The sequence below is a fragment of the Parabacteroides faecis genome, assembly GCF_014647375.1.
Classification (GTDB): Bacteria; Bacteroidota; Bacteroidia; order Bacteroidales; family Tannerellaceae; genus Parabacteroides; species Parabacteroides faecis.
In genome coordinates this window covers 749,729-807,399 of the sequence record NZ_BMPB01000001.1, presented here as the reverse complement: position 1 = coordinate 807,399, position 57,671 = coordinate 749,729, and the positions used below count along the sequence as shown (strand labels likewise).

36 protein-coding genes (2 of these 36 running past the window's edge) are annotated in these 57,671 nt (G+C 45.1%); 7 read left to right on the top strand and 29 right to left on the bottom strand.

Features of this window, described 5'->3' with window-relative positions; translation table 11 throughout:
- A protein-coding gene (gene mobC, locus IEY67_RS02570) for a conjugal transfer protein MobC (RefSeq protein WP_004291482.1) crosses the window boundary here: on the top strand, positions 1 to 801 show its 3' end. The gene continues 1,218 nt to the left of window position 1, outside the view; 801 of the gene's 2,019 nt are visible here — the last part of the coding sequence; its start codon lies beyond the left edge, outside the window; it ends in the stop codon at positions 799 to 801.
- Between the two features lie 131 nt (positions 802 to 932).
- Here the strand turns inward: mobC and IEY67_RS02565 are convergent, their stop codons facing one another.
- From IEY67_RS02565 to IEY67_RS02505, 13 genes are all read right to left on the bottom strand, one after another.
- A complete protein-coding gene (locus tag IEY67_RS02565; protein WP_004291481.1) occupies positions 933 to 4,187 on the bottom strand; it encodes a P-loop NTPase fold protein in 3,255 nt (1,084 codons plus the stop codon).
- Positions 4,188 to 4,203: 16 nt separating this feature from the next.
- Complete coding sequence (locus tag IEY67_RS02560; RefSeq protein WP_004291480.1) at positions 4,204 to 5,334, bottom strand: ATP-binding protein; 1,131 nt, start codon at positions 5,332 to 5,334, stop codon at positions 4,204 to 4,206.
- A gap of 301 nt (positions 5,335 to 5,635) precedes the next feature.
- Positions 5,636 to 6,241, bottom strand: coding sequence for an RteC domain-containing protein (locus IEY67_RS02555; protein WP_004304269.1), 606 nt, complete (start codon positions 6,239 to 6,241; stop codon positions 5,636 to 5,638).
- Between the two features lie 238 nt (positions 6,242 to 6,479).
- Positions 6,480 to 6,902 carry a dihydrofolate reductase family protein gene (locus IEY67_RS02550; RefSeq protein ID WP_004291474.1) on the bottom strand — a complete coding sequence of 141 codons (423 nt, stop codon included), beginning with the start codon at positions 6,900 to 6,902 and terminating at the stop codon, positions 6,480 to 6,482.
- Between the two features lie 279 nt (positions 6,903 to 7,181).
- Positions 7,182 to 8,504 carry a sigma-54-dependent transcriptional regulator gene (locus IEY67_RS02545; RefSeq protein ID WP_004291471.1) on the bottom strand — a complete coding sequence of 441 codons (1,323 nt, stop codon included), beginning with the start codon at positions 8,502 to 8,504 and terminating at the stop codon, positions 7,182 to 7,184.
- Complete coding sequence (locus IEY67_RS02540) at positions 8,497 to 10,815, bottom strand: hybrid sensor histidine kinase/response regulator (protein ID WP_004291467.1); 2,319 nt, start codon at positions 10,813 to 10,815, stop codon at positions 8,497 to 8,499. Before IEY67_RS02540 ends, IEY67_RS02545 begins: the two co-directional genes overlap by 8 nt.
- Positions 10,815 to 12,740: a tetracycline resistance ribosomal protection protein Tet(Q) gene (gene tet(Q), locus IEY67_RS02535; RefSeq protein WP_004291466.1), complete on the bottom strand. Its 1,926-nt coding sequence runs from the start codon at positions 12,738 to 12,740 to the stop codon at positions 10,815 to 10,817. Before tet(Q) ends, IEY67_RS02540 begins: the two co-directional genes overlap by 1 nt.
- Positions 12,741 to 13,397: 657 nt before the next feature.
- Positions 13,398 to 19,214, bottom strand: a complete 5,817-nt coding sequence (locus tag IEY67_RS02530) for a helicase-like domain-containing protein (RefSeq protein ID WP_004291462.1) — start codon at positions 19,212 to 19,214, stop codon at positions 13,398 to 13,400.
- Positions 19,204 to 19,656, bottom strand: a complete 453-nt coding sequence (locus IEY67_RS02525) for a DUF1896 domain-containing protein (RefSeq protein WP_004304266.1) — start codon at positions 19,654 to 19,656, stop codon at positions 19,204 to 19,206. The genes IEY67_RS02530 and IEY67_RS02525 overlap by 11 nt, the downstream gene beginning before the upstream one ends.
- A 162-nt stretch (positions 19,657 to 19,818) precedes the next feature.
- Positions 19,819 to 21,906 carry a type IA DNA topoisomerase gene (locus IEY67_RS02520; protein ID WP_004291456.1) on the bottom strand — a complete coding sequence of 696 codons (2,088 nt, stop codon included), beginning with the start codon at positions 21,904 to 21,906 and terminating at the stop codon, positions 19,819 to 19,821.
- Positions 21,907 to 21,966: 60 nt separating this feature from the next.
- Complete coding sequence (locus IEY67_RS02515; RefSeq protein WP_004291455.1) at positions 21,967 to 23,538, bottom strand: DUF3945 domain-containing protein; 1,572 nt, start codon at positions 23,536 to 23,538, stop codon at positions 21,967 to 21,969.
- Between the two features lie 20 nt (positions 23,539 to 23,558).
- Positions 23,559 to 23,909: a helix-turn-helix domain-containing protein gene (locus tag IEY67_RS02510; protein WP_004291454.1), complete on the bottom strand. Its 351-nt coding sequence runs from the start codon at positions 23,907 to 23,909 to the stop codon at positions 23,559 to 23,561.
- A gap of 3 nt (positions 23,910 to 23,912) precedes the next feature.
- Positions 23,913 to 24,338, bottom strand: a complete 426-nt coding sequence (locus IEY67_RS02505) for a helix-turn-helix domain-containing protein (RefSeq protein WP_004291432.1) — start codon at positions 24,336 to 24,338, stop codon at positions 23,913 to 23,915.
- Between the two features lie 138 nt (positions 24,339 to 24,476).
- Between IEY67_RS02505 and IEY67_RS02500 the strand changes: the two genes are divergently transcribed.
- Both IEY67_RS02500 and IEY67_RS02495 read left to right on the top strand, forming a co-directional pair.
- Complete coding sequence (locus IEY67_RS02500) at positions 24,477 to 24,776, top strand: helix-turn-helix domain-containing protein (protein WP_004291426.1); 300 nt, start codon at positions 24,477 to 24,479, stop codon at positions 24,774 to 24,776.
- 31 nt (positions 24,777 to 24,807) lie between these two features.
- On the top strand, positions 24,808 to 25,113 hold the full coding sequence (locus IEY67_RS02495; protein WP_004291424.1) for a helix-turn-helix domain-containing protein: 306 nt from the start codon (positions 24,808 to 24,810) through the stop codon (positions 25,111 to 25,113).
- Between the two features lie 77 nt (positions 25,114 to 25,190).
- Here IEY67_RS02495 and IEY67_RS02490 read toward each other — a convergent pair whose 3' ends face one another.
- A complete protein-coding gene (locus IEY67_RS02490) occupies positions 25,191 to 25,553 on the bottom strand; it encodes a hypothetical protein (RefSeq protein ID WP_004291423.1) in 363 nt (120 codons plus the stop codon).
- A gap of 11 nt (positions 25,554 to 25,564) precedes the next feature.
- Positions 25,565 to 26,800 (bottom strand): site-specific integrase, encoded by a 1,236-nt coding sequence (locus IEY67_RS02485; protein ID WP_004291422.1) that lies wholly within the window; start codon positions 26,798 to 26,800, stop codon positions 25,565 to 25,567.
- Positions 26,801 to 27,150: 350 nt separating this feature from the next.
- Between IEY67_RS02485 and IEY67_RS02480 the strand changes: the two genes are divergently transcribed.
- The gene (locus IEY67_RS02480) at positions 27,151 to 28,038 is read left to right on the top strand and encodes an AraC family transcriptional regulator (RefSeq protein ID WP_122353545.1); all 888 of its coding nucleotides are present in this window, start codon (positions 27,151 to 27,153) and stop codon (positions 28,036 to 28,038) included.
- Positions 28,039 to 28,135: 97 nt separating this feature from the next.
- Here the strand turns inward: IEY67_RS02480 and IEY67_RS02475 are convergent, their stop codons facing one another.
- The 6 genes from IEY67_RS02475 to IEY67_RS02450 all read right to left on the bottom strand — a co-directional run bounded on the left by IEY67_RS02475 (position 28,136) and on the right by IEY67_RS02450 (position 38,378).
- On the bottom strand, positions 28,136 to 29,479 hold the full coding sequence (locus IEY67_RS02475; protein WP_183670022.1) for a BT_3987 domain-containing protein: 1,344 nt from the start codon (positions 29,477 to 29,479) through the stop codon (positions 28,136 to 28,138).
- Positions 29,480 to 29,514: 35 nt separating this feature from the next.
- Positions 29,515 to 31,401 carry a RagB/SusD family nutrient uptake outer membrane protein gene (locus IEY67_RS02470; protein ID WP_122353546.1) on the bottom strand — a complete coding sequence of 629 codons (1,887 nt, stop codon included), beginning with the start codon at positions 31,399 to 31,401 and terminating at the stop codon, positions 29,515 to 29,517.
- A 20-nt stretch (positions 31,402 to 31,421) separates the two neighbouring features.
- Entirely contained in the window at positions 31,422 to 34,814 is a 3,393-nt protein-coding gene (locus IEY67_RS02465) for a TonB-dependent receptor (protein ID WP_183670024.1), read from the bottom strand.
- A 148-nt stretch (positions 34,815 to 34,962) separates the two neighbouring features.
- Positions 34,963 to 36,141, bottom strand: coding sequence for a FecR family protein (locus tag IEY67_RS02460; RefSeq protein WP_183670026.1), 1,179 nt, complete (start codon positions 36,139 to 36,141; stop codon positions 34,963 to 34,965).
- Positions 36,142 to 36,219: 78 nt separating this feature from the next.
- On the bottom strand, positions 36,220 to 36,753 hold the full coding sequence (locus IEY67_RS02455) for an RNA polymerase sigma factor (RefSeq protein WP_122353549.1): 534 nt from the start codon (positions 36,751 to 36,753) through the stop codon (positions 36,220 to 36,222).
- Positions 36,754 to 37,013: 260 nt separating this feature from the next.
- Positions 37,014 to 38,378 carry a S41 family peptidase gene (locus IEY67_RS02450; protein ID WP_183670028.1) on the bottom strand — a complete coding sequence of 455 codons (1,365 nt, stop codon included), beginning with the start codon at positions 38,376 to 38,378 and terminating at the stop codon, positions 37,014 to 37,016.
- A 267-nt stretch (positions 38,379 to 38,645) separates the two neighbouring features.
- Here IEY67_RS02450 and IEY67_RS02445 point away from each other — a divergent pair, with 267 nt between their 5' ends.
- Positions 38,646 to 39,257: an HU family DNA-binding protein gene (locus IEY67_RS02445; RefSeq protein WP_183670029.1), complete on the top strand. Its 612-nt coding sequence runs from the start codon at positions 38,646 to 38,648 to the stop codon at positions 39,255 to 39,257.
- 339 nt (positions 39,258 to 39,596) lie between these two features.
- On the top strand, positions 39,597 to 42,431 hold the full coding sequence (gene galA, locus IEY67_RS02440) for a beta-galactosidase GalA (RefSeq protein ID WP_183670031.1): 2,835 nt from the start codon (positions 39,597 to 39,599) through the stop codon (positions 42,429 to 42,431).
- Positions 42,432 to 42,566: 135 nt separating this feature from the next.
- On the opposite strand, the gene IEY67_RS02435 is transcribed toward galA, so the two are convergent.
- The 8 genes from IEY67_RS02435 to IEY67_RS02400 form a co-directional block, all read right to left on the bottom strand.
- Positions 42,567 to 43,253 carry a BACON domain-containing protein gene (locus tag IEY67_RS02435; protein ID WP_183670033.1) on the bottom strand — a complete coding sequence of 229 codons (687 nt, stop codon included), beginning with the start codon at positions 43,251 to 43,253 and terminating at the stop codon, positions 42,567 to 42,569.
- 125 nt (positions 43,254 to 43,378) lie between these two features.
- The gene (locus tag IEY67_RS02430; RefSeq protein WP_183670035.1) at positions 43,379 to 44,245 is read right to left on the bottom strand and encodes a LytR/AlgR family response regulator transcription factor; all 867 of its coding nucleotides are present in this window, start codon (positions 44,243 to 44,245) and stop codon (positions 43,379 to 43,381) included.
- Between the two features lie 111 nt (positions 44,246 to 44,356).
- Positions 44,357 to 45,931, bottom strand: a complete 1,575-nt coding sequence (locus IEY67_RS02425) for a glycoside hydrolase family 5 protein (RefSeq protein WP_229800942.1) — start codon at positions 45,929 to 45,931, stop codon at positions 44,357 to 44,359.
- 42 nt (positions 45,932 to 45,973) lie between these two features.
- Positions 45,974 to 47,485 carry a SusD/RagB family nutrient-binding outer membrane lipoprotein gene (locus IEY67_RS02420; RefSeq protein ID WP_122376246.1) on the bottom strand — a complete coding sequence of 504 codons (1,512 nt, stop codon included), beginning with the start codon at positions 47,483 to 47,485 and terminating at the stop codon, positions 45,974 to 45,976.
- Between the two features lie 15 nt (positions 47,486 to 47,500).
- On the bottom strand, positions 47,501 to 50,599 hold the full coding sequence (locus IEY67_RS02415) for a SusC/RagA family TonB-linked outer membrane protein (protein ID WP_229800941.1): 3,099 nt from the start codon (positions 50,597 to 50,599) through the stop codon (positions 47,501 to 47,503).
- A gap of 135 nt (positions 50,600 to 50,734) precedes the next feature.
- Positions 50,735 to 51,919 carry an acyltransferase gene (locus IEY67_RS02410; RefSeq protein ID WP_183670038.1) on the bottom strand — a complete coding sequence of 395 codons (1,185 nt, stop codon included), beginning with the start codon at positions 51,917 to 51,919 and terminating at the stop codon, positions 50,735 to 50,737.
- 161 nt (positions 51,920 to 52,080) lie between these two features.
- Positions 52,081 to 54,213 carry a dipeptidyl-peptidase Dpp7 gene (gene dpp7 / locus IEY67_RS02405; protein ID WP_373292232.1) on the bottom strand — a complete coding sequence of 711 codons (2,133 nt, stop codon included), beginning with the start codon at positions 54,211 to 54,213 and terminating at the stop codon, positions 52,081 to 52,083.
- Positions 54,214 to 54,230: 17 nt separating this feature from the next.
- Positions 54,231 to 55,589, bottom strand: coding sequence for a TIGR00341 family protein (locus IEY67_RS02400; protein WP_183670042.1), 1,359 nt, complete (start codon positions 55,587 to 55,589; stop codon positions 54,231 to 54,233).
- Positions 55,590 to 55,792: 203 nt separating this feature from the next.
- Here IEY67_RS02400 and IEY67_RS02395 point away from each other — a divergent pair, with 203 nt between their 5' ends.
- On the top strand, positions 55,793 to 57,671 hold the 5' portion of the coding sequence (locus IEY67_RS02395) for a sensor histidine kinase (RefSeq protein WP_183670044.1). The gene runs 191 nt beyond the window's last position; the window shows 1,879 of its 2,070 coding nt (coding positions 1-1,879); the start codon lies at positions 55,793 to 55,795; its stop codon lies off the right edge, out of view.

Here is a 57,671-nt window from a genome sequence, read left to right as displayed (position 1 = left end):
ATGTCAGACAGCGAGTTTACGCTGGACATCAACAATCCCGAAGAGCCGAAAATCCTCTGCGTGGGTAACAATCCCGACCGTCAGAATATCTACGGTGCGGCACTCGGTCTGTATAATTCCCGTATCGTGAAGCTCATCAACAAGAAGGGGATGCTGAAGTCATCGGTCATCATCGACGAGTTGCCCACAATATACTTCAAAGGGTTGGACAATCTTATAGCTACCGCCCGAAGCAACAAGGTTGCCGTGTGTCTGGGCTTTCAGGATTTCAGCCAGTTAGTGCGTGACTACGGGGACAAAGAGGCGAAAGTGGTGATGAACACTGTCGGCAATATTTTCTCCGGTCAGGTGGTGGGGGAAACAGCCAAGACGCTCTCCGAGCGGTTCGGTAAGGTGTTGCAGAAACGGCAGTCCATCTCCATCAACCGGCAGGATGTTTCCACCTCCATCAACACGCAGATGGACGCGCTCATTCCACCGAGTAAGATTTCCGGGCTTACGCAGGGAATGTTTGTCGGTTCTGTATCCGACAACTTCAACGAGCGTATCGAGCAGAAGATTTTTCATTGCGAGATTGTGGTGGATGCCGAAAAGGTGAAACGGGAAGAAAGTGCCTACAAGAAAATTCCCGTCATTACAAACTTCACGGACGAGGACGGCAACGACCGCATGAAGGAAACGGTGCAGGCGAACTACCGGCGCATCAAGGAAGAGGTGAAGCAGATTGTGCAGGAGGAACTGGAGCGTATCAAAAACGATCCGGTGCTGTGTAAACTGCTACCAGATAATGAGACTGTCTAACAAGTCCCCAAAATTGAAAATTATCCCTATCGAAGTTTGAAGTGACCCCCAAAAGTTGGATACAATTTTTTTGGGGGGCACTTCAGTTCTGACGGGTAAAATCGTAAAATTCGGACTTGTTAGACAAATACTTACGCGGTTTCAACCTCAGGTACTGAATCTATCGAATTGACAAATTTAACCAATTGCGGATCTGAATCTTTTTGTATGAGGTTTCGGAGACTCTTTTTCAATTCATAAGCATCATCCCCTGCTGTATTTATTAAATCCATATAAAAATCTTTGTTTTGCAGAATCAATGAACGGCATGCCCCATCGGAAATTACAGGTTTCACTATTTTATCAATAACGTCTCCAGCTTGACTTTTCAAATTACCATGCGATCTAAGCCATGTTTCGAAAAATTGAAACTTTATTGCATTGATAGTCTTTTTACCGATGCAGAAATCATTTCTTATATCGGTAACTGTCGATTTAATTTTTCGTTTATCCAATCTTTCAACTATATTCTTGAAACAATTAGGGAAAGGATTCAAACTTTGAGTTCCAGAAGCAATATCCATCAGAATCTTTTTGCCAAATTCAGTCAAGTTATCTGGCAAGGATTTGATTTTAGCCAGTAAATGTTTTATTGCGACAAACCAATAATATGATGTATGTGCTGTTCTTTGGGCGTATAATGTATCAACACTTATTTCAGACAACGCTTCGAACGCTATTTTATTGATATGATCGGTCAGGACATTGCTTATTTTAGTGGTCAAATCGTAAAAAGATGCGTCAGGAATTACATCTTTAATATTGTTCTTAGTGATATACTTATCCAAATCGGTATTCCACTCTGCTAAATGCTCGATAAATACCTCATCCGTTACACCTATTCTGTTCTTAATATCTTCAAATTGGGGCAATATGTCTGAGAGCAATAATTTATAGCCAAGTTTATGATTTACCATGTATTGTAGTGTTTCATTTAATAGCGGTATATTCCATCCCACACTATTTACTAATAAGTCTCCATGATCCACATAATAGTCCATGAGTTCTGCAACATATTTTATATCTCCACCCTCTATTAAGGAAACGGAATGACCATGTGCCAATTGCATGGCGACTAAATCGTAATATCCAGACTCTTTAATGTTTCGGCCATCAGTTTCTAATTCAGAATGCAACTGATTTATGTAGGTTGAATCTAACGTTACAGGTAAAGGTCTTTCTTCGTCAGATGCCAATAAACGATAGGTTGTAAATATAGCCCCTATATTATCTTTATTTACATTCTGTTCATCAATGCAATTCGTGATCGCTTGCAAAAGCGTTGGAAACGTATAGGTAGAATTATCTTTTAACGTTTTTACAATATCTGCATGGTCGAAATTATCGGGTAGTAAGTTTGCCAAATAATTATCGAGCGCCTCCGAATTTGTTGCTACTTGATAATATTTATATGCTTTAGTTGTCGCGTTATCCCGATAGGCAGCATCTGTTGCATTTGCAGCTTGAATATAATCGATAAATGTATTTGGCTTGACTGTTTTTGCTTCAATCAATGACGTAAAATCGCACGCCAACTTATTTTGCGCAATAAACCTGTCTATTGCATCTAACGTTTTGAAATAGTCGCCGCCATTGAAGTCATTGAACCGAACTATCTTCTTATATAATTGAGCAATCACATGGTTTTGGCTTTCCGTGTCTAAATGCAACAGCAGTTCTTGGTATTCGACAGGGAACACCTGCTTCTCTATGGATTCTTTTAATTTCAATTGTGCTATTCTTTGCCATACACGCAGAATAACATCGCTCTTTCGAGTTAATTTATGCAAACAATGTATAATCTTATCGATAAGCGCATTGTCCATACATTGTATAACTTCTTCTAATACAGTGTCAAATTGTTTATTAGTCTCTGCATATTGATTTATGTCGTGGTCTTCTTCTCCGTTGATGCAGCCTTCAATATATTTTTTCAATGGAATTTGTCGAGCATCTTCAACATCGACACCATATACCAAAGCTGCAATTTCGCGTTGTGTTTGCAGATCATTGTTAATTATTGTTTGAATGCCATTCAGATAGTCGCCGGACAATATTTGTTCTACTGGATTTGCCAGAATATCCGTCTTCTTCAAACAGAACAATGCTATGTTTATCATCAAAATTTCGTTACACCACTCTTGTTTAAGAGCGACCATCTCATTGATATATGATATAATTTCCCTAACATTGGCATTAGGATTTACCAATCTGAATATCCGATTTATAGTTTCTTTCGCTTCATTTTCTGTTTCTCCAAATGCTTCAACAAACAGTTTGTTGAATATACTTCGATAGTCGGTAATAACAGGAGGAGCAACACGATAAACAATAGGGAAAGTTTTATTGATAAAATACTTGGTCAGTTGTTTCGTTTGTTCGTCGGTCTCATCTCCGAATGCACAAGCTAAATGTGTTTCATCGAAAGGAATAACAGCCCAAACATTTTCAAAACCGCTATCGGCGAAGAACGTATGGATAGAAGACCATAATTCTTTTACTTTTTCAGCGGGGAGACGATCCATGTTGTCAAAAACAAGGACTAATTTACGTTGTCCTTTTTCCTTGATAAAATCAGAAATGTCTTGCATCCATGTTTTGAACTCGTAAACCGTTGGTTCGTCTTCGCTCAAAGTCTCATAGCAAACGTCCTTTTCGACTTTATCTTGATAAATAGCTAACATATAACTCCATCCATATTTATGATCTTTGCTATATGCCCATTTCCAAACGCACAATGCAATAAGAACTGGCAGTGCAGCTATGATAATAGACAATAAAGAAAACCACCATGTTGTGGGTGTAGGTTTTACTGCATACGCAATAAATGTAAATATCGGAGTTAAAACTGCAACCAAAAATGCCGCAACCATACCATTACTGATAAGGGGATATTTTTCGGTTACGGTCTCCGTTTTACGGGCTAATAAATATTTCAGCTTTTCAGACCATGATACGGTTTTCGTACCTCCACCTTTGACTTTTATTGTTGCATTTCCAGATAGGATACCATCATCAATAAGTTTGCTTGTAAGCAATTCCAATATAGAGCGGCGTTGCAAGTCCTCTTGATGTCCCCATGCGTCATACTCAAAAAAGTAATAGTCGTCTGATAATTCACGTTCCAACATTTTAACCACGTTGGATTTTCCAGATCCCCAAATACCTTCGATGCCGATAATTCGAGGTAAAGTACATTCCTCATCCAATGAATCATTCTGACAAAAATGGCGAGCAATAGTTTTTGCCAACCTTTCTTGCGAACCTCCATCGAATTTGTCAATACCACACGGTTTATTTTGGATAAACCGCGGATATTGCTGTTTGGATTGTAGTTTTGTTTCCATATACGTAATTTATTGATTATACGAACTCCAAATAATTCTCCCGATTTACCACATGAAACTCGGCATAGGGATAGGCTTCTTGGAAGGCTTTCGGTGCGGCCGGCATTTTATTTCCCCACTTGAACTCCAAGGCGGTAAGACTGTCGGCACTCTCCTCAATCAGGTCGATTTCCTGTTTGTCGTAGGTGCGCCAGAAATAGAACTCCCTGTGCAGTCCCTCATTGAAGTTCGCTTTGCGCCGCTCTCCGATGATGTAGTTCTCCCACAGCGCACCGACATCCTGCCGAATGGCCAGCGGTGAGAAAGCCCCGATAATGGCATTGCGAATGCCGTTGTCGTAGAAGTACCACTTGCCAGCTTTTGTAACCTCCTTGCGTAGGTTACGCGAATAAGCCCCCAGACGATAGATAACGAAGACCTTTTCCAATAGGTCGAGGTATTTTTCAACGGTCGTCTTGCTCATGCCGAGTTGTTTACCTAACTCTTCGTAAGAAACTTCGCTGCCCAACTGAAAAGCTATCAATCGCAGTAGATCGCGCATCTTGCTCGAATTTTTTAAGCCGTCAATTGCTAAGATATCTTTAAGCAGGTATGCACCGACAATATCACGTAGGTAGTCTGTTTTACGTTCATAGTTCTCCATCATTACTACTTCGGGATAGGAACCGTAAATCAAGCGCGCTTCGAGGTTCTGGCGGGTTTCAAGTGCCGTTTCCGTCTGTGCGATTTCCCGTTGCGAGAATGGTGTAAGGAGAAATTGCGTACTGCGGCCGACCAACGGTTCACCAGTCTTATTCAGCAAATCGAATGACGAAGAACCACTTGCCAAGACACTTATTCCCGGTATTTCATCAACTATCAACTTCAGAATACTACCGATTTGTGGTATGTTCTGTGCCTCATCAATAGCCAGCAAATCAATACCATCCAATAAATGCCGATAATTGGCTATTGAGCGATTCTCCAATAGTGCTAATGTGTCGTAGTCTTCGCCGTTGAGCATCATCGTCCTACCTGAATAGTTGTCCACAATTTTACGCATCATTACCGTTTTACCAACACGGCGAGCACCAAAAATCAGTACTGCTTTATTGGGCGCGATTCGTGCTGTAATCTTCTCTTGAAGTATTCTATTTACTGTTTCCATACCTTATAAAATATAATGCAAAGATAATCATATTTTTTTAATTGGCGAATTTTACAAAAAAAACGGGCTATTAAATGGCGATTTTTACAACCACAATCTTATGGAAGTTGTTTCATTGTTTTTAGTAATGATATATGTTCATACTATGATGACTCAATAATTTACCAGACATACGTTTCTGAAATTTGTCCTTATAGGAATGAAAAACTCACATATATTGTGCTAATTAATATATAATTAAATGAAAATAAAAAGACAGGATACGAGTATTCCTGTCTTCTCATATGTAATGGATATTTTTTTATTTTCTCATCCGCTCCAACTCCTCATCACGCAACATTCTCTCGTTCAGTTTTTCCTGCATCCTGTCAATGAAATAGGTGCGGCTTTCGTTCTTCCGGCGTTTGATATCAGTGTAGAAGCGGTAGCAGTCTTTAGAATCAACCCCGAATATCTTATAGAGAAGTGGGGCGAGCTGTTTGAGCGGCATATTGCCGTTGTTGATGCAGCCCATCACGTCTATGCCGTAGATAAGTTCCACGAGGTCGATGGCATTGCCCGTCCATTGAAGAAGGCTGGCGGTGGTTTCTGTTGCGTTGTTGGCGGATATTAGTGGTGGCACTTGGGGCGTGGCAAGGAATTTCTGCATCTTTCTTACGAAAGACAGAGCCTTGCTGACGTAGGCGGCAATCTCTCTTTTTTCTTCTGACAGATTACGTACGGGATGGTGCTGCAACTCGATTTCGATGTAGGCAAGCGCGATGACGGTAAGGTTCATGTCCATGCCGCCGTTGCACAGTTCGATCACTTGGGTGGCGAAAGCCGTGTATGCCGTTTCCATATTGCAGTCGCCGGCTTCGTTTATCAGGCGGAAAAAGTCGGTTTCCGCCAGCAAGAAATAATTCATGGTTCTGTCAATTTTGAAAATTACACTTTGTTTTCTGCGTGCGCACATGAATATAATTGGCAAAAAACGCGGCAGAAAATAAAAAATCCAACACTCAATTTTACAAAGTGCTGGATTTCAGAGGTATAAAATTCAGTATTTTTTCACAAGGACAAATTATCTCCGACTTAAATTGTTTGTAATCGGAACATTTATTCTATTCCTGAAAATAGAAATGTATGCTTGCCGCACATTTTGGCTATCTTGCTTTTTTATCAAGGATATAGATAATGCGACATACACCGTTGGGATAGCTTTTCAAAGAGGAAAGCGTCCAGTGTTGCTCTGGCAGAGCCGACTTAAAAAAATGTCGTCCGCTTCCGGATATGAAAGGAACGGTGTATAGTATGATTTCATCCACAGCGTGCATCCGCAGCAGTCCGTTTATATAGTCTGCCGTGTCCGGTGTGGCTTCCGCGAGGTAACGGATGTTTGTGCAGTCTTTTCTCCATTCGTGCAGCATTGAAATGGAATAGTCCGGTGTCACACGGTAAAAGGCTTTCTTCCTGATTTCATCAAGACCGCAACGGTCAAGGCACAAATCCTGATGTGCTTTATCATATAACTCTGAAGAAAGACATCCGTCCATCGTCAGTACGGCGAGAATCTGAACTTTACCCATAATCGTTTCCTTTCGTTAGGCAAGGGTAAAAAAGTAGCGTGCAATTCACACTACCTTCAAGCGATGGCTCTGGTAAAGCCTTTACGGAGAGTACGTGAATGCACGCTATGCGTAAGCATAGCATAAGCATCACGCAATCGTCTCCGTAGTTCCAATTTACCAGATTTTCGCTTGAAACGCCTTGCGGTCTTATCCTATATGTTGGCGGCGAAAAGCTCCTGCCAATCGCCGTTTTTCTCAAATGTTATGCAAAGATAGCCAAATTCAGTGAATTACGGGCTATGATTGCTTGAATTTATATTTAAGTCCATACTCTTCAAGTTTGCTGTATAGTGTTGTCCTGCCTATGCCGAGCAGTTCTGCGGCGACACTCCGGTTGCCGTTTGCCTGTTTCAACGCACGCAATATCCGCTCCTTATCCTCCGCGTCATTGCGCAAGGCGAAGCTGACAGTAGAGGTCGGTTTCGTCACGGCAAGTTCCAGATGCTCTTTCATGACAACACCTTCCTGCGCCTGCAATACAGCACCCATAACTTTCTGCCGAAGTTCCCGCACGTTGCCCGGCCATGCGTGTGTCAGCAACGCTTTACGTGCTTCGGAACTGAACCCGCTCACGCTACACTCCAGCTCTCTGTTTGCCATATCACGGAAGAACTCTGCCAGCGGCATAATGTCTTCTTGACAGTCACGCAACGGAGGAACGGTTATCCCGAAGTCGTGCAGGCGGTACAGAAGATCCTGCCGAAAACGCTTTTCATTCACCGATACCTCCAAATCTTCATTGGTAGCAGCGATGATGCGGACATTGAAATTCCGGTCTGCCTTGTCTCCGACCGGGCGATACCGCCTCTCCTGTATGGCACGGAGCAACATCTGTTGGGTTTCCAACGCGAGGTTTCCTACCTCGTCCAGAAACAACGTGCCGCCTTCCGCCTCATGGAAATATCCTTTCTTGGCATTGTCCGCACCTGTAAATGCACCTTTGACGTGTCCGAAGAAAGCCGACGGTGCAAGCTCTTTGGAGAGTGAACCGCAGTCCACCGCCACAAATGGCTTGCCTGCACGTTTGCTCTTGTCATGCAACAGGTGGGCAATATGCTCCTTGCCCGTGCCGTTCTCACCAAATATCATCACGCTCATATCGGTGGCGGCTACCAGCCTTATGCGGTGCATGATTTTCTGAAAGGCGGAACCTTCACGGGCGAATATAGGCATACGGCGTTGTCCTGCCTGACGTTCTTTCAGTATGGAACGGATCAGGGGGACAAGTTTATCCTCCACAAGCTGTTTGGGAATATAGTCTATCGAGCCGAGTTTCATGCTTTCCACGGCGGTATTAACTTCGGCGTAGTCGGTCATAATGATGAAGGGCTGCATCTTTCCCTCCTTTCGCATCCAGCACAAAAGGTCTATGCCACTGCCGTCAGGCAGACGCAGGTCGGCAACCACGATATCATTATCTGTTGCCTGTTGCAGATGTTTCTTCGCGGTTGAGAGGTGGTAAGCCTTCATATTGCGGTAGCCCTCCCGTGACAGCATATTGCAGACATATTCGCAATACACGATGTTGTCTTCCACCACAATTATTTTTGTCTTATTCATCTTCGTATTTTCTCCTTTCCTCTTCTGCCAACCGTATTATTTCCACTCCCTTATCCAGCACGGCAGTCACGGCATGGCTTAACGCTTCACCATCCGGGAGAGCATCGCCACGAAGCAATCCGTAAAGTACATTCAGCGGTTGGTCGGCACGGAGCACCTCCCACGAACTGCGCAGGTGGTGGATCAGGGAATCCAGCTTTTGCAGGTCTTTTTCTTTTGCTGCATCCCGTACCGCCTGCATTTCCTTTTCTGTTTCAGTTATCAACTTTTCCAGCATGACGGCTTCATTGCCATAGGACAATAAGGCGGAAAAGTCCGGTTTCCCGTCCGGTGTCGCTTTTATGGCACACCTGTCGGAAACCTCCATCAGTTCCGATATGGAGAACGGTTTGAACAGGCATCCGGCAAAGCCTTTTGCCAATAGTTCCCCTTTGTTACAACTGCCCGAAGCGGTTGCCACAACCACCGGGATTGTTGGTGAATTGCCCACGTTGGACGAACGCAACAGTTCCAGCAATTCGAAACCGTTTATATCGGGCATATTCAAGTCTGTCAGCAACAGGCTGTATTCTTTCTGGCGTATCATTTCCATCAGTGCCGCAGCATCGGTGCAAGTGTCGCAGTGTATTCCTTCTTGGGAATACATCTCTTTCAGCATCAGAAGTAATACCTCATCATTGTCAATGGCGACAACATCATGGAATTTATTGTTATGATAAACAGGTGTATTGCTTGTATATCCAAGCTGTTCTTCAGCTTCCTGCATAGAAATTTCAACTGTGAAACGACTGCCTTTCCCTTTCTTGCTGTCTAAACGGATTGTTCCGCCAAGCATCGACACAATATTACGCATTATGGCAAGCCCAAGCCCGAAACCCTCCTTTGCGGCGGCATTTGATAGACGTTCAAACGCACCGAACGCTTGTTTCTGTTCCTCTTCTGTCATGCCTGTACCTGTATCTTCAACGACCAGTGTCAGAACTCCATTATCATATTCAGTAATCAAAGAAACACCGCCTTCTTCTGTGAACTTGACAGCGTTTGACAGCAGGTTATTCCCGATTTGTATTATTCGCTCTTTGTCGGTCAATACAATGGCATCGTGTCCAGTCTTCACGGACAAGGACAGCCCTTTGTTCACGGCAACAGGCATGAACTCCGTTTCAAGTGTGTGCGTGATTGCTGAAATCCGGCAGGGTGACAGACGGGGCTGTTCCTTGCCGTTGTCCAGGCGGAAGAAGTCAAGCAAAGTGTTAAGCATATCCCGCATACGGTCGGAGGATTGCAGTATGTTTTGGATATACTGCCCGGACTTATCCTCACACTGTTCTTTCCGTATCAGTCCGGCATAGCCTGTTATTGCTGTCAGCGGTGTGCGCAGTTCATGGGTGATAGTATGTACCGCCTTCTTCCTTGACGTTATCAGTGCCTCGTTCCGTTGTACGGATTGTTCCAGTTGCCTTATCAAATCAGTTGTCTTGTGCTTGTATTGTTTAATGCTTTTTGCATCACGATGTATGATGATGTAGGAAATTAACAACAATAGAAGAACGAATCCCATTAAACCGCCTACTTGCATAAATGACTTTTCACGCATGGCAACTATTTCGTTTTCCCGGCTTTGCAGTTCGGTTTGTACCTTTTCTTCTATTTGGCAAATCAATTCTTGCAGTTGTCTGTTAAGTTCTGCATTACGAGCTGCAAGGCTGTCGGCTTGTTCCGACAATTGGCGATCCTGCACTTTCTGTTCGCTGATTACGTTTCTATTGACCGAATGAAGGATAGTGGTTGATACTGCTGGAGTTACTTCCTTTTTTTTGCCGAATATGCCTAAGAAACCTTTTCGTTTTGGCTTTTTGGACTGTTCCTGCACACTTTTCTGTACAATAACCGGAATTTGATTGGCTATCTTCTTGTTAATAGATTGTTGTTCATCCATTAACCGGACTATCTGGAACATCTGTCGTTCCTTATCCTCTAAAAGACTGCGCACACTATCGATGCGCTCTGCTGGATAGGTGGCCTTGAAACGGCAGAGCATACTGTCCATTGCCATACGCCGTGCATGGTAATGCTCGATATCTTTATCGTTCCATTCCAGTATTGTTTCACCCAATAGAGAAAATTTTATCATTTGAATATTGATATTGTTTATTTCTTTTCGGAGCTCGTCTATTTTTTTATTGCCAAGTTCTAATGCTTCTATCTCCTGCCATTCATAGAGGCTATTATATGCCATACATCCGATAAGAATGGAGATAAGTATATATCCCAACCGTATTGCCTTATAGAAATTTCCTGACCGCTCCATTATTTTAATGACATTGATTTTTGGAACATGAATAAAAGTTTATCTTTTTCGTTCATGCGGATATTATCAGAATAACCGTCTTTTGTTATTTGATACCCACATGGCTTAACCATAAAAATGCCTAAGCCCTTAGTGTACGAACTTACTTCTGAGGCATAGTCTTTACTTGTATTTAATGGAACTTTCCCTTTAATATGACACCACTCATTATTACAACTGATGTCTTCAATCTCAGACATCAGTTTTTGCAAATCTGTAATAGCTTTGGAACTCGCTACTTGGGGTATCTGCAACTCAAAACAGAGCATCGGTTCGAGAATGTCCACACCTGACTGTTGCAAAGCCAGCCTGAAGACATAAGGGGTCAGCTGTCTGAAATCAGCAGGTGTACTTACCGGGCTATAATACTCGGCTTGAGTAAAAGTTACTTTCAGATCTGTCACTTCCCATCCATGTAAACCAGATTGGCAAGACATACGAATCCCTTCAAAAACGGCATTTTGAAAAGAATGGTTCAGATAACCATAGGAGATGTCACTTTCGATTTGCAACCCTGCCCCTAACGGTAAGGGTTCAAGAGTCAGCCCTATTGTGGCCCAGTAAGGGTTGGGTGGTACTTCGATCTGAATAATCTTATTGACCTTTTTTATAGGTCGTTCTTTGTAGATAGTCTTGATCTCATCAAAATGGACCTTTACGGAAAATCGTTCTTCCAGCAATGTCTGTATGATTTCCTTTTGGGTCAAACCATATAACGAGATTTCCAATTCATCACTATATGAGTTTATGGAAAAGGACAAAGACGGGTCTTCAATCCACAATGTATTCAGAGCGGATATCACCTTGCTTCTCTCTTCGGGCTTATTTGGCCGGACGGAGGATTTGAGAGCGGGATGCTGATGAGATAATCCTTGAATCAAACAAGGTTTAGCACCTAAATAATCTCCGATTCGAAAATCTTCTATATCTTCTACAATCGCGATATCATTGGCACCCACTTCATCAACATTTATCTCTCTGCCCTGATAAATAGTCTTTAGATTTTTAATCTTGATGAATTTTTCCGAATCGTTGATTCTTACAACGTCTCGAAGTCTCAGACTTCCGTCAATTATTTTAAGAAAACTTCTTTTATGCCCTTTGGGGTCATGCTCTATCTTATAGAGATAAGCTGAAAGTCTGTTTGAGACTGATGCCGGAGGAAGTATAAAAGAAGAAATGGCGTCCAACAACTCATTGATACCGATATTGAACATTGCTGATCCATGTAGCACCGGATAGACTTTGGCTTTTGCCACAAGAGCGATTATCGTATTCCAATAATCAGCCGGTGAAATTTCGCTATCCGCCAAATATCGTTCTAATATATCGTCGTCATGGTTGCATACAAATTCTTTGTATTCTTCCTTTATATATGTTTGGGAGCAAACCGGATAAACCGATCCATCGACAACAGTTTGCATAAACAGGACATCTTGCGACAGATTTGTTTTTATATCCATATACAAACGCTCCAAATTCACACCGGCACGGTCAATCTTATTGATAAATATAATTGTCGGGATTTGCAGCTTTTGTAAAGTACTGAACAGCAACTTTGTCTGCGCTTGTATGCCTTCCTTTGCGGATAAGATGAGGACTGCTCCATCAAGCATTTTGAATGTCCGCTCCACTTCCGCAATAAAATCCATGTGTCCCGGAGTGTCAATGATATTGCATTTCACTCCATTCCAGATAATAGATGTCGTAGAAGCCCGGACAGTAATTCCTCTACGTTTCTCTATATCCATAGAGTCCGTTATGGTGTCACCATTATCCACACGGCCGCACTTTTCCGTTGCTCCACTGGCAAACAGCAGATTCTCGGTTACGGAAGTTTTTCCTGCATCAATGTGAGCAAGAATTCCTAAATTTATAATATTCATTTGGATTAAGCAATAATATACTACAGTAGATGCATTGTCGAAACGCACCTTTTAATACCTCCTCGTAGCATATGAGAACTACAGGATTACTAACTCGTATTAATATGTATATTATTACTGCCGCATAACGATTACAAAATTACACAAAAAAATATATCTAACAAAAGTGGGAGGATTTTTTAACTTTTTACCATAGACATTTTATTAGGGAAGCGTAGGTTCAACTGGCAAGTACAAATAAGTAGAAATGTTTGAACAACACCGTTTTAGGAAGTTGAAAAATCAAGTTTCTCTCTCGGTATAGCGTTTATTTTGGCCAATATCTTCTTTAGTTTAGCATTTGTGTATTTCCCATTCGTGTTCTATTTAGCTCCTTATTATGAGTATGTAGCAAGTTACTTATCAAATTCAGCCTCTTTGAGGGTCAAATATGGTTTTGCAAATGGTGACTGACAAGACATAAACAAGGTCAGCAGGAATTTTTTACATAAATGGACATGAATGTATATAACCTAAAATAAGAATAAATTTTAATAAGGGCTGCCCAAAAAGAAAAAAATGCAGTTGCCATCCTATAGATACTTGCAGAAAGGATAAAATTTACTTTTAGACCTTTTGGGATAGCCCTTATTAATACTTCAGATAAAATTCCTTAGGTTATATTTTCAATCCTTTGGACCGGGTTTCCTCCTTGGCATACAGTCCCGGACGCCCGATTATGACATGGTTGGCAACGATACTATCCGCCGGACTGCGTATCTGCGGCGGTGCATTTTCGGGATATTGCGCCTGCCTGTTCCTCACATCTTCCGCTTCCGGCTTGAGCTGTTGCCCTTCATTCTCCTTTTCTGCGACTTCGGGCGTGGGTGGCGCAAGCTCCAGCTGAATTTTTCGGTCAAGGGCGGCAAGTTCGGACTTCAACTGCTTCAGCTCGTCCTCCTTCTTCCACACCTTACCCGCTATCTCCTGTAACTGCGGTATCTCCATCTCCAGCACCTCGTTCTTCGCCTTGTACTGGTCGATGATGGAGGGTATCCTCTCCATCGCGTTGAGGAAGTTGCGGGCGGCGGCCAACGGGTCAGCCATCGCCAGATGCCCGTTGTTGTAGGTGTACTTGTAGTTCCCCTCGACCACGAAGCGGTTGTCGGTGAACTCCAATCCCTCTTTGAGTATCCTTTCGCTCACCACCTTTATCGGAAAACCGTAAAGTTCACCGACCTGCGTGTACAACCCTCCGGTCGTGGCATTCTTGGCTATCTCCTGCAAACGCTTTCCGATGACCTTCTCATCGGCGGAATCCACTCCGTCCACCTTTATTATATTAAGGCGGTTGCCCTCCTTGTCGGTCTGCACCACCGACAGGAAGCGGTTCCAGTCCTCCGTCATGGCATCTATGAAAGCCGTGTTGTTGCGCAACTCGCCGGTCTTTGACTCCAGCTTGAACTCCGAATCACGCTTGCCCTTGTTGAACGACTTGCGTTCCCCTTCGAGCGATGCGATCCGCTTTTCCAGTTTCGCCTTGTCCAACAGGTCGGTATTGCCGGAGAGCAACGCCATGTATTCCGAGAAATTCATGCCCGATTTTTCGTCCATTGCCCCCTCGTCGATGGTACGCGCACCCATCGCACCGCTTTTGAGCTGGCTTATGAAAGTCTGCTTGCAGTGCAGGAGGTTGAACTTGTAGCTGTCCAGTGACTTCTCCACCGCGTAGATGATTACATCCACGTTGTTCCCGGCGAAATGTTTGGCAATCTCATTACCTGCCCTAACTCCGCGTCCGTCACGCTGTTGCAAGTCGGACGGTCGCCACGGCGTATCGAGATGATGGATAGCCACACACCGTTTCTGGGCGTTCACACCCGTTCCGAGCATAGAGGTAGAGCCGAACAGCACACGCACCGTCCCGGCGTTCATGGCGTCTATCACCGCCTTCCGCGCCTTGTCGGTCTTGCACTCCTGAATGAAGCGCACCTCGCTTGGCGGTATACCGTAGTCCTCCGTCAGTTTGCGCTTGATTTCCGAATAGACGTTCCACCCGTCGCCCGGCTGGTATGTCCCCAAATCAGAGAAAACGAACTGCGTGCCTTTCTGGGCGTCGTATTTTTGATAATACTCCGCGATCATCTTGGCACAGTGACTCGCTTTGTTGTCGGGATGATCTTCGTAATTCGGGTCTATCATGCGCATGTCGAGTGCCATTTTCCGGGCATAGTCCGTGGCGATGAGCATCTTCGCCTTTTCTTCCGTTTCCGAAAGCGGCAGCCTGCCCAACAAGGTGGCATCGCCCGTCTTGGCGAACTGCATCAGTTTCTGTATGAAGTCCTCCTGTTCCGGCGTGGGCGGTATATGGTGCAGTATCTCGTTCTTGGCAGGACGGTCAACGCCCACATCCTCCGCCGTGCGGTAGTCCGTGATTTCATTATAGAAGGCGGCAAGCTCCGGCACTTTGATGAAGTAGCGGAAACGCTCCTTCTGGACCACATTGTTCGTCACGTTAAATTCAAAATCCGTCGTCTTCTTGGCAAATATCGCCGCCCAAGCGTCGAAACACCTTATGTCCTGCCGTTCCAGCTCCTTCGGGCGCAGGTACTTGAACAGCAGGTACAATTCAGTCAGTGAGTTGCTGATAGTCGTGCCGGAGAGGAAGGTCGCACCCAAGTCTTTTCCTGTGCGCTCCTGTATGGTGCGTATGGCAAAGAGCATGTTAAGTGCCTTCTGGCTTCCCTCGCTGTTTCCCAATCCCGCCACACGGTCGTGGCGCGTGTTGAAAGTCAGATTCTTGAACTGGTGGCTCTCATCTATGAAGATGTGGTCGATGCCCATCTGCTTGAAATCCACCACGTCGTCCGTGCGTGACTTTATGGCGTGTTCCACCTTCTCCAGCTTCGCTTCAAGGTTGTGCTTGCGCTTCTCCAATCCTTTCAGCATCGCCCGCGACACGTTCTTTCCCTGCTGCCGTAGCACTTCGAGGTTTTCCTCCACCGTGTCAAGCTCTGCTTGCAGGATGCGCTGCTGCAATTCCGGCGACTGCGGTATCTTGCCGAACTGGTCGTGCGACATGATGACGCAATCGTAGTCGTTGTTCTTTATATTATTGAAGAAGCGCACACGGTTGGCGGTCGAAAAGTCCTTCTCCGAAGCGTACAGAATACGTGCGTTGGGATATGCCGCCTGATAGGTGGCTGCAATCTCCGCAACGTTGGCTTTCAGCCCGATAATCATCGGCTTGTGTGCCAAATTCAGACGCTTCATCTCATGCGCGGCGATGCACATTATCAGCGTCTTACCGGTTCCCACCTCGTGGTCGCAAATTCCGCCGCCGTTCTGTTTCAACATCCAGACGCAATCCATCTGTGAGGGATAGACGCTCTTGATACCCCGGCTTGCCAGCCCTTTCAGGTTGAGGTCGGGAAAGGTCTGATGGGAGCCGTCGTAGCGCGGGCGCACGAAACAGTTGAACTTGCGGTTATACATCGTCACAAGCCGCTCCTTGAACTGCGGCGACTGCTCTTCGAGCCATTCGGAGAAGCCGTTTCGTATCTCGTCAATCTTGGCGTTGGCGAGTTGTATTCCCTCGCTGTCGCGCATCTTGATGTCGTTGCCATGCTCGTCCTTGCCGATGGACTTCATCATGTCAGGGCAGGTGTTGTGCAGGGCGTGTTTTAGGAGGTGCATACCGTCATAGTTCCGGTAATACCCCTTCACCAGAAACTCGTCCGTGATTTTCATGGTGCGGTAGCCGCACACCACCGAAAACTCGTCCATGCTTGCGGAATAGGCGATTTTCACCTCCGTGTCGAACAGCCGGCTCATGTAGGCGGCATAGACACCCGTCGGAATCCAGCGTTCCCCGAAATTGAAGTCCAGATCCTCGAAGGCGATGCGCTGCGGCTCGGCATCTTTCAGAGCCTCCAACGCCTGCTTCACCTCCGGCATACGCTCATTTTCGGGATTGTCACCCATCCATGCCTCTATGCGTTCCGCTTTCTCTATGACATTTCCGGCGATGAAACGGTCTTTGATTTCGTAACCGGTCACGAGCGGATTGTAGTAGATGCGCCCTTGCAGGGCAGTGAGCAAATCCTCCGCCGTGCTGTCGGTTATCTCCCGCATATAGTCGAGATTGACCGTACCATATTTGTTGAGCGACGCAGACAGGGCTTCTTCGGGAGAGCCTACGTTGGCATGGCTCTCCACCGCGAAGGAAACAGGATGCTCGAAGATGTCCGCCTTGACGAACTTTCCGTTTTCCATCCGTTCCAGCGAAAGGATGTCGCGCCCGCCCGCATCCATCATCACTAACTTCACGTTCTGCTTGGCGTTGAGGTTGCCGTAGCGCATGACAAACTCATCGTAACAGGTATTCAGATGCTCTCGCCACGGAACATTTGCCTCGCGCCGGAGCGATTCATAACGGTACAGACGCTCGTAGGCGTCACGCAGCGACACATACAACAACGCCTTTTCCTTCTGGTATCCTTTCAGGTCGAGCGGCTGGAATGTCGCCCCGTATGGCGTGATGTCTTTCAGGTAGCCGATGTTATGACGCCCCCGGTCAGCCACCAGCGACCCTTCGCGCAGGTGCATCTCCGGCGTGCGGTGGTAGGCACGCGGAGAAAGGTCCACGACTTCCTCCTTCGGCTTTTCCGCTTCGATGTCGGGGAAAAGGAAAGTCCCCACCGCTTCCGATGGGGTATCTGTAACGGCAGGTGCGGCGACTGCCTCCGGCTGTGTTTCCTCCTGTCGTGGCTGCTCACGGGAAGTTTCCGGCACGGCTTTCACTTCCGTCTTTTCCGCCACTTGTTTCTCGTTATGCTGCCTTGCCAGTTCCCGAAGTTCTTTCCTACGCTCCGGCGTCAAACCCATCATCATTTCATAGAAACCGTTGATGGGAGGATTGGTATCCCAGTCCAGTGTGGCATAGATGTCGTCCGGGTCGGCAGGCTTGGCGGTGTTCTCCGCTTTCACCTCCTTATTCTCCATTGCGGGTTTTGCAGTTGGAGCTGTCGGTGTAACCGTGACTTTCGGTTTGGGCGGAGTGGACTTTGCCGTAACTGCCTTTTTCACCGTCTTTTTCTTTTTGGAGGTTTTCGGTTGGCTGACCTCTTCCGTCATCCCCCAGAGGTCAAGCAGGGTGAGCTGCACGCCTGCGGAATATTGCGGGCGCGGTTCTATCTCCGGCTTTTCATCTGCGGGTTGCGGCTTTTCTGTCGGAGTTTCCACCGTCTGCGCCGAGGATACTGTTTCCAATTTTATGGCAGGACGCTCTACTTTATTTTGAACGGCAACTTTTTCTTCCGTTCCTGCCTGCCGGATTGAACCCGAATACAAGCGCATGGCAAGCCTGTAATGGAAATCCTCGTCGAGCATACGGCGCAAATCCCCGGCGATGCCTGCTGCCTTGCCCTCGTGCAGATAAACCATAGCGGGCTTCCCGTAGGGGTCTGTGTCAAGTTTCGCCATCGTATGCACGATGCGTTCCGGGTGGTGGATGAAATAGGCGTTGTCGGTCAGGGCGGTTTTCGTGTCCGTCTGTATCACGGTCATCAGCCGCTCGTCCTGCGACATTTCCTTCTTGCTGAGGTTCTTTTGCAGGACAATCAGGTCACTGCCCACCTCCGTGCCCGCGTTGTCCGTGAACAGGTTGTTGGGCAGGCGTATCGCGGATACCAGATTGGCCTGACTGAACAGCTCGTTACGCACGGAGGTCTTGGTGCTATTCAATACCCCTTGCGAGGTGATGAACGCCACGATACCGCCGTCACGCACGGCATCCAGTCCTTTGAGAAAGAAATAGTTGTGGATGGTTTTCTGGGCGGAGCGTCTGCCGAAAGAGTCGCTCCGCTGAAACTCCGCGTCGAACACGGCAATGTCACCGAACGGAATGTTGGACACCGCCAAGTCGAAATAATTGTTGAACGGTCTTTCGATTTTCTCAAAACCGCAGGTGCGCATTTTCTGGTCGGGATAGAGATGCCTCAAGATTGTACCCGTGAGCAGATCCTTCTCGAAAGCCATCACATCCGCATTGGGGCTGTGCCGCAGCATGGAATCCACGAACACGCCGACACCTGCCGACGGTTCGAGCATACGGGCGGGGCGGACGCTGTAATCTGCCAGCACGTCCGCGATGGTGTCGGTTATCTCTTTGGGGGTGTAGAAAGCGGTCAGCACGGACGCTTTCAGCGAATCCACAAACCGCTTGTACTCTGTTTCGTCCTTGCTGTTCTCACGGATAAGCCTGTGCAGCTCCACCGTCGGGGCGAACAGTTCGAGGTCGGATTTCGCCCACCGGACGGCATCCGTCAGTTCCTTTGCAGGGTTGAGGATACATTTCAGACCGCCGAAACCGCAGTACCTTTGAAGTATGGCACGCTCTTCGGTTGTCGCTGTCCTATTTTCCCTGTCAAGGATGAATGCCGTCCGTATCGCCTCGATGTTGTCCCGCAGTTTCTGTTTGCGGTTAAACGCCATATTCGTCTAAGTAAAGGACGGTTGCTCCCGTCAGCTCCGTGTAGAGCAGGTCGTAATCGGAAGACAGGGCGAAATTGTCATCCGAGAGGTCATAGACGGAGAACACGTTGCCGACAAGCGGCAGCAGTTTCAGGACAAAGGCTTCACGCTTCTCTTCCGGCACTTCATCGGCAAACTCGTTTTCCACGACTTCGCGGAGGATGGCGTAACGGGAATAATGCAGCCCGCGCAGCAGCGTGTCCATCGCCAGTTCCTGCGCACCATCGGCGGGATAGCCTTCAAGCCGTGCCCTCTCATACGTTTCGGCGGCACGGTCGGCCCGTTCCCGTATGAAAGCGGTGTCGTCAGCCTGTTCAAACTTGTTCGTGCGGAGATAGTCCAGCAGGTACAGACCGTAATAGGAAAAGTCGGTCTGACCCTCGTTTTTCTTCTTGTTGTTCATTACTTTGGATTTAGCGGATTGATAATTAACGGGATAATCGGTTGGAAAAAGGAAGAAAAAGGCACTCGGTATCCCTCCGAGTGCCACCACTAAATCCAAAGTATGAGTGTAATCCGGTATCGAAGAACAATTCATTACTCTGAACAAGTGGCAAAGTTAATACTATTTCTTCCGTCCTGAAAATTTCTTGTCCTTTTTAGCCTCCGGGAACACAAAAGTCGTGTTATATTCCCCGTCAAAGGCGACAACAGCATCGAAACTCTTGCCCTGTTTGCTCTTGAACCCTTTGAGCAGCTTGGTATGCCCTTCGGTGAGCAGGTCTTTGATTTCATCGTCGGACAGGGTGCGTCCCGCTTTCAGCCGGAACACGGGCAGTCCGCACTCCGTGTTGTCGCAGCGTACCACCTTGCCGTAGAACCGCATCCTGCCCGTGCCACACTTGGGACACGCGCAGCCGGAGTCACGGCTGCCGAAGAGCTTGTCGCACGAGATCAGTTCGGAGGTTATCTCACGTGTGTACGCCTCTATCTCCTTGCGGAAGGTGTCGTCGGACAGTTCCCCGCGCTCGATACGCGCCAGCTCCTTTTCCCATTCGCCCGTCATGGCAACATCGGCGATGCGCATCGTCTTGACGACGGAATTGAGGGCAAGTCCTTTTTCGGTGGGAACAAGCGACTTCTTGCAGCGTTCCATGTAACCGCGCTTGAAAAGCGTTTCGATGATGGAGGCGCGTGTGGCGGGAGTACCGATGCCACAGTCCTTCATCGCCTGCCGCAGTGCGTCGTCCTCAATTTCCTTGCCCGCCGTTTCCATTGCCGAGAGCAGGGTGGCTTCGGTATGCAGCGGCTTGGGTTTGGTCTTTCCTTCGGTAATGGACGAGCCTTTCGGTGTCAGCGTGTCGCCTTCCTGCCAGCCGGGGATGGTAATTTCCTCTTTTTCCTCGCCATAGACGGCACGCCATCCGGTTTGCTTCACGACGCTGCCTTTTACGGTAAACTCCACTCCGGCACATTCCGCCGTGACAGTGGTCACATCCTTGACGCATTTCTCAGAGAATGCCTCGACCATGCGCCCGGCAATCATCTGATAGATGGTATTGTCCTCTTTGGAGAGGAAGAGCGGTTTCTCACCCGTGACGAGCAGGGCATGGTGGTCTGTCACCTTGCCGTCGTCCACGCTGCGGCGTGTCGGGGCGGCTTTTGCCCGCACCTTGTCTTTCCATTCGGGCTGTGTGCCGATGAAAGCGAGCAGTTTGGGAATTTCGGCAAACACGTCTTCGGGGATGTAGCGGCTTCCCGTTCTCGGATAGGTTATCAACTTCTTTTCGTAGAGTTTCTGCGCGATTTCAAGCGTCTGTTCCGCCGTGAAGCCGTGCTTGGCGTTGGCTTCTTTCTGGAGCGTGGTCAGGTCGTAGAGCAAGGGAGTTTCCTCCGTCTTCTCCTTGCGCTCGGCTTTCGTGACAGTGGCGCAACCTGCCGCCTTTACCTTATTATATAGTTCCATCGCCGGTTCTTTCTCTTTCCATTTCTCGGAGGATGAGAATTTCACGACTTCGCCGTCGCAACCGTCCGTTGCGATATGGAGCTGCCAGAATGCTTCGGACGTAAAGCGGCGGTTCTCCCAGTAGCGTTCACATACCATAGCCAACGTTGGTGTCTGCACCCGCCCCACGGAATACGTGCCGTGTCCGGCGGCGATGGATAACGCCTGTGTGCCGTTGATGCCCACGAGCCAGTCGGATTCGCTCCGCGCTTTGGCGGCGAGGTAGAGGTTGTCGTATTTGCTGCCGTCTTCGAGTTTCCGCAGTCCCTCGCGGATAGCTTTGTCGGTGAGAGAGCTGATCCACAGGCGCACGAAAGGAGTGGTGCAACCCGTATAGTGGTAGAGGTAGCGGAAGATAAGCTCTCCCTCGCGTCCGGCATCGGTCGCCACGATGATATGTTCGCTTGTGTCGAACAGTCTTTTGATGACTTTTATCTGCGACACCACGCCGCTGTCGGGCTTGTAACCTTTCTCCGTCCTGACCTGACGGGGGACGAGCGTGAATGTGTCGGGAATAATCGGGAGGTTGTCACGGACAAATCCGCGCACGCCGTAGCCGTCGGGCATGGCAAGCTGAACGAGGTGTCCGAATGCCCATGTCACGGCATAACCGCCTCCCTCGAAATATCCTTCCTCTCTCTTTGTCGCGCCCACGATGCGGGCGATTTCACGTGCCACGGAGGGCTTTTCTGCAATGATTGTCTTCATGTCTTCTTCTTTTTTGTTGATACTTTGGATTTTATTTTGGATTCAGTGGCGGACACGGGATTACATTTTCATGCCCTTGCCCGTTTTCTTCTGCGGCTTCTCCTGCTGCTGTTGCTGGCGGGCGTCCTTCGGGTTGGTCTGACCTTTCTGCAACGGCTCTCTCAGATTCTTTGTAGCCTCGTTGGTCTTGCCATCGTTGTTCACCGCCACCTGCGTGCGGCTCTCGTTGGACGGAGCAACCTGCTGTGCATTGTCAGGGTTCGTGTCGTAGCGGTACGGGCGTCCCTTCTCCGGGTTGAACTTGATATACATCGTGGCATGGAAGCCCTGCTTGTCGGTCACGTTCTCCAGCTTCACGGCTTTACCCGCCACATAGTCGGCTTTCTGCTGGTCGGTGAAGCTCACGCCGCTCCATTTGCTGATGGGGCGGATGCTGCCGTCCTCGTTCGTCCACGTGTTGCGGCGTTGCTCCTTCTTGGTCTGTGCGGCATTTTCCCCGCCCTGCGCCTGACTTTTCGATGTGTCGCCTTTGGTTTCCTGTGTCTGTGCGGTACGGGGCGACTTGCCGGTTCCCGGCACGAACTCCACGCCGCGCTGCTCCACGTTCACTTGCAGGGTGGTGACGAACTTTCTGCCGTCGTTGCGCTCGATGAGCTTGTCGCGTACGGGCAGTCCGGCGCGGAGCATGTCCCGCTCCTGCGTGGTGATTTCCGTCTTGCCGATGCGCTCCGGGATGCGCACCCTGCTTGCCGGAATGTCCGTGATTTCATTCGTCTTGCGGTCGATGCTGATGTAGGAGGGGATGATCTCGCCCGTTTCCCTGTCCACAATGTCCACGACCCTACCGAGATTGCCCGTTTCGCGGAGGTTCTTCCGGTCATTGTCGGAGAATTTGTGTTCCTTGTACTCATCCAGCTTCTGCTCCTTGCGGATGAAGTGCGGCACGAGGCTGATGTTTCCCTCACCGTCCTTCTTGAAGGAGAGGCGGGCGTCCAGCTCGAATGATTCGCCGCCGAAGGTCGGTTTGACCTTTACCAAGTCGGACTTGCCATAGTTGAGCATCTTCGTAAGGTCGCCGGACTTTTCAAGGTTGTCCCGCTTTACGCCCCATCTGTCCTCCAGCTCCTGCCAGTTGATTTTACTCTCGTCGATGGGCTGGTAGCCACGTTTGCCCTGCATCTGTTCGGATTTGTCCTGTTGCTGTTCTTTCCGTTGTTCCATGTTCTCCTGTTTTTGAGGTTCTTGTTTCTCTGTCTGTTGTGCTGCCATCTCTTCCTGCACCTTCTTCTCATAGTCGGAGGTGTCCACCTTGTGAGGGGCGAGCAGCTCCTTGTTCGCTTCGGGGTCTTTCAGCAGTTGCTTCATCACCTCTAAGAGATTTTCAGCTTGGTCTGCCGCAATGCGGTAGAAACCGAAGCGGCTGGGTTCCTTGCACTGCCGGAAGAAGTTCTTGAAGAAGTTGTCCAGCACGTCGCCATGTCGGTCGAATTGCAGGAAACTCTGCGCGTTCTCCGCTTTTGCGGGGGTGCGCTTGGGTGTGCCGTCCGCGTTCAGCCCGGCTACCACGCTGATCTCGCCTGTCTTCTCGTCACGGACTACCAGCACGTCCTTTTCGTCTTTTTTCTTTGCCATCTGAAAAATGTTTTAATGGGTTATTTATGAAAGAAATTATGGATACGAGCCTTGTAGAAGGCTATATCTTCCTTTTTGAAGTCCTTGATATGGTTGGAAAGGAATGTCAGCACGTCCTCCTCGCTGTAATAGGTCTTCTTGCCCAGCGTCTTGTAGGGCAATGCGCCTACGCTGCGGTAGCGTTGGAGGGTGCGTTTGCTTATCTGGAGCAACATGCACAAATCCTGATTGTCGAAAAGGCGGATGCTTTCCGTGATAGTGGGCTGTTTCCCCTCAGCCTTCATCGCCAGCAGCAGTTCGTCCTGACGGTCGAGCCGTTCCATCAGCTTCTGCATCCAGCCCTCGAAGTTGTTTCGTGTGAGCAGTTCCATGACCTATGTCCTCCTTCCTTTTGGTTTGCCGCCCGTGCGCAGCGTGTGGTTGTGGAACAGGGTGTCTATTGTCCCTTCCTCGTTCCTTACTGTGTTGTCCTCCAATAGCCGCAGTATCTCGGAAAGGCGGTAGCGGCAGCTTCCGCGTACCACCACATACTCGATACGGTGGTCGGTGCGCATACGCTGCATGGTGCGCTTGCTCACGTTGAGCATCTTCGCCGCCTGTGCCGTGTCAAGCAGCTTGTCTTCGGTTTCCCGCTTCCGTTTCTTCTCGTCCCTTGCCTCGCGGATGTACCCTGCGATGTTCGCAATCTGCGCCATCATCTCCTTGTAGGCGGAACTTTCCATTGTTATCACTTTCATGTTCAGTCCTTTCTTTTTGTTTCTGCGACAAAATTCGGCAATAAACAAAAGGGGCTTTAACAACTCACTACGTGACTCACGTAAGATTTTTGCGGAAGATGGCTCCGTAACCCGGTCAAACGGCGCAACAGGCAGCCTTTCAGCGGAAAACGATACGTCTTGTATGCCGTTTCGTTACCTTTGCGGCAAACTCTAAATGACATGAATATGGAAATAGTATCTATCGAGAAAAAGACTTTCGAGATGATGGTGGCGGCATTCGGCGCACTCTCGGAGAAGGTCGCCGCCCTGAGGCGCAAAAGCGACACGGGGCGCATGGAAAGATGGCTCACGGGCGAGGAGGTCTGCGGGCAGTTGAGAATAAGCCCGCGCACGTTGCAGACGCTGCGTGACAGGCGGCTTATCGGCTACTCGCAGATAAACCGCAGGTTCTATTACAAGCCAGAGGAGGTGAAGCGGCTGATACCGCTTGTCGGCACGCTCTATCCGCACGGCAGATGATTTGATTTATTCACCCACTGAATCCGAAGTTATGATGAACGAGAACAACGATGTTTTTACGATGGAAGACGAGCCGATAGCCTCTGTGGTGCAGGATATGCGCAAAGGCTCGAAATGGCTGTCCGCATTTCTGGAAAGCTACCGTCCTCCGCTGGACGGGGAACGTTACCTGACGGACGGCGAGGTGTCGGAACTGCTCCGTGTGAGCCGGCGCACCTTGCAGGAATACCGCAACAACCGCGTGTTGCCCTTCATACTTTTGGGAGGGAAGGTGCTTTACCCGGAAACGGGGCTGCGCGGGGTACTGGAAGCGAACTACCGCAAGCCGCTGGAGTGAGGCGGTTTCATGAAAAAGTAAACGGGTGACACCTTTTGTGGTGCTACCCGTTTACTTGTCTTATGGGGTATGTGCAATCAGCAATACCCGGCTTTTCCGTTCTGTATGAACATCACGTATGTCTGCCGTTTCTCTTGTGAGAGTGCCTTTCCCACCAGCCATGTGCGGAACAGGTGGGTGTTGTAGGTATTCACCCTGAAAGCGACCGGGATGATGATTTCAAGGGCGTACACGTCCGCGTGCAGCCCGTTTTCAAGCTGCATGTAGCGGCACACCTCGTAGTCGTTCAGCACGTCCGACTTGCGGACGGCTCTGATGGCGGCGTTCACTGCCGGGACGGTCGTATGGAACAATCCGGCTATTTCGGTGGCGGTCATCCACACGTCGTTACCGGTTACGCTGACTGCCTTGTCCTCGATGATGATTGTGTCACGTTTCATGGCTTTTCTTTTTAGATGGTGCAACCTGCAAATTCCTCGACGCCGTTCAATCTTGCGGCAAGGTTCTCCATGTCCTGATTGAGCTTCTCTTTGGTTATCTTTGCGTAAATCTGCGTCGTCTTTATGCTCTTGTGTCCGAGCATGGAGCTGACCGTTTCGATGGGAACACCGTTGGAGAGGAATATCGTCGTGGCTGCCGTGTGGCGGCTCTGATGCCACGTGATATGCTTGGTGATGCCGCAACGCTTGGCGACGGCACGGATACCGGCAAGGCACGTGTTATAATGCGGAACGGGAAATATCCTGCCGTCCCCGCACAGTCCCCGGTATTTGCCGATTATGCGGTTGGCGATGTCGAGCAGGCGGATGTTGGACACCACGCCCGTTTTCTGGCGGTTGATGTTTATCCACTCGTGTTCGTCGAAGTAGGTGCGGATATTCTCTTCCGTAAGGTTGCGCATATCCGCGAACGACAGCCCCGTGAAGGCGCAGAACAGGTAGAGGTCGCGGTACAATTCCTGTTTGGCGTTTTTCAGTTTCCCCTCCATCAGCAGGCGGATCTCATCTTTGGTCAGGAAACTGCGTGTTGTTTCCTCCTTCTTGATTTCATACTCGCGGAACGGGTCGCGCGTCAGCCACTCGTTGTTGATGGCGATGAATACCATCGTCCGTAACGGGCAGACGTACAGCCACACGGTATTGGTGCAGCAGTGCTTGTCCGTGCGCAGGAACATCTCGAAGTCGGAGATGAAAGCCGGGGTAAGCTCTTTTAGGGCGATGTCCTTCACATGGTAGCGGATGTCGAGGAACTCTTGCATGTGCTTGTAAACGGTGCGGTACTTCAGCAGCGTGCCTTTGGCTTTCATGCCTGCCTCCACCTGCTTCTCGTAGTCCTCGTTGTGCTGGCGGAACACCTGCATCAGCGTGTGGTAGCGGTGTTCCAGTCCGAGAAAGGCGTTCTTCACCTTCTCCGCCGTGACGAAGTTGTCACGCTCCATGATTTCCTGATAATGCCTGTTGATGCGTACCCGCATCTTGTCAAGCATACGGTTCGTTTCGAGTGCCGCCGTGCTTCTGCCCGTGACACGTCCACCTTTGGTGTCCCACAGTTTCGGATCGACAGTCAGTTTGCAGCTGAACTGTGTCTGGCTGCCGTCCACCGTGATGCGTCCCATGACGGGAACTGTCCCGTCCTTTTTCACTACCTGACGCTTGAGGTAGTAGATTACTGAAAATGTACTCTTCATTGTCCTTAATTTTTGGGTTTCAAAATTAGTTGGTGAAGAGTCCGGTGTTGGTACGCAAAACGGGGAGGAACGGCGCAATCTTTTTCCGTAACCTGATTTTTCGCATGAGTTATGGATAACTCACTATTCCTTAGAGCCTTGTTTCGCTATTCGTACCCGTTTGTCGCATTTTCGGGCATGGTTACGAACAAGTAACGTAGCGGCGTCAGGATTTGGCTTCGGCAGGGATTGTAATGGCTTCACGGATTATCGCCACTTCAACCAAAACCCTTGTAACTCAATTCTATCACTATATCTTTCCGCATTTCACTTTTTTGTAGTAACTTTGCAACATTAATCTATCTGATACCATGATCAAACGAAAAGACGGTTTTAGCGGTGAACGGGCACTTGTGCTCCCTTTGTCAGTCGTACAGGAGATGGAAAAGGATGCACTTTCCTCGATCCTGCATATTACGGATATCGGTTATTATCCGAAAGCTCTGCACCATTTCCGGGAACGTACGGAGCCTATCAGTCAGTTTGTCTTTATCTATTGTATAGAGGGAGCAGGATGGTTCCGTGTCGGGGAGCAGGAATATGCGGTAAAAGCCAATCAATATTTCATACTGCCTGCCGGAGCTCCGCACGCTTACGGTTCGGACGAAAACAATCCCTGGACAATTTACTGGATACATTTCAAAGGGAAACTGGCCTCCTACTTCGCCGGACAGGCTGCCCGCCCGATAGAAATTAAACCGAGTGTCCAGTCGCGTATCAGTAACCGGAACGATCTTTTCGAGGAGATATTCCGCACGCTGGAAATGGGATATAGCCATGAAAACCTTCTTTATGCTTGTTCCGCATTTCATTATTATCTGGGTTCTTTACGTTACCTGCAACAATATCGCGAAGCCGTCCGTACCGAATCCGACACAAACGATATCGTAACAGCCGCTATCCATTATATGAAAGAGAATCTGGAAAAGAAACTGACATTAGCAGATCTGGCAACCCATATCGGCTACTCCCCCTCCCATTTCTCCGTTCTGTTCAGTAAACGTACCGGTTATGCCCCGTTGACTTACTTCAACCAACTAAAGATACAGCAAGCCTGCCAGCTCCTGGACTTTACGGATATGAAGGTCAATCAGATATGCTATAAGATAGGAATAGAAGACACCTATTATTTCTCCCGGCTGTTCAGCAAGATAATGGGGATGTCGCCGAGAGATTACAAAAAGCAAAAGAAAGGATAATTACACAAAAAATCATCCGTACACCCTCAAAAAAGGGAGCAACAAACATGCTGCTCCCTCTGAGTAAATGTGTTAATTGTCCAGTTAGTCTTCTTCGTTAAAATACTTTCATGCTAAATTCACTCCATACAAAATAGTTAGCTCCAGTAGCATTTTTAGTGACAGTAAAGCGAACGATTTTAAAGGGTTTGCCAACCATTACCTGTGATTCATACGTTTCTTTGCCGCCTGTAGGCAAACCACTTTCCAATGTTCCTATTTTACTGAAAGAAACACCATCCATACTTCCTTCTATTATGATTTCTGCAGGAGCTGCATTTCCATTAGCCGAACGAGTCGTATAAGTAAAGCTAAGAGCGCTACTTTCGGCAGGCAATGTAACCTCAACATAATGATAGCCTTCTACAGCCACACTCCACGCCGAATGGAAGTAAGTTTCCACGTCTCCGTCCAAAAGATTTGCCAATGAACCTTCCGACGGTTCAACAGCATTGGAAGAAAGCATATTTACCGTCAAAGCCACATCTTTAAGTTTACTTTTATCCGGAACATACGAAATGCCATACAAACAAGTATTTTTCTCCGCATCGATAACAAAGCCTTGTTGTGTACAACCGGTCAAACGCAAGGGTAAAACATAATTACCATAAACCAATTTCGTACGGTCTACATTTATTTCCATATCTTTCAGGCTATATTCCGGGGTAAACGGAACGATGCCATCCCCACTCAAGGTATATGCATTTTCCGGCAATAAGGCATGATCCGTTTCATTTCCGGTATTATATTCATCCAACAGCGAAGGGTCAACTTCAACCGTACAATCAAATGTCCATTTATTTACCATCGGCATAGTGACAGGCAAAGTAAACCTGGCCTGCTCTTCTCCCTCATCCGTAAAAATATTGGAAACAAAACCTGTCTGATCAAAATAGATTGAAGGGATCATAACAGAAGGAATCAACAGCATACTATTCTTTTCTGCATTGATCGAATCTTTCGAGTCGGCCAAAGAAATCGGCAATACATAATCAACATCAGCCGACAAATCGTAAATAAGATCTGTCCGGAATACGATATTTACCATTTTATATTGATCTTTGGCATCAAAGTTCAGCCGGTCATCAAGGATCTGATAACAGTTAGCGGGTAACTTCACATACCGAGTACCAGATTGCGTATTATAAGCGGTTAATGCTTCGTCACTCCAAACTTCTATTTCGACCTCCGCGATGCTCCCCAGGTCAGAACCGGCTTTATTTACCACCTGTTGATATTCGGTATCTTCTCCTGTCTTATAGAGCGTCAGAGGCACCTCGCCGCTATTCTTAAAATAAAGGACTGTACTATATTCGCTTAAATATTCACCTTTGTTGTCTTCACAAGCCGTGAACGAAAGTCCCAAAGCAAATAAAAGCGATATGATTAATCTATTTTTCATATGTAATTTCTTTTTGGATTCGTAAGATATTTCTATTACCAACCATAATTTTGAGTCAATAACTTATTTCTGTCCAATTCACGCTGTGAGAAAGGATAGAGATAATGATTATCTTCAAATACCCGTGTTTCAAAAGTAACTCTTTCCCAAAAACCATCGGGAGTATCATCTCCACTTCCGGGATATTGTGTATTCATGCCGAACATAGGACCGCCGTCCACTTCTTTAGCGATCATCCAGGTGCGCGTATCGAAATAACGATGATTTTCAAATGCAAGCTCAACCCGGCGTTCATTGCGGCAAAGTTTTATCAACTCTTCGGTCGAAGCATTCGGATAGACCTCCGTAACCGGAACCAAACCGGCGCGGTCGCGTAAATCGGCCCAAAGTTCCATTGCCTGTGTTTCATAACCGGCAGGTAAGTTCACATTACGTTTCTTACATTCAAGCACGGATTCAATAAAATTAAGATACATTTCAGCCAACCTGAATGTCGGAAAAACAATATTCCCCCATTGACCACTGGCAGAGTTGAGCGTATGATCGTAAAAACGATTGATCACATAACCGGATTTAGGATAATCATGCGACTTATTTCCGTTAGCACCTTTTGCAAAAGAGATCAACGTCATACCACTACCGTGATGCCATTTGTTTCCTCCGAAAAATACAGAAATATAAAAACGAGGCTCACGATCTTTATACATATTCGGAGCTGTTAAATCGTAGGCAGCAGCACCTCCCCACGCAGGATATTCCCATGTTGTTTTATCCAGTTCATTTTCACTATATCCCGATCGCTTATCAATCACAGGATTTGTTCCGTTATATCCGGTAATCGGATAACGCCCGTTATTCATAGCATATGCATCCACCTGTTGCTGTGTCGGACCTACACCACCATAAGCCGTTCCGGAAATTCCGGTCGGAACCGTGTGTACTCCCATTGTATATCGGCCCTTATATCCGGTTGACCAAATCAATTCCGAATTCCAATGTTCCTGAGTTATCCCATAATAATTTGCATATGGGTCAGAGCCGTCACCTGCACGATATAATTTATACAGCGGATCATCGATCAAAACTTTAGCCGCCTTAGCTGCTTCCAGCCATTTATTTGCATCATACTCCTGAGGGAACAAATGGACTCCCGATAATTCAGGGAATCTATCGGTTACCGGATTGACAACCGAACCGTACAATTTATTTCCATTAAACAGATCACGGGCCGAATAAAGCTTCAAGCGGGCAATAACAGCCTGACAAGCTCCTTTAGTAGCTAATCCTTTCTCCGCATCCGAATAATTTTCAGCCATTGCCGGATCGTTGATACATGCTTCCATTTCGCTTACTACATAGTTCACACACTCATCCCATGTATTACGCGGACGATAAAGATCTTCCGTCGATGCGGTAAAATCCAGTAGTTCGTCCCCCAGTAAAAAGACAGGTCCATAAATGCGCATCATCATAAAATAATAATAGGCACGTGCAAACCGGCTTTGCACCTTCCATTGCGCCAGTTCTTCTTTTGTGACGATCGGGTCAGAACATCGGTCTACATTTTGCATAAAAATGTTACATTCACGTATTCCCTTATAATAGAAATCCATTTTGTAATAAGGTACGCTACTGGCATTCCAGGAACCGAAATTGATCCAACGTGTATCGCGGTCATAAGTCACCGAAGCTTCATCAGATGCGCCTAACCAGGGTGAATAATTAAAATCTTCAGCATCATTCGGTAAAAAACTCATTGAATTAAGCCAATAACTCCGGGTATTGCCACGGGTTTCCCAGATTTTATCAAACGTCAGTTTTTCGTCTTCCTGCCTATCCAGAAAATCATCACAAGATGAAAAAAAGGAAGACCCTATCAAAAGGCAAATAATTTGAAAAGATTGTATTATCGATATTTTCATATTTATAATTTTTTAGAGGATTAAAAATTAGCATTGAAACCAATTGTTACGACTCGGTTCGGAGGATATCCCGAGCCATCTCCATTTCCTTTTTCAGGGTCCCACAACTTAAACTTACTAAACGTAAGCAAGTTATTTCCGGATAAATAGAAACGTAACGACTTGATAAAAGTCTTACTCATCAAACTTTTAGGCATCGTATATCCAACTTCAAAGTTTTTCAGGCGCAGGAAACTGCCATCCCGCATCCACCAATCGGAAGTCTGTGCATTATTGGACGAACCCGATGATCCGCTCCAGCTCAGGCGGGGATATATAACCCCTGCATTTTGTTCCGGCGTATTACCCGGTCTCCATACCTTATTATAAACATCCTCATTGATTGCTGCACGTTCCATATTTCCGGAGCCGAAAGGAGTTTTTATAGTCGATCCGCTTAAAAAGAAATTGACATGTCCGACCCCCTGGAAAAATACATTCACATCCCAATTCTTCCATTGTGCAGTGGCACCAAAACCATAGATCATTTCTGGAAGATTGGTATATCCCATTGCCACCTGGTCTTGCGAGTTGATCACTCCATCGCCATTGATATCCTGATATTTAATATCACCGATGCGATATTCACCGAATGTTTGTTTAGGACTATTATCTATTTCTTCCTGACTCTCAAACAGTCCCAGTGCAACCAATCCGAAGGGTTGCATAGCTCCACCCGAACCGAATGGTTTCCCTATCCTGTTCTGATACTTATATTCCCAATCCGGCTCATCATTATTAAGCAACTCATTTCTATTGTAGGTAAAATTGGCACGGCCAGTCAGAAAAACTTCACCAACCTTCTGTGAATATTCCACTGTTCCGTCAAACCCCTGATTCTTTGTTTCACCGATATTGGTATAAGGAATTACAGATAAACCGGTAATAGCTGGTAAACCGGCACGTTGCAGAAAAATACCGGTACGTTTTTCCGAAAAATAATCGGCCTGAATACGTAGCTTATTGAATAAAGAAAATTCGGCACCTACATTGAGCTTATGTGCCTCTTCCCATGATGCAGTTAAATTTTCTACATCACCGACACGGATACCTCCGCCACCATTACCACCGGCAGAGCCATAATTCCAGTTTCCTGCCCCGGCATCATTGCCGACAAGGATAGTCGATTCATACACCCAACGCCGTTGTCCTCCGATATCGTCATTCCCGACTATACCATACGAACCTTTCAACTTAAGCATATCCACCACTTTGGTCAACGGCTGGAACCATTTCTCATTAGAAACCATCCACCCGATAGCACCTGCCGGAAAAAAGCCGAAACGATGTCCGCGTGCAAAGTTTTCCGAGCCGTTATAACCAATATTTACTTCTGCAAAATAAGTATCATTAAATGCATACGTCATACGCCCTGCAATACCCTGGTTTTTATACGGCAAAGATTTAAACTTATCTCCTTCCTGAGTACGGGTGTGAATTTTGTGATTGTATAAGAAAAGGGCTCCCAAACGGTGTTTTTTATCAAATAGACGTTCATAATTAAGAGAGGCTTCCATATAAGTCGTCATTGTACCGTCACGACCGATAGCATACGACAATTCGCCACTACCGGTACGGATCGGAGTACCGAAGATGAGATTCCCTTCCTCATCTCTACCGGTAGCATGGTACTGAGTAGGCTCTTTACTACGACGCTGAATCGTTGTATTCCAGGCATCCCAGGAGAACTTAAAATTACCGGTCAAACCTTTCAATGGTTCCCAGATCGCTCCAAAATCCTGAGTCAATCCGACCAGCGACTGCGAAGAATTCCAGAATTGCTGGCGATAACCGGAATGTACAAGCATATTCCAGGGATTATAGCCTGAGTCACTTGAAGGAGCAGCAATTGTCCCGTCTGAATATTGAACGGGAAAAGCATTAGGAGAAACCAGATAAGTATATTGCCAAATCGTATCATCATTATCTCCAAACCCCGGACCAAAAGACTTTTCATATATATTCGCCAGGTTTAAATTCAGAGTGGTACTTTTAGTCAAAGATAAATCGACATTCGCCCTGAAATTAAACTTATTGTAATTAATAGACGAATTATAGTCATATATATCCCCTGCACTTTTAAAAATAGAGCTTTCATTATAGAATGACCCGGAAATATAATATTTTACAATCTCCGTTCCACCCGTGATACTCAGGTTCACTCGTTGATTGGAAGCCAGATCATTATACAATGCATCGATCCAGTCTACATTCGGATAAAGATCCGGATCGGCTCCGCTACGATACATTTCCAGGACTTCCGGCGTATAATAGCCTGGTTGGATATCATTATACAAATCTGCCCACTGTGCAGAGTTCACCATTTTAGGCATCTTAGTCGGGCTGGTAATACCAGCTTCTGTCCGTACATTGATCGAAGGTTTCCCGATATTTCCTTTTTTAGTTGTGATAAGAATAACTCCGTTTGCTCCGCGTACGCCATACACAGCAGAGGCTGAAGCATCCTTAAGAATGGAAAAAGAGGCAATATCATCCGTATCGACCAAATCTAACTCACGTTCAATGCCATCGACCAATACCAAAGGGGTTGAATTCCCTTTAAAAGAAGAGACACCGCGAATATAAAAGTCTGCGGCACTGTTTTTACCGGGTTCACCCGACCGGCTCATCGCTACAACTCCAGCCAGTTGACCGGCCAGCACATTGGAAATAGAAGCTCCCGGAACTTTCAAATTTGAGACATCTACAGTAGAAATAGCTCCTACTACACTCTCCTTTTTCTGACGCCCGTAGCCAACAACAACAACCTCGTCCAACACTTCATCATCAGCTTCCAGCGTTACATTTATTGTCGATTGATTACTGACAGCGATATCCACACTCTTCATTCCCATATAAGAAAAAGTAAGAACTCCTCCTACGCCTTCCACTTTAATCGCATATTTACCATTGATATCGGTTACAGCTCCGACAGAACTGTTTTTCAACCAAATATTTGCACCGATCAGAGGTTCTCCGGCCGCATCCACGACAACGCCTGTTACCGTAACACTCTTTTTTTGCGAAACAGAAGGCAAAGAAACCGGACCGGAAGTCGCTTTTCTTTTTACTACTACCTGATTTCCATTTACCTGATAAGTTAATCCCGTTTTTTCAAACAACGGATTAAGTATCTCTTGTATGGAACCCTTTACTACTTCAGTTTTTACTTTTCTATTCAATTCGCTTTTTATCTCATCGGAATAAAAAAATACATAACCGGTTTCGGTCTCTATGAATTTAAAAACGTCCAGCATAGTAGACTGTTTTTGCTCCAGGATTTGTTCTATCGAAATAGACGAATCATTATTTGCATAAGCATAAGTGATACTCATACTCAGCAGTAATACAATTATATGTCTGATTTTTTTCATACATTTGTATGTCTTTAGGTTTTTCATTTTTAATTGGAAAATTTAATCTCTGACAAGTCCGGATGATCTTGCCCATCGTCCGGACTTCTTTTTTATCGGTAATGTTCCTTCATAATCTTATCTCATAGGCATTCTGTTTTTAAGGTTATTATTCTATTATCAAAGTATCTGATTCAAAATGATATTCCGTATTATAAAGAATAGAGAAAGTTTCCATAACCTGATGGATATCGTCAAACAGAACGAGTTTTCCGGAGGACCTTCTATCTCCGATTCCGGATTTACATCGTATCGGAATATTATAATACCGGCTTAATCGCATTAAGATATTATCCATCGTCTCTCCCCGAAACTGAAGTAAACCGTCTTTCCAGGATATATAATCATAAACATCCACCTCATCTATCTCGTTTCTACCCTCCTGAATAGTCAATTTCCGGTTAGGAAATAACTGAATTGTTTCGTTATTTGTAGTTTCAACTGCTACATGACCTTCCACCAACACAACAGAGTTTCCTTGCTCCTCTTCATAAGCTGAAATATTAAATTTGGTTCCCAGCACATTAACAACAAAACCTTTTGTTTTCACATAAAAAGGAATTTCTTTCCTGGCTACTTCAATATAAATCTCCCCCTCCACTTCTATTGAGCGTTGAGATGGCTCAAAACTGGAAGGAAAATGCAATATGCTACCTGAATTCACCCAAACTTTCGATCCGTCTTCCAACAAAAGCGAAGAACGGCGTCCTTTGGGGACGACCAATGTATTCATAACGATCTTTTCAGGATCATCCTCTGTGACCTTCTTTACAATAGTCCGCTCTTTTTCTTTTGCTTTTACCGTAATTTCCGAATCATAAGCGATCAAAGCATTATCTTCTACCTGAACAGTTTCGCGGGTATCCAGAATCAATGTCACTTCAGTCCGGGTACTGTCAACTATCAGTCCGGTATCCGCTACTTGATTTTGGGAGAACCAACTTTCACCCCAAAATCCAAAACCGGTAATACCCAGCAATAACACAGCAACGCAAGCGGCAGCATAGCGTATCAATCTCACTCGTTTCCCGGCATGTCTCTTCTGCATAGTAATCTGTAAACCTGCCCAAAGTTGTTCCGACTTATCTACCGGAACAGAAAAATCGTTCAAACGAACTGATTTCAAAATGGCACGTGCCTGGTCTGCAGCCAATTGTTCTTCCGGATGTTCCTCCAGCCTGGAAAACCAAATCGCATTCAACTCTTCGGTAGGAGTCAGACACCACATGATGAAACTCCGATCATGCACCAATCTATGTGTTATTTCTGATATTTTCTTATCGCTCATTTATGAACCTTGTTATGCGTCATTTCTTATACATACGCATGAAAAGGCTAAATGACCCCATTAAAAATAAAAAAGGCTTCAATAAAATAAATAAAACAATAATGGGAGATAATTTTCGCGAATACGATTAATCGCACGATAAATCAATTTGCGGGAGCCTTTCGTTGTCAATCCAAGTAAAACCGCAATTTCATCATACTCCAATTCCTGCATATAACGTAAATAAATAGCTTCCCGCTGACGTCCTGTAAGGCATTGCAACATATTTTCTATTTGCTCGGTTAACTCTTTTCGTTCCTCTTCTTCTTCGATACGATCTAATCCGGAAACAGAAATCTGAAAAAAATAATCCTCCGTTTCTATTAGTTCCTCACAACCAACTTCTTTTCTTTTTTGAGAGATAAATCGATTTTTTAAGCAGCGCAAAAGATAATTCTTTTCATGTTCACCCTCCGATATTTCGTTCTGATGATCAAAAAAATGAAGAAAGACATCATGAATAAGATCATACAATGTATCCTCATCCACACCTAGTGCCCTACCGTATGAATACATTTGGTCAATGTATTTCTCATATAGCACTTTGTAATTGCTCTGTTTGTTTTTCAGCATCACTTCCTTGTTTTTATACGATAGATAGTGGATACTTAGTTCATACAGAACTATTATCTATGTGTAAAAAAAACAAGTATGATAAGTAAAAAAGTAGAGCTGAAATCATTAAAAACCAGGACAACACCATGTTCCTACTGTATAAATTCACCTTCTGTAGGAATAATTCTCACTTATTAAAGAGAATAATAGGTTTTATTTCTATTTTTGTGATCATTTTGAACTTAGTTCTGTATGAACTAAGTAATTTAACCGGATTTTCAGCGAACATAACACGCTGTTTTACAGCAACGTTTCACTATTTCTTTATAGTTATTCACATTTAAGAATTCTTCTATAGAATAATAAATATCTGGTTGTATATACCCTTCCTCAAACAATGCCGAAGGCTCATAAAAAGTCTCCGTTGCCGGTATCTGGTACTGTATCTTTGAATTAGGCAGAGTATTTCTAATAGCATTCCCACAAATAGGATAATATTGACCGGCCTTTTCTCCAACCAGTATCGCAGCATTCGACCGTTTTATTGCCAGACAAAAATTAGCTCCTGCTGAATAGGTCTTATTTCCCATAATAACAAAAACATTTCCATCATAGCCAGATTTGTTGGCTGGTGTAGATTCTTCCATAAATGCGATACCCTTTTCCATTATAGGATTTCCAAATCTCTCCATCCAATAATTCTTTTCCGCTTCATTTTCACCAAAGAACTTTTTAACCAAATCTGATTTAAGATATTTCTCCACACCTGCTTTCTTTCCCGTCATCCTCACTTTTGTAATGCTCTCATCCGTTCTCAAATGGTTTATGATGACAGAATTATGACCATCCGATCCTCCGCCATTATGTGTTACATCGATAAATAAATATTTTATATGCTTGCTTTTCAATTCAGAAAAAAAGGTATCCACAAATCCCCGGTATTGCTTCACATTATCCTCCCCATAGATCATGCAAGTATTATAATAAAGAACCGCAATAGAATCTTCCAGGTGAAAAGCAGAAGCATACGGCTTGGAATACACAGAATCATTTATTATCCTGTGAGTATCAACACAAATGGTCGTATCACGAGATCCGTTTGATGTTTTTACGACACCTGTATATGTCATTGTACTTTTGTTGGCAGGAGATAGTAATAAATTCAATAACAAATTCATATTTTCATTCCGAAGCCTCGAAGGCTGATCCCACGGGATCATAGAATCTATATCCAAAGCCGTATAAGACGCAAAAGAGTCTCTTACAGCCAACAGAGTATCACTTTCCAACAACATCTGATCCCCCCGAAACTCAACAGCCGGGAAGCGATAACGCCCCAAATCGGAGAAAAACCCGAACACAGCGACATGTCCATCCAGAAATTTCCTGACCTTCATCAACCGCCACCCAAATTCTTCCCGTGCCATAGGCACAGAACACGATTCGATCATCTTTTTCTCTAACGTAACAAAAGTCATCGAATCATAACGTTGATACGGGTCCGGATGTATATCCCTGATCATATGAAAAAAGTACCGGATATCTTCTTTCATATCTCCCGGACTTAACCAATCTTTACCACTTCTGTCGGCACAACCAATAAAAAAGAATAATATTAAAATACCAGTTATTAAGTTTTTCATAATGACTTCAAACTACAACAATATCTTTGATATCTCCAAAGATATGGATAATTGTATCAATAACCTCCCTGATATAAAAAATAACCCGCCTGATATAGTGATTAACAATGGAGATGCTGTATATTTGTACAAATCTTCTTTCCGTTTCACAGCTGTGATATGAAAGAAACTCAACTGTGAAACAAACGGAATCCAACTGTGATATGAAAGAAGCACAGCTGTGATATGCAATATGGGATTAGGAAAAACCTTTAATTTAAGATTATTATGGGAGCAAAATACGCGTTATATGAAAATCCAAACCCGAAAGGAGATGGAAAGAAACAACCTTTACATGCTAGGATTGTGCCCAAAGGGACCATCCATACCCAGGAAATAGCCGAAGAGATAGCGGATAGCTGCGGTTATTCCACCGCCATCACGAAAGGGATGTTGGACGCATTGGCAAAAGTAATCTCTAAAAACCTGCGCAGAGGATATACAGTCGAGCTGGACGACCTCGGTTCATTCTCCATTTCATTGAAATGCCGTCCGGTAATGGACAAAAAAGAATTACGCTCCTGGTCGGTACGCTTCGGTAATGTTCATTTCAAAGGAAGCAAAAAGCTAAAGCAACAGTTGGGTCCGATAGACCTGGAACGAGATTCCGAAGCGGCAGCAACCCACTATGTCCCCGAACAACGCAAAGGCCGGATGCTGAACGCGATGGAAGAAAAAGAATATTTCACTGCCGCACAATACATGCGGCTAAATGGTTGCAACCGTTCGACTGCCGTACGCGATTTGAATGAACTAATCGAAGACGGAAAAATAAAAAAACTAGGTTACGGAAAAGCTGTGTTATATGTACCCGTAAACAGAAAAGAAGAACATGAGTAACTTTTCAGGAACAGAGAAAAATACATTCTCGAAAATATACTTGGTGTAATTCCGACAATTTCCGATATTCGGATTAAACAAGAATACCGTTTCGATTTGAAAGATGAATAACGACCGGAAATTACTAATTTAACAAATTGTCAATGAACCCTTACTCTCTGTGTCTTATATGCGAGAGTAAGGGTTCTTGCAAAAACTAAATCCAGCATTACACAAACCTTTGCATAGCTTTTTTCCCCTTTAAATCAGGGACAAACGATATATTTCACTATTTTTGAAAATTAAAAAGGATTTAAAGGTAATAGAATCGACATTCAAATAATTCTATAATAAAACACTATGACAACACTCAAAACTCTTTTGCTTCTCTTGTGCATAAGCTTTTCGCTACAGGCACATGCACAGGAAAAAGTAACTACCCGGGAAGTCCTGTCCCTCGATAAAGGATGGAGTTTCCACAAGGGAGACATCCCCTATCCGGTCATCAAAGGCCATAACGCAACTTACCGGAACGCCAAAGCCGGCTATGTGAGCGGAGCAGCATCTCCCAATTATGACGATTCTTCCTGGCGCGTACTCGATTTACCCCATGACTGGGCTATCGAAGGAACCGTAAATCCGGACGCCAATTTATCCCAAGGATACCGTGACCGTGGTTTTGGCTGGTATCGACGGAAATTCAAACTTGATCCCGAAGATAACGGGAAACATCTCGAAATACAGTTCGACGGTATTTCAACCCATGCTACGATCTGGGTAAACGGAACCGTTCTGCACCGGAACTGGTGCGGGTATACTTCCATGTATATCGATATAACTCCCTATGCTACTTACGGTGATAATATCAATACGATCGCCGTACGCGTGGATGCAGAAGCGCAGGAAGGCTGGTGGTATGAAGGGGCAGGAATCTACCGTCATACCTGGCTGGTTAAACGTTCGCCGCTGCATATCATTACCGACGGTGTATTTGCTCATCCGGTAAAGAAGAACGACAACCAATGGGAAATACCCGTGGAAGTTTCTTTGTATAACTCGGGAAAGTTATCGGCTGACGGAGAAGTCGAAGTCACCCTGTTCGCTCCTGATGGCAAGCAAATAACAACACAGTCAAAAGCAGTCTCCGTCACAGCATTAAGAGAAGGCATTGCCAATCTCCCACTGACCGTGTCAGACCCGCAACTTTGGTCGCCCGACAGTCCTGCCCTCTATAAAGTAAAGACTACGGTGAAACAAAACGGCACCGTAACCGACGAAGTCGAAACCAAATGTGGTTTCCGTACAATCCGTTTCGATAACAATACTGGTTTTTGGCTGAATGGAGAGAACATCAAGATAAAAGGTGTTTGTAACCACCAGGATCATGCTGGAGTCGGTGTTGCCGTTCCCGATGCGCTTTGGGAATTCCGCCTCCGCAAACTGAAAGAGATGGGAGTCAATGCCTATCGTGTAGCTCATAATCCGGTTGCCAAAGAGTTTATGGCTGCTTGCGACAGCATGGGTATCATGGTTTTAGATGAAAACAGATTATTCAACACTTCACCCGAATATGTTCGTCAACTGGAGTGGCAAGTACGCCGCGACCGTAACTGTCCAAGCGTAATCCTTTGGTCTGTTTTCAACGAAGAACCGATGCAGGGTACGGAAAACGGGGTTGAAATGGTTCGTCGTATGTATGATGTCGTTAAAAAGATGGATCCGACGCGCCCCATAACAGCAGCTATGAACGGAGGATTCTTCTCTAAACACAACGTATCGCAAGCCGTGGATGTCGGCGGATTCAATTACCAGATCGAAAGTTACGACCGTTTCCATGAAGAAAATCCGGAACTGCCTTTAACCAGCTCGGAAGATGGCTCGGCATTTATGACAAGAGGTGAATACGTAACAGACCGGTCAAGGAATCTGATGGATTCATATGATACACAATGTGCCGACTGGGGTGCCACTCACCGCAGAGCGTGGAAAGCCGTGGCTGAACGTCCCTGGATGGCAGGTTGCTTCTACTGGACCGGATTCGATTATCATGGTGAACCGACTCCGCATCGCTGGCCGACAGTCAGTTCCTTCTTCGGTATCATGGACTTATGCGGCTTCCCCAAAATGGCTTATTACCTGCATCAGGCACAATGGGTAAAAGACAAACCGGTCCTTGAACTGGTACCGCATTGGAACTGGCCTGCCGATTCTATCGGGAAACCGATCAAAGTTATGGCTTTAAGCAATGCAGACAAAGTCAAACTGTTACTGAACGGCAAAGAAATATCCGAACAACAGGTAGACCCGTACGAAATGAATACCTGGTCCGTCCCTTATAAACCGGGCAAACTGGAAGCTATCGGTTATAAAAACGGAAAGATCGTTTCACGAACCAAGGTGGAGACAACCAAAGAACCTGTCCAGGTCCGCCTGATTCCGGACCGTAACAGTCTGGCCGGTGATGGAAGGGATGCTATGCCCGTAACCGTAGAAGTCGTCGATTCCAAAGGCCGTCATGTACCGACAGCCAATAATATGATCGAATTCACCGTAACAGGTCCTGCTGAAATCATCGGTGTAGGAAATGGTGATCCGAACTGTCACGAACCGGAGAAAGGAAATAAACGCAGCCTGTTCTATGGTCTTGCACAGGTGATCATCCAAAGTAAAGAAGGGGCAGGAACAATCACATTAACCGCTACTACTCCGGGATTAAAACCGGCAACAATCACAATCGATGCCAATCAGGTTGCTCCTGTCCCATTCATCGCTGCAGAATTTCCGCCGATGTTGCTGAATAAATGGGTAGCCTCTCCCCTTTCCAGCGACAAACCTGATGCAACCCGCCAGATAGCTGATAACGATATGAATAGCTGGCAACCTGTATCAGACGGTGATCTGATCAAACTGGAGAATGCCAACTTCGTTATTTTACGTGCGACATTCAATCCTTTCCAGGCTCACCGGGAAGAAGGCGGAAGTATCCTCTTTAAACAATTGGCTGGAAAAGCTGAAATCTGGTTGAACGGACAACTGATAGGTTCCAAAACGACAGATAAGGAAGAAGATTTCACTGTTGAATTTCCTGCCGTAAAAGAAAGATGCGACCTACGGGTTCTGTTAAATGGTACGGCAGGAGAAGCTGTGGGTTTAAAAGGAAATGTAACAGTCCGGACTAAACGGGACATAAAATAAAATCACTGTTTAATAGTAAAAAAATGTTGCAAAAGTATTATCGTACACAGTCAAATAGAAAACATCCGTCATCTGTGTCCCATCTAATACTTTTGCAACATCTTATTTTTCACTCCATTTAATATACAAATCTCTTTATTTCACCCTGTTAATAATTACCGGAAGACCATCGGCCGGTAACAATCCCGGTAAATTTATTTTCATGGCAGACTGGAATGAATCAGCAGTAACCTGTCCTATTTCAAAAGTAATATTTACCGGTAACTCCATCAATGTAGAAGAAAGTGTCAAAGTTTGTCCGGAAACACTCCATGTCCCTTCCAATGTTCCGATTTCCAACTCGGGAGTAACATATTTGTTTATAACTGCAACTGCACTCTTATCGTCCTTCAATTCAAGTGTCAGCCCTTCCATTACATCAAAAGCCGGTTCATTACTGGTCTGGTCGTCCAATATCCATTTACCTTTCAGTAGCGACTCAAGAGAAGCCGGATCCTGTTTAACAGTTATCACCTTTTCCAAGGTAGATGATTTAACCGTTACCGTGGTCGATCTTTCCTTCATATCAGGATTTGTTGTAGCCTTAATTGTCAACTTTCCGTCATTGGAGCCCGAAGCCGGACTTACCGTACACCAATCGGTAGCTGCCGAAACAGCACTCCATGCTACATTCGATTTTACATCGATGGTTGTCTCAGCGTTTTCCGCCTCTAATATAACCTCACCGGTCGAGACATTCAATGCTGGTGCCGGATCATCATCATCACTTCCACATGCGGTTAACAATGCCAGCAATACTCCTAAAAATAATACTTTTTTCATATACTTCTTAAATTTATAATGTGAAACATTCGATTAGTTAATCTGGGGTCGAAGATATGAAATAGAGAGATTCAGGGCTGGTTTCAGGGGTAGATACAACTATTCTGGTATAAACGGGCAATCGCTTATTTGCGGACAAGCAACTCTTTGACAGTTTCTACATAACCGCGTGAAATGGGGATAGGAACATTGTTACCTTCCATGTTAATTTCGTAGGACCGCCCGTTCTTTTTTATAGAAGAAACGTTCAACAAGTTTATTATATAGGAACGGTGACAACGGATGCAATTGTACTTTTGCATATCCTGTTCAATATTTTTCAACGAATTTCTTACCAGCTCTTTCTTTATCCGGTTATCCTTATGATAGTAAACAACAATATAATTATCGGACGATTCGAAATAGAGCAAATCTTTAGGTTTGATAGAAAGACGGAGCTGATCGTTTTCATCGCATATATTAATACATTCATATTGAATAACAGGCATGTTCTCCCGTATAACAGGAATCACATTCTTTTCTTTCGATACATTATACAGAGTCAACACGGTCAGACTGATAAGATACCACAAAGCCAGGGATAAGAATATGATCCGGAACGACTCTAAAAATTCCCCGATAAAGAAATCGGATGGAGTAGTATATAATGATCCCAGGATCAATGTACCCAGCAAGACATCAAAGCCAAAACCAACCAAAAGATGGTAAACTTTCATTTCACGGTTTCTGAAGTACCTGTATTGAAGATACTGGGAAACCCCGATCAAGATAGCACAGACCAATACGAAACCGATCAGCGACAATCTTTTTAACGGTGATAAGTTGATTAAATACCCCAGCCAATTGTAGATATTGAACGGATTAAAAAGGATAAGGAAAAGATTAAGATAAACGAACATCCCGACAGCGAAGAAAACTCTGTCTTTAAATGTCTTCAGATAAACAAAAGGAGTGGTGAGAGACTGTTTTATTTTTGTATATGCTTGCTCCATAAAAGAAATGCTGATCAAATGACAGGCAAATATACTAAAAATGACAGAAACAAAGACGATGGTGCCGCAATTGTTCTTAACGGACACGGGCGACACCATCGTTTTTTCAAATCATTCAGCAACCGGAAGAATTAATTGTCTTTCTCCTCCTGCCGGCTGTATTTCCATATATCCTGCGTTGGTCTTGCCTATCGGAATAATCGAATAAGACGACGAAGGGTTCAATACTATTTTTTTCGTATCCCCGAGTATTGATATATCAGGAATATAAATACGTGTAAGCGCCTTTTTATCCATCTCAACCCATTGATAAGTGAATCTGTTTTTCTGATAATCGTTATAATAGCCCAATGACTTTCCATTGGTAACCATTGGATAATAACGACTTAAAGCATATTGAAAATAATCCTGCGTATCGATTCCTTCCCAAAATGCCCAGTAGGTTTGTCCGGCATCGTTTTTTTCGATCAGATTAATAATATGGGTGGCAGGTTCTTTATATTTTCCGCCCATATAAAAAGCCCCCCATTCGCCAACGAGTGTGGGAATGCCCAATTCGCGACCTCTTTCAAACATACTATGGAATAAGAAGTCCAGACGCCCGTACCCCTGTGACATAGAGGCCTTGGAGTCGGTCACCAGATCATACCCATGAGGAGCATAAGCACACAGCAAATCGTTGTGGCCGTTTTTATCCTTTGGAATGCTAAAACTACTGGAAACACCCATATTGCAAAAGAAATTATGTTCGAGGAAAAGAATGTGTTTTGTGTTCACCTCTCTGATCGCATCTCGTACCCTCTGATAAAAATCACTCAATGCTCCTTGCTCGAATTCATTAACAATAGGTGTAATCTTGCCAACCACGTATGAAAAAATTTTCCCATCATTCAGTAATCCATAGGCCTCCAAACGGGAATCTTCCGTATTCCACATTGACATGACAGCTTCTTCGGTCAATATTTCACCGGTTACCGAGGCATGGACTTCTGCAAATCCTTTCAGTAACTCCTGGAATATTACCAATCCGGAAGAACCCATAAACGGCTCATTCATGATGTCGAATCCGACAACCGAAGGTGCATTGGCATACCGTCCGGCAATAGTTTTCCAGGCATTGATATAATGGTCCTGTAGTCCTATACCGTCTTCTGCCGGCTTATTACTCCAGAAATTATCAAACGATCTCTGTACGGCCGGACTCATGATATAGGCATCACTCCAAACATCTCCTTTTACATGCGGAAGACCTTCGTCTAGTGTTGCCCAAAGCGGAGCACCATTCCCAAATTTTCTCCCATACAAATCCTGATGCATATCGAGTATCAACCAAAGATTATTTTCTTCCGCCCATTTCACACGCTTATCGATCTCTTTCAGATAAGCTTCATTAATTTTCCCCGGTTCCGGCTCCAGAACATCCCAATAAAGCCCATACCGTATACAATTAAATCCCCATTCTTTAAACTGGCGGAATAATTCTTTATCTCCGTCATACAGAAAATTATTTTCCGGAACTTTGGTCACATGGTTCAAACCATTTAAAACCACGGTTCTTCCCTGATTATCGATAAAGCTCGTACCATCGGTCGATAAAAAGCCGATCTTTTCCGGTTTATTTATCTGGCAACCTGTGATAAGCACAAGAATAACCAATAAGAAGATTTGCTTCTGTTTACTGTTCATATACATTTTTACTCTTTAAGTGATTAAAATAAGTTGCTGAAATTATTTATTCCACCAGACAGCCGTTGTCATTTTATCTTCTCCCTGGTTATTTACAGCTTCCGTCACGTTATCCAGATTTATACTATATTCTTCCGTCGGATACTTGAACCGGAGCGGTATTTTTCCCTTATTCGGACTGCTCTGGTAGTTTGTAGGCGTTAACCTGGGATAACCTGTACGTCTCCAGTTGGCATAACTTTCATAGCCGTTCAGGAAAGTGGCAATCCAGAACTCGGTCCCGATCACATTCAGTTTATCACTGGCAGTGACTGCCTCGTCGAATAACCCTTGTGAAAGATAATCTTCCATCTGTTGCCCCGAAATGACCCCTGCATTACCGTAAATAGCCTGTTGTTGCATGGACGAACGGACTGCATTTTCATAATGCGCTTTCGCATCGCCTGAAATATACCCTTTCACGATCGCTTCAGCCTGTAGTAATTCAACCTCGGCATGTGTCATATAAATAGTAGGCGCATCCAGTAAAAGAAGCGTTGCCGGATTAAATGTGGAATAATTTGCCAAAGAGGTATAAGTCGGATCGCCCGTACGTATGGTAAGAGCATCATATCCGTTGGGTAACCCTTTTTGCATGTCCCGATCCGTATTGCCATCCGGCAGTGCACAATAGACCTGCATCCGGGGATCGTTGGTAGCCTTCAACCGGTCCATAAATGTCTTGCTTATTTTTATAGCTCCGCTCACCAGTAGACTATGACTCTTAAATACATAACCCAGTTGATTTTCCGTCGAGGCTTTACCTTCTACATGCTGAACCATACAGATATCATCCGCCGATTGCATCACTCCACCCTGAATCGCTTTTGCAATCAGCGCTCTGGCCTGAGCCGGGTCCGCTTTCTCCATACGCATACCCAGGCGAAGCAACAGCGAATTGCCGAAACGTTTCCACTTATTTATGTCACCGCCATATAAAATATCACCCTCGATAGGCTCCTTTGTCTCATTAAGTAAGGAAAGGCCCTTTTCAATATCACTGACCATCCCTGCGTAAATATCGCTTTGCCTGTCATAACTCGGATAGAAGTTCTGTGTACGGTATCCATTACCCGCTTCTGAATAGGGGACATCACCATACAGATCGGTAATCCGGTGGAAAAGATAGGATTTCCATATCAGTGCAACAGCGTATGTATTCACATTCGTCCCGTCATCTTCGGTAAGATTGATGAGCTCCTCAATATTCTTAATTACTGTGGCATACATCGTGGTGAAGAAGATTCCCAATGTCTCTGTTTCCAGGTATTTGTCTCCCGCCATCTCATTGAGGTCGAGAGAAGCGGTCTGCTGTACCATCATCATGCAATAACCGACCTGCGTCCTTTTAGCGAGTCCTTCATTGCTTGTGTTCAACTGTGTATAAGTAAGTAATGGCCCCGGCTCGATCGTAGGACTGTTATTGGGATCGATGTTCTTCTCTTCAAAATCACACGAAGTAATGAATGCCAACGCAGACAACAGTGCCGTTATTTTTAATATATATCGTCTCATAACCTTGATTCCTTTTTAAAATTGAATATTTACATTAAATCCCCAGCTACGGGTTGCCGGAAGTCCGAATTGTTCCAGGCCCTGCGCATTCCCGCTCGTATAACTCGATTCCGGGTCTACCAAAGGCACTTTACTATATAGTGTCCAGAGATTTCTTCCTACCAGCGAGATCATCACATTCGAGAAACCGGCATTTCTGATCAGTTTTTTAGGGAGTGAATATCCAACGGATATTTCGCGCAGCTTTACAAACGAAGCATCGTATACAAACTCCTCCGTAATGTTATTTGCCAGATGCATATAATAATCCATCGCCGGTACTGCTTTGTCGTTGACAGAACCGTCCCTTTTTACTCCTTTTCCGACAACTCCGCCTTCGCGTCCATCCAAAGTCATTTTACTTGTTCCCAGATAACAGGTCATATTGTTTGTCCCGGAGAAAACACTTCCACCGAATTTACCATCGATCAAAACGTTCAGATTGAAATCACGATAGTTGAACCGGTTGCTGAATCCCAACGTATACGGATGAATACTTTCGCCCAGTTTCTTTATCTCTCCCCGCTGTGGAAGACCTGCCGAATCATAAATGATATTGTTGTTCTCGTCTCTCTGATACGAGTATCCTTTTATTATACCGTAAGGTTCACCGACCTCCTGATAGATGAATGCCGGACTTCCCTGGTCTCCGGCAGCACCTGCCCGGGCAGTGGCCATGATGAAGCTGTTCACATTATCCGTAATCTTCTTTATTTCACTCTTATTGTATGAGAAATTGAAAGAACTGTTCCACTCGAAATTTTTGGTTCTGACGGGTGTTCCTGTAAGCAACAGTTCGATACCCTGATTATTGATCTTTCCGGCATTGATCAATACATTATTATATCCGGAACCAGAAGATATTTGCGCCGTGACAATATCGTCACTGGTGTTTCGTATATAATAAGTCAGATCGAGTCCCAGACGATTTTCAAAGAAACGAACATCGACTCCTGCCTCATAAGCCGTAGATGTCAGTGGTTTCAGATCCAGATTCGGAATGGTAGATGTATTGATCGAACCTGTTGGATAACCATTAATCGCTTCGCCATAACTATAAGTTAAAGCCAGATTATAGGGCGAAACCGCCCCACCCGACTGCGCCCACGATCCTCTCGCTTTCAGAAACGAAAACCAGGATGGAAGAGTTACCATTTCGCTTACAATAAGTCCAGCTCCTACGGATGGATAAAAAATATTATTCGGTGTCGATTTATCCCGTAACGATAAAGCAGAAAACCAGTCGTTCCTTCCCGACAAAGTAAGAAAAAGCAAGTTTTTATAAGAAACCTCTGCCTGCCCCATAATGGAATTGATATAGTTTTCCCACCTGTTTTTCCCTCCGCTCGTGACTTCGGTATTGCCGATTACATTAAAATTGGGTTGGATAAAGCGTGAGCCGTAAGCACTGACTGTTTCGCTCCAGGCAATCATACTGTTCCATCCGGCAAAAGCACTTACTGTCCATATATCAGAAAAACGATTGGTATATCCAAGGATAGCTTCCGCATTAAATTCTCCGTTATAAGTGGAACTGGCACTGATATTTCCCTCTTTCAGGTAGCCTGTCCCCATTGGAGTAGTGCTCTCCGCACGGCGATAGATCATATCTCCCCCTGCTTTTCCCCGTATATACCAGTTGTCGGTGATATTGTACTGAAGCTGCAAAGAACCGAGCATCCTGTCTTTAGCATCCTGTTGGGCTCTCTTATTGGCAATAAAATAAGGATTTGCGAAATATACATACATATCGGATAGTAGCAGTTCATCTCCGTTCTCTTTTACGGCCGGTGATAAACTACGAATATCTATATTGGGAGGTAATGTCCAGAGCAATACATTTCCGTTACTGGAATAATCATTTACATTTTGTCTGTTCTTTACCCGTTCGCGCATATACATCACGCTAGCTTGAAGGGTAATACGTTTGGTTATATCCGTTGTAAGATTTAAAGAGACGTTATTGCGGTTCAGTTTGGAATTCGGGAAAAGATCATGATAACGCTGGTCACCCACAGAAAGACGATATTGTGTAGATTCCGAACCGCCGGAGAGCGATAAATTGTTATTCAACGACCAGGCATTGTCGTAAAAGTTAGAGAAATTCTTTTTGCTGACAGCCGAATAAGGGCGTGCCACACCATCAAACTGAAGGACATCCGAACCGTCGAGCTTGGCTCCCCAACTCGCCGGACCGCTCAGCAATGCCATTTCCTGGCTGTTGGGAGCTACTCCTGAAATTCCCTGCCCGTATTCATACTGAAAATCACTGGTATTTACGATCGGCTTGTCCAGAGTGAACGAACTGTTCAACTCTACTTTCACTTTGCCCTTCTGCCCTTTTTTCGTAGTAATGACAATAGCCCCGTTTGCCGCTCTCGAACCGTATAAAGCGGCTGCAGTTCCACCTTTCAGCACGGTCATGCTCTCGATATCATCACTACTGATAGAAGAGATACCGTCGCCGTTATCTGTTCCGCCCCACAAGCCGGGTTGTCCATAGTCACTGTTGTCGAGCGGTATGCCATCGACAACATAAAGCGGTTGGTTCGATCCGAAAGATCCGTTTCCACGTATAGTGATCCTGCTCGACCCCATAGCACCTGTTGCAGGCTTTACAACATTGACTCCGGCTACTTTTCCGGCAAGTCCGGCAGCCAGATTCGAATCCTTCACCCGGAAAGCATCATCTTTCAGCTCGGTGACCGAATAGGCCAATGCCTTCTTTTCCCTCTTAATACCTAAAGCCGTAACCACGACTTCATCGACCATCTGCGTATTTTCTTTCAATACAATACGCATCGGTTCGGCGGTCGCTTTAACCTCGACGGTTTCATATCCGATAAAAGAGAACTGGATAACGGCATCTATGGGTGTCTGGAGAGTAAATCCGCCATCCATATCCGTAATAGTTCCGGTTGAACTGTTCCTGATACTGACACTGGCTCCGATAACAGGTTCTTGTTGTTCATCAACTACCTGCCCCGAAATAGTGAGGTGTTGTGCCTTTGCATATAAAGAAAACAACAGCAATAAAAATATCATGTATACATGATTCCAATAATGCCTCTTCATAATTTATTGTTTAAGATTTGAGGCAAATATATGGCAAAATGTATACTGCGATATTTTAAAACCGGCGAAAGGGGTAAATGCAACTTATTTGGTATGAATGGTCAAAAAAACCGGGCAGGCACCATTCTACCCCGTTTATCCCATAAACCATTTAGCCTTCTGACCGAACAACCGGTACATTAACCAGGTAAATCCCCAGGAGACTAAAAATATCAATATCGCCATAATAGGCACCTGTAAAGGAATGGGCAGATCAAACAGTCCGATCAGCAAAAAGGCTGGTCCGACCCAGAAATAGTGTACAATATAAATACCGAAGCCATATTTGGTCACATTTGCCAGCAACCGGATCACAGCCGGATGATGAACACGGACCTTCTGTAACAGGAGGAATACAGCAATCGTCATTATGGCGACATTCGGGCTACAAAAAGTAAAAAATAACTCCATATCCGTTTCCGTCGCCGTCGGATTCGCCGCAGCGGCACTGAAGCCACTATAAGTAATGGCATAGCCTACAGCAAACAGCATCATACAAATTGCCAACGTTTTTCCTATACTCCAGTCATTTCCCTGCTTCAAATAATGTCCCAACAACAGATAACCGTTAAATCCGGCGAAATAATAAAATAATCCGAATTGATTCCATGTCGCTTCACCATACAAATAATGGCTTATGTAAGCAGACATATAAGGCAGGAAGAGAGAAATAAACCATATTCCCAGAAAAACCTGCTCGGTAGAACGTTTAGCCTTCTCTACCCAGGCGGAGAAGAAAGGCATATACAGGTACAGGCCTATTAACAGATAAATATACCACATGTGGTTTTCCTTGAAACTGAAATTAAAAGGGATCATCGCCACATCTTTCAAGGCATCCGACAAGGCTTGCGACTCATTCCCCTGTACATAACAGAAGAAATCGCCGATGATCTCCTTAGGCAAACCCAATACTCCGGTAAACCACGGGAACATATTATACAATACGGACCATATCAGGAAAGGGAAAAGAACCCGGAATATCCTCTTCTTATAAAATACTCCCAAAGATTGTTCACGGACAGGCAGCAATAAAAGTCCCGTCATCATGACAAAGATAGGGACGGACGGGCGGAACAAAGAACCATACACAGATGCCCAGAATTTATATTCCGGAATAGCACCGAGAGTCGGTGATATATAAAACGGATCGATACAATGTACTCCGATAACCATCAACATGGCTACCGTACGAACAACATCAAGCCATACGATATGGGTCTGTTTGCCGATCGGATTACTCACAGGAAATGTCGCAGATGAAATTTTTGTTTTACACATGATCTAATAGAACGAAATAATAATTTAAAATCAGGAAGGCAAAAGTATGCAATTCGATAGAACTAAAATTTGCTTTATAGCAAAATGGCGCAAATCACTTGATGATGATTTGCGCCATTTATCTGTTTTTCCGCTTTTTTATCAGCAGACCTTAAATAATGTTATCTAACCAACTGCAATTCCTTGATCAGACGCGGACATTTACCCCATTTGTCGATCATATACAGGACATAGCGGATATCCACTGCGATACAACGTTGCAGATCCGGTTCGAAAGCGATATCGCCACTCATAGCCTCCCAGTTACCGTCGAAAGCAAGACCGATCAGACGGGCATTCTTATCGAATACAGGGCTTCCCGAGTTTCCGCCGGTAATATCATTGTTCGTTAAGAAACAAAGTTGTAACTGTCCGTTCTCATTGGCATACTGACCAAAGTCTTTACTGCGGATCAGATCCAGGATTTCCGGTTGAACCCAGAACTCGTCATCTTCCGGATTTTCTTTTTCAAGAATACCTTTTTCAGTTGAATAATAATCATACCAGGCAGCATCATACGGACGGTAACCGCCGATAGAACCGTAGCTCAAACGCATGGTAAAGTTGGCATCCGAAGAAAGAGGCTTTTCCGGATACATCTCTTTCAGACCCGCAAAATACAAACGTTCGCCTTTAGCTATTTCGAAATGAGCATCACCCATAAACTGCTGTAATTCAAACAACGAGATCAAAGTAGACAAGCTCAGTTCAGCTGCCGGATCTTTTTTCAGTTTCGCATACAATTTAGGATCCTTCAGCATCTTTTCGATCTTGTCGTATGACAATAAAGAAGTCTTTTTAAAGACATCTGCCGCATATTTGGTATAATCGCCTTTATACTTTTTATCTACCTTCTGATAGATATCCGGCAGATACTGGGCAGGAACACGTTCTTTCACCACCTTCATCATAGCAGCCAGCACTTTCTGGTCGAGTGTCGCATCGTAATCCTTAAAGAACGGCTGTATCTTATCCTGCAGGATGGTGTCTATCTCTTCCGGAGTAGAACCGTTTATATCCACACCCTGAACCATACGCGCCAGACGAACTATTTCAGTACCGCTCACGAATGCTTCGGACAGATAAGTAGAAACTTTTCTATACTCATCTGTGGATGTATAGCCTTTTTCCAGTAATTGCAACACTTCACCATACTTGGCTTTGCGTTCCGGCGTCTGATCGACCCAGGCTGCAAAAGCGGCTTCTTCTTCCTTTTTACGTTCTATCACGTTCAGGTTAGCCAGACCACGGTTCATACCGATGGAATTTTTCCAGTAGTTGGAACTGCCTGCATATTTGGAAGCATATTTGATACGGACTTCATCGCTTGCCTGCATCGCCTCTTTCCAGATAGCCTGTTTAACGCCACGTACTTCGATACGGGGTTTATTGCTGTCTTCAATACGCTGTTTCACGCCCCATGAACACAAATAACGGTCTGTGCTACCCGGGAAACCGATCGTCATCGCATAGTCTTTATCCTGATAGCCCTGCAGGGATACTTCTGCTACATATTTAGGGCTGTAAGGCTTGTTGTCTTTGCTGTATTCCGCCGGTTTGTTATCGGCACCGGCATATACGCGGAATACGGAAAAGTCACCCGTATGACGCGGCCACATCCAGTTGTCCGTGTCGCCACCGAACTTTCCGACAGAACTGGGCGGAGCAAATACCATACGAACATCGTTGAATACATCGTAAACAACCAGGAAATACTTGTTATTATTATAGAAAGGGATCACATCTGCTGCCTGGAATTCCGTATTACCGATGGAATCGCAGATAACCTGTCCAATAGAATCGGCTGCGGCCAAACGCAGGTATTCTTCCCCGATATTGGCGATTTCACCGTTGATACGGTCACTTACGTCGACTGTCTCACGCAGGTAACGTACACTCAAACCCGGAACAGGTAACTCTTCTTCCTTACTCTGGGATACAAAACCATCCTTCAGATAATCATGTTCAACGCTACTCAACTGCTGGATCGAACCGAAACCGCAATGGTGATTGGTAAAGACCAATCCTTCTTCCGATACGGTAATACCGGTACATCCGCCACCAAAAATCACAACAGCATTGGCCACACACGGGTCAGTTTCACTGTAGAGCTGCTTGTAGGACGGAACAAATCCGAGTTCCTTGATCCTCGCCAGATTCTGTTTGTTTAATTCCTTCAGAACCCACATACCTTCATCGGCATATACCTGGCCTGCAGCAATCAGAAGCAGTAAAACTGCCCACACCTTCTTCATAAAATTCATTCTCTTATTTATTCAATTAGTAATTTGATATTCTTTTCGTTTACGCGAGCCTCCAACCATTCACGGATCTTTTGTTGCTCTTTTTCATTGATACGCTCTTTACTTTTCAGGTAAACCAACATGACGGTATCCTGTTTCATACTGTCGGTAGTCATAATGTAGGTATTTGAACAGGATGCCTCGAGAACCGCCGGGAACAATACTTTCATTTCCGGAATCAATTCGGATGTAATACGTGAAGCACTTTTATAACGATCGACCGTCCGTTTCAACGAATCGATCTGTATGGATTGCACACGGAGAACCTCTTCGCTATTCTTATACAGATCCTGCATCAGCATGCTCTTCAGCTGATTAATATCTGTAGCCTCCTGACCAAAACCTTGCTGGACAACCAGCGAAACGTCTTTCAATCCATATTTACGAAGTCTGCTCCGTGCTATTTCAATCATCGGATCCGGTATATTCTCTCCGATCAATACGACCTTCACCTCTTGCTTTTCACTGGTATTCGTTACCGTCTTGCTCAATATCTGCGTATTCGGAAACGCCAGTTCTTCCGACACAAAATTGGCAACCCGGTCATTGAAGTAACTGGAACGAATCAGGTTATAACTCAGGAAAAGGCTGGGAACGATCGTGAAAAATACGATCACACCGACATAGCGCGTCACCACTTTCTCACGTTGCTTATCCAGAAAGACCTTTTTAGGATATTTCAAAACCCGGACAACCATGAAAGTAGCCAGACTGATAAATACCGTATTGATGAAATAGAGATAAAAAGCACCGAAGAAATAATACAGATTGCCACTCGCCAACCCGAAACCAGCCGTACAAAGCGGAGGCATCAAAGCCGTTGCAATAGCCACACCCGGAATTACATTTCCTTTACTTTTCGTAGAACTGGCAACGATTCCGGCCAATCCACCGAAGAATGCAATCAGAACATCATAGACGGTCGGTTGCGTACGCGCTAACAATTCACTCTGCGCTTCACTGATAGGCGAGATGAGAAAGAACAAGGTCGAAGTGATCACACTGAAGATAGTAGCCGTCAAAAAATTACGGAAAGAACGTTTGATCAGATCAAAATCATAGATCCCCAATCCGAGACCGAACCCCATAATAGGCCCCATCAGCGGAGAGATCAACATCGCACCGATAATCACCGCTGTAGAGTTTGTATTCAAACCCAATGAAGCGACAAATGTTGCAAAGATTAAAACCCAAAGATTAGTACCTTTAAATTCAATACCTTTCTTTATAGACTCAACCGTTTCAAGTTCATCTTCCTTCTCTTGGCGGACGTCAAAATTACGAACAAAGAAGTCTCGTATTTGCTTGTGTAACACTCCTTTTTCCATCCCACTAACTTGTATTGATAAATACTCCGACTAATAGCCTCACCTTAATCGTGCAAAGATAGAAATTGTATATCGAAATAAAAAATAAGAAGTGTGAACAAGAATAAGTTGTTTAAAATTAAAAGAATTCTTGATTTTCAATTAACTTTGCGAGAAAACAATAGAATCCGCAACAGGAATCCACCTAAATATTCAAATAAATAATGAAACGCTGTTTAATTCTTATATATCTGTTCGGTTATGTTTTGTTTGCAGTAGCCAACAATCCCGCTACCAAAGAAGTCTTAAGTGCTGGCTTAAAATCAGCGACTTCCGGCAGGGAAAAGTTGGAGATACTGACAAACCTCATGGATATTTCCCGCCAGCAGGAGCAGGTCGATTATGCAAAAGAACTTTATAAAGAAGCCATTGCCGAGAATAACGATTATTATAAGGAAGCAGCCCTCACCGAAATCCTACGTTTCTATGTCAACAACGATATCAAAGACAGTACCGATGTCTACATGGGCGAGGCGAAACGTGAACTGACAGGAAAAGCCCGCGATTTTCTGATCACTTATATGCAAACGATCATTGATGTACGGGTGGTATTTTATACGGAAGGAGAAGACAGGAAGAAACTGATAGAACAGTATCAGCTTAAACTGGAAACCGATAAAGACCTGTCGCCACTGGAGAAAATGTCCATCAATTACCTGTTAGGTATGGCTTACAGCAACCGTGTCGAACCGGGAAACGAAGAAAATCAGCATAACGATATCTGTGCACGCTTTAAAGAAGTAATCAGCCTGTCTGAAAATATACCGCTGCAATACTCGTATCTGTTCCGCCTGAATTCGTTCAATATCCTGACACTCTATTCGCTCGATCAGGCAGACCAGGCCAAATATGCTCTCCGCTATCTGAATATGCAAAAGGAATATGCAGAGACAAAAGAGATGAAGAAACGTCCTTATGTAACCAAACGGCATCTACTCAACGCCTATTCCAGCCTGGCTTGCTCCGCCAGAACATTCGGAAGAGATATGGCGACGTCCTATTACCAGCATTTTACGGAATTGAATATGAAGTATCCCGAAGATGCCGCTTTTTCTGCTGAATACGACCGTCTCTTCACTTCTCTCAATTATTACCGGACAACAGACAGGCTCCTGAAAGCCACGGAGTATTGCGATTCCGTCATGCATTATTTCCGCACGGCCGACTTTAAAATCGATTTATCCGATCACATCATATCGACACTGAAAGATAAAATAGATATGCTCGATAGCCTCCATCTTTATAAAGATGCTTACGAGGCTCAAAAGGAGTATACCGTATTGCTGGATTCCACGCGGCTCAAGAATATGAACGAAAAGCTGGAAGATCTGGAAATCAAAAAACGGGTAGATGAATTAGTCATCGAAAAGAAAGCATTGGAGGTCGATTTGCAAAAGAGTCGGAATCAGTTGTATATGTTCCTGTCTTTATTCATTCTGGCAGTCAGTTCAGCTATTTTTGTCGCTTTCCGTTTATGGAAGATCAACGCTTTATATATAAAACTACAGGAATCTAACCACCAGGTAATCCTTGCCAGTGAAAAAGCACAGGAAAGCGAACGCATGAAAAATGCCTTCATTAAAAACATGTGCCATGAAGTCCGTACACCTTTGAATGCGATCAACGGATTTGCCGACCTGATCACGGAAGAAGATATTACAGCCGAAGAGAAACAGGAATTCAGCAAGATTATTTTCGAGAATTGCAATCACATCACTTCCATGATGAACAGCGTACTCGAAATCGCCCAGCTGGACAGCAACAAAGAAGAGCTATCATTATCGCCGGTCAATATCCACCTGCTGTGCTCCTGCGAAATGGAACAGTTGAAAAGGCTCAACGGGAAAGCGGATATCGAATACCGGATCGAAGGCGACCGGGAAAAAGACATCGCCTACACGAATGCAAACCATTTCAGCCTCATCCTGTCCCATCTGCTGAATAATGCGAACAAATTCACTAAAAAGGGGAATATTATCCTCTCTTACAAAGCAGAAGAGGAACAAAACCAAATGGTTATCTATATCACAGACACCGGTTGCG

What these genes read in the sequence shown, in the direction of transcription:
- IEY67_RS02565 (WP_004291481.1), bottom strand. Translation starts at nt 4,187, where the DNA reads ATGGAAACAAAACTACAATCCAAACAGCAATATCCGCGGTTTATCCAA.
- IEY67_RS02425 (WP_229800942.1), bottom strand. Translation starts at nt 45,931, where the DNA reads ATGAACAGTAAACAGAAGCAAATCTTCTTATTGGTTATTCTTGTGCTT.
- IEY67_RS02485 (WP_004291422.1), bottom strand. Translation starts at nt 26,800, where the DNA reads ATGAAGAGTACATTTTCAGTAATCTACTACCTCAAGCGTCAGGTAGTG.
- IEY67_RS02450 (WP_183670028.1), bottom strand. Translation starts at nt 38,378, where the DNA reads ATGAAAAACTTAATAACTGGTATTTTAATATTATTCTTTTTTATTGGT.
- IEY67_RS02515 (WP_004291455.1), bottom strand. Translation starts at nt 23,538, where the DNA reads ATGGCAAAGAAAAAAGACGAAAAGGACGTGCTGGTAGTCCGTGACGAG.
- IEY67_RS02550 (WP_004291474.1), bottom strand. Translation starts at nt 6,902, where the DNA reads ATGGGTAAAGTTCAGATTCTCGCCGTACTGACGATGGACGGATGTCTT.
- IEY67_RS02510 (WP_004291454.1), bottom strand. Translation starts at nt 23,909, where the DNA reads ATGGAACTGCTCACACGAAACAACTTCGAGGGCTGGATGCAGAAGCTG.
- IEY67_RS02415 (WP_229800941.1), bottom strand. Translation starts at nt 50,599, where the DNA reads ATGAAGAGGCATTATTGGAATCATGTATACATGATATTTTTATTGCTG.
- IEY67_RS02495 (WP_004291424.1), top strand. Translation starts at nt 24,808, where the DNA reads ATGATGAACGAGAACAACGATGTTTTTACGATGGAAGACGAGCCGATA.
- IEY67_RS02490 (WP_004291423.1), bottom strand. Translation starts at nt 25,553, where the DNA reads ATGAAACGTGACACAATCATCATCGAGGACAAGGCAGTCAGCGTAACC.
- IEY67_RS02400 (WP_183670042.1), bottom strand. Translation starts at nt 55,589, where the DNA reads ATGGAAAAAGGAGTGTTACACAAGCAAATACGAGACTTCTTTGTTCGT.
- IEY67_RS02410 (WP_183670038.1), bottom strand. Translation starts at nt 51,919, where the DNA reads ATGTGTAAAACAAAAATTTCATCTGCGACATTTCCTGTGAGTAATCCG.
- IEY67_RS02420 (WP_122376246.1), bottom strand. Translation starts at nt 47,485, where the DNA reads ATGAGACGATATATATTAAAAATAACGGCACTGTTGTCTGCGTTGGCA.
- IEY67_RS02540 (WP_004291467.1), bottom strand. Translation starts at nt 10,815, where the DNA reads ATGGAGCGGTCAGGAAATTTCTATAAGGCAATACGGTTGGGATATATA.
- IEY67_RS02545 (WP_004291471.1), bottom strand. Translation starts at nt 8,504, where the DNA reads ATGAATAAGACAAAAATAATTGTGGTGGAAGACAACATCGTGTATTGC.
- IEY67_RS02460 (WP_183670026.1), bottom strand. Translation starts at nt 36,141, where the DNA reads ATGAGCGATAAGAAAATATCAGAAATAACACATAGATTGGTGCATGAT.
- IEY67_RS02475 (WP_183670022.1), bottom strand. Translation starts at nt 29,479, where the DNA reads ATGAAAAATAGATTAATCATATCGCTTTTATTTGCTTTGGGACTTTCG.
- IEY67_RS02465 (WP_183670024.1), bottom strand. Translation starts at nt 34,814, where the DNA reads ATGAAAAAAATCAGACATATAATTGTATTACTGCTGAGTATGAGTATC.
- IEY67_RS02500 (WP_004291426.1), top strand. Translation starts at nt 24,477, where the DNA reads ATGAATATGGAAATAGTATCTATCGAGAAAAAGACTTTCGAGATGATG.
- dpp7 (WP_373292232.1), bottom strand. Translation starts at nt 54,213, where the DNA reads ATGAAGAAGGTGTGGGCAGTTTTACTGCTTCTGATTGCTGCAGGCCAG.
- IEY67_RS02470 (WP_122353546.1), bottom strand. Translation starts at nt 31,401, where the DNA reads ATGAAAATATCGATAATACAATCTTTTCAAATTATTTGCCTTTTGATA.
- IEY67_RS02480 (WP_122353545.1), top strand. Translation starts at nt 27,151, where the DNA reads ATGATCAAACGAAAAGACGGTTTTAGCGGTGAACGGGCACTTGTGCTC.
- IEY67_RS02445 (WP_183670029.1), top strand. Translation starts at nt 38,646, where the DNA reads ATGGGAGCAAAATACGCGTTATATGAAAATCCAAACCCGAAAGGAGAT.
- IEY67_RS02520 (WP_004291456.1), bottom strand. Translation starts at nt 21,906, where the DNA reads ATGAAGACAATCATTGCAGAAAAGCCCTCCGTGGCACGTGAAATCGCC.
- IEY67_RS02435 (WP_183670033.1), bottom strand. Translation starts at nt 43,253, where the DNA reads ATGAAAAAAGTATTATTTTTAGGAGTATTGCTGGCATTGTTAACCGCA.
- galA (WP_183670031.1), top strand. Translation starts at nt 39,597, where the DNA reads ATGACAACACTCAAAACTCTTTTGCTTCTCTTGTGCATAAGCTTTTCG.
- IEY67_RS02525 (WP_004304266.1), bottom strand. Translation starts at nt 19,656, where the DNA reads ATGAACAACAAGAAGAAAAACGAGGGTCAGACCGACTTTTCCTATTAC.
- IEY67_RS02455 (WP_122353549.1), bottom strand. Translation starts at nt 36,753, where the DNA reads ATGCTGAAAAACAAACAGAGCAATTACAAAGTGCTATATGAGAAATAC.
- IEY67_RS02555 (WP_004304269.1), bottom strand. Translation starts at nt 6,241, where the DNA reads ATGAATTATTTCTTGCTGGCGGAAACCGACTTTTTCCGCCTGATAAAC.
- IEY67_RS02430 (WP_183670035.1), bottom strand. Translation starts at nt 44,245, where the DNA reads ATGGAGCAAGCATATACAAAAATAAAACAGTCTCTCACCACTCCTTTT.
- IEY67_RS02530 (WP_004291462.1), bottom strand. Translation starts at nt 19,214, where the DNA reads ATGGCGTTTAACCGCAAACAGAAACTGCGGGACAACATCGAGGCGATA.
- IEY67_RS02560 (WP_004291480.1), bottom strand. Translation starts at nt 5,334, where the DNA reads ATGGAAACAGTAAATAGAATACTTCAAGAGAAGATTACAGCACGAATC.